General features: G+C 67.3%; 48 protein-coding genes (2 of these 48 only partly in view). 37 read left to right on the top strand and 11 right to left on the bottom strand.

The genetic code is table 11. From position 1 onward, the window contains the following. The 13 genes from rpsD to nusB form a co-directional block, all read left to right on the top strand. Positions 1–465, top strand: partial view of a 30S ribosomal protein S4 gene (gene rpsD / locus ACFVTM_RS07230; protein WP_018773157.1) — the 3' portion only. The gene continues 162 nt to the left of window position 1, outside the view; 465 of the gene's 627 nt are visible here — the last part of the coding sequence; the start codon falls outside the window, past its left edge; the stop codon is at positions 463–465. A gap of 180 nt (positions 466–645) precedes the next feature. Then, positions 646–1,020 (top strand): DUF948 domain-containing protein, encoded by a 375-nt coding sequence (locus ACFVTM_RS07225; protein WP_390202822.1) that lies wholly within the window; start codon positions 646–648, stop codon positions 1,018–1,020. 20 nt (positions 1,021–1,040) lie between these two features. After that, on the top strand, positions 1,041–1,307 hold the full coding sequence (locus tag ACFVTM_RS07220) for a DUF6167 family protein (protein ID WP_390202708.1): 267 nt from the start codon (positions 1,041–1,043) through the stop codon (positions 1,305–1,307). A 175-nt stretch (positions 1,308–1,482) separates the two neighbouring features. Further along, entirely contained in the window at positions 1,483–4,161 is a 2,679-nt protein-coding gene (gene alaS, locus ACFVTM_RS07215) for an alanine--tRNA ligase (protein ID WP_390202707.1), read from the top strand. Positions 4,162–4,172: 11 nt separating this feature from the next. Then, the gene (ruvX, locus tag ACFVTM_RS07210; protein ID WP_390202706.1) at positions 4,173–4,757 is read left to right on the top strand and encodes a Holliday junction resolvase RuvX; all 585 of its coding nucleotides are present in this window, start codon (positions 4,173–4,175) and stop codon (positions 4,755–4,757) included. Next, positions 4,754–6,517, top strand: coding sequence for an endolytic transglycosylase MltG (gene mltG / locus ACFVTM_RS07205; RefSeq protein ID WP_390202705.1), 1,764 nt, complete (start codon positions 4,754–4,756; stop codon positions 6,515–6,517). The genes ruvX and mltG overlap by 4 nt, the downstream gene beginning before the upstream one ends. Beyond that, positions 6,514–7,395, top strand: coding sequence for a shikimate dehydrogenase (locus tag ACFVTM_RS07200; RefSeq protein ID WP_390202704.1), 882 nt, complete (start codon positions 6,514–6,516; stop codon positions 7,393–7,395). The genes mltG and ACFVTM_RS07200 overlap by 4 nt, the downstream gene beginning before the upstream one ends. A gap of 26 nt (positions 7,396–7,421) precedes the next feature. Next, positions 7,422–8,621: a chorismate synthase gene (gene aroC / locus ACFVTM_RS07195; RefSeq protein ID WP_390202703.1), complete on the top strand. Its 1,200-nt coding sequence runs from the start codon at positions 7,422–7,424 to the stop codon at positions 8,619–8,621. 71 nt (positions 8,622–8,692) lie between these two features. Further along, complete coding sequence (locus ACFVTM_RS07190) at positions 8,693–9,229, top strand: shikimate kinase (protein ID WP_390202821.1); 537 nt, start codon at positions 8,693–8,695, stop codon at positions 9,227–9,229. Further along, positions 9,229–10,320: a 3-dehydroquinate synthase gene (gene aroB, locus ACFVTM_RS07185; protein WP_390202702.1), complete on the top strand. Its 1,092-nt coding sequence runs from the start codon at positions 9,229–9,231 to the stop codon at positions 10,318–10,320. The genes ACFVTM_RS07190 and aroB overlap by 1 nt, the downstream gene beginning before the upstream one ends. Before the next feature lie 2 nt (positions 10,321–10,322). Next, on the top strand, positions 10,323–10,841 hold the full coding sequence (locus tag ACFVTM_RS07180; RefSeq protein ID WP_390202820.1) for a tetratricopeptide repeat protein: 519 nt from the start codon (positions 10,323–10,325) through the stop codon (positions 10,839–10,841). Between the two features lie 154 nt (positions 10,842–10,995). Beyond that, positions 10,996–11,559 carry an elongation factor P gene (efp, locus tag ACFVTM_RS07175; protein ID WP_018773146.1) on the top strand — a complete coding sequence of 188 codons (564 nt, stop codon included), beginning with the start codon at positions 10,996–10,998 and terminating at the stop codon, positions 11,557–11,559. After that, entirely contained in the window at positions 11,559–11,969 is a 411-nt protein-coding gene (gene nusB / locus ACFVTM_RS07170) for a transcription antitermination factor NusB (RefSeq protein ID WP_091251831.1), read from the top strand. Before efp ends, nusB begins: the two co-directional genes overlap by 1 nt. A gap of 64 nt (positions 11,970–12,033) precedes the next feature. On the opposite strand, the gene ACFVTM_RS07165 is transcribed toward nusB, so the two are convergent. After that, positions 12,034–13,314, bottom strand: a complete 1,281-nt coding sequence (locus ACFVTM_RS07165) for a PrsW family intramembrane metalloprotease (RefSeq protein ID WP_390202701.1) — start codon at positions 13,312–13,314, stop codon at positions 12,034–12,036. 136 nt (positions 13,315–13,450) lie between these two features. On the opposite strand from ACFVTM_RS07165, the gene pyrR reads away from it, so the two are divergent. The 13 genes from pyrR (at position 13,451) to ACFVTM_RS07100 (ending at position 29,048) form a co-directional block, all read left to right on the top strand. Continuing rightward, positions 13,451–14,065 carry a bifunctional pyr operon transcriptional regulator/uracil phosphoribosyltransferase PyrR gene (pyrR, locus tag ACFVTM_RS07160; protein ID WP_390202700.1) on the top strand — a complete coding sequence of 205 codons (615 nt, stop codon included), beginning with the start codon at positions 13,451–13,453 and terminating at the stop codon, positions 14,063–14,065. After that, positions 14,062–15,141 (top strand): aspartate carbamoyltransferase catalytic subunit, encoded by a 1,080-nt coding sequence (locus ACFVTM_RS07155; protein WP_390202699.1) that lies wholly within the window; start codon positions 14,062–14,064, stop codon positions 15,139–15,141. The genes pyrR and ACFVTM_RS07155 overlap by 4 nt, the downstream gene beginning before the upstream one ends. Then, entirely contained in the window at positions 15,141–16,511 is a 1,371-nt protein-coding gene (locus ACFVTM_RS07150; RefSeq protein WP_390202698.1) for a dihydroorotase, read from the top strand. The genes ACFVTM_RS07155 and ACFVTM_RS07150 overlap by 1 nt, the downstream gene beginning before the upstream one ends. Then, positions 16,511–17,029 carry a hypothetical protein gene (locus tag ACFVTM_RS07145; protein ID WP_390202819.1) on the top strand — a complete coding sequence of 173 codons (519 nt, stop codon included), beginning with the start codon at positions 16,511–16,513 and terminating at the stop codon, positions 17,027–17,029. The genes ACFVTM_RS07150 and ACFVTM_RS07145 overlap by 1 nt, the downstream gene beginning before the upstream one ends. Before the next feature lie 37 nt (positions 17,030–17,066). Then, positions 17,067–18,290 (top strand): glutamine-hydrolyzing carbamoyl-phosphate synthase small subunit, encoded by a 1,224-nt coding sequence (carA, locus tag ACFVTM_RS07140; RefSeq protein WP_390202697.1) that lies wholly within the window; start codon positions 17,067–17,069, stop codon positions 18,288–18,290. Beyond that, complete coding sequence (gene carB, locus ACFVTM_RS07135) at positions 18,290–21,664, top strand: carbamoyl-phosphate synthase large subunit (protein WP_390202696.1); 3,375 nt, start codon at positions 18,290–18,292, stop codon at positions 21,662–21,664. Before carA ends, carB begins: the two co-directional genes overlap by 1 nt. Then, on the top strand, positions 21,657–22,523 hold the full coding sequence (gene pyrF, locus ACFVTM_RS07130; protein ID WP_390202695.1) for an orotidine-5'-phosphate decarboxylase: 867 nt from the start codon (positions 21,657–21,659) through the stop codon (positions 22,521–22,523). The genes carB and pyrF overlap by 8 nt, the downstream gene beginning before the upstream one ends. A gap of 190 nt (positions 22,524–22,713) precedes the next feature. Next, on the top strand, positions 22,714–23,031 hold the full coding sequence (gene mihF / locus ACFVTM_RS07125; RefSeq protein WP_390202694.1) for an integration host factor, actinobacterial type: 318 nt from the start codon (positions 22,714–22,716) through the stop codon (positions 23,029–23,031). A gap of 39 nt (positions 23,032–23,070) precedes the next feature. Next, positions 23,071–23,643 (top strand): guanylate kinase, encoded by a 573-nt coding sequence (gene gmk, locus ACFVTM_RS07120; protein WP_390202693.1) that lies wholly within the window; start codon positions 23,071–23,073, stop codon positions 23,641–23,643. Positions 23,644–23,682: 39 nt separating this feature from the next. Further along, the gene (rpoZ, locus tag ACFVTM_RS07115; protein WP_090581074.1) at positions 23,683–23,943 is read left to right on the top strand and encodes a DNA-directed RNA polymerase subunit omega; all 261 of its coding nucleotides are present in this window, start codon (positions 23,683–23,685) and stop codon (positions 23,941–23,943) included. Positions 23,944–23,995: 52 nt separating this feature from the next. Then, complete coding sequence (locus tag ACFVTM_RS07110) at positions 23,996–25,315, top strand: bifunctional phosphopantothenoylcysteine decarboxylase/phosphopantothenate synthase (protein WP_390202692.1); 1,320 nt, start codon at positions 23,996–23,998, stop codon at positions 25,313–25,315. 77 nt (positions 25,316–25,392) lie between these two features. Next, positions 25,393–26,628 (top strand): methionine adenosyltransferase, encoded by a 1,236-nt coding sequence (metK, locus tag ACFVTM_RS07105; protein ID WP_390202691.1) that lies wholly within the window; start codon positions 25,393–25,395, stop codon positions 26,626–26,628. A gap of 191 nt (positions 26,629–26,819) precedes the next feature. Then, entirely contained in the window at positions 26,820–29,048 is a 2,229-nt protein-coding gene (locus tag ACFVTM_RS07100) for a primosomal protein N' (protein WP_390202690.1), read from the top strand. 231 nt (positions 29,049–29,279) lie between these two features. Here ACFVTM_RS07100 and ACFVTM_RS07095 read toward each other — a convergent pair whose 3' ends face one another. From ACFVTM_RS07095 to ACFVTM_RS07080, 4 genes are all read right to left on the bottom strand, one after another. Further along, the gene (locus tag ACFVTM_RS07095) at positions 29,280–30,365 is read right to left on the bottom strand and encodes a glycosyltransferase family 4 protein (protein ID WP_390202689.1); all 1,086 of its coding nucleotides are present in this window, start codon (positions 30,363–30,365) and stop codon (positions 29,280–29,282) included. Then, positions 30,362–31,288, bottom strand: coding sequence for an alpha/beta fold hydrolase (locus tag ACFVTM_RS07090; RefSeq protein ID WP_390202688.1), 927 nt, complete (start codon positions 31,286–31,288; stop codon positions 30,362–30,364). The genes ACFVTM_RS07095 and ACFVTM_RS07090 overlap by 4 nt, the downstream gene beginning before the upstream one ends. A gap of 12 nt (positions 31,289–31,300) precedes the next feature. Next, positions 31,301–32,170: an aldo/keto reductase gene (locus tag ACFVTM_RS07085; protein WP_390202687.1), complete on the bottom strand. Its 870-nt coding sequence runs from the start codon at positions 32,168–32,170 to the stop codon at positions 31,301–31,303. 138 nt (positions 32,171–32,308) lie between these two features. Next, the gene (locus ACFVTM_RS07080; protein ID WP_390202686.1) at positions 32,309–33,271 is read right to left on the bottom strand and encodes a sugar-binding transcriptional regulator; all 963 of its coding nucleotides are present in this window, start codon (positions 33,269–33,271) and stop codon (positions 32,309–32,311) included. 123 nt (positions 33,272–33,394) lie between these two features. On the opposite strand from ACFVTM_RS07080, the gene ACFVTM_RS07075 reads away from it, so the two are divergent. The 3 genes from ACFVTM_RS07075 (at position 33,395) to glpK (ending at position 37,668) form a co-directional block, all read left to right on the top strand. After that, on the top strand, positions 33,395–35,188 hold the full coding sequence (locus tag ACFVTM_RS07075; RefSeq protein WP_390202685.1) for a glycerol-3-phosphate dehydrogenase/oxidase: 1,794 nt from the start codon (positions 33,395–33,397) through the stop codon (positions 35,186–35,188). Positions 35,189–35,346: 158 nt separating this feature from the next. Next, on the top strand, positions 35,347–36,099 hold the full coding sequence (locus ACFVTM_RS07070; protein WP_390202684.1) for an MIP/aquaporin family protein: 753 nt from the start codon (positions 35,347–35,349) through the stop codon (positions 36,097–36,099). Positions 36,100–36,153: 54 nt separating this feature from the next. Beyond that, positions 36,154–37,668, top strand: coding sequence for a glycerol kinase GlpK (gene glpK, locus ACFVTM_RS07065; RefSeq protein WP_390202683.1), 1,515 nt, complete (start codon positions 36,154–36,156; stop codon positions 37,666–37,668). 128 nt (positions 37,669–37,796) lie between these two features. On the opposite strand, the gene ACFVTM_RS07060 is transcribed toward glpK, so the two are convergent. The 4 genes from ACFVTM_RS07060 to ACFVTM_RS07045 are packed head-to-tail and all read right to left on the bottom strand — an operon-like array spanning position 37,797 to position 45,516. Beyond that, on the bottom strand, positions 37,797–38,735 hold the full coding sequence (locus ACFVTM_RS07060; RefSeq protein WP_390202682.1) for a hypothetical protein: 939 nt from the start codon (positions 38,733–38,735) through the stop codon (positions 37,797–37,799). A 31-nt stretch (positions 38,736–38,766) separates the two neighbouring features. Then, entirely contained in the window at positions 38,767–41,910 is a 3,144-nt protein-coding gene (locus ACFVTM_RS07055; protein ID WP_390202681.1) for an efflux RND transporter permease subunit, read from the bottom strand. Position 41,911: 1 nt separating this feature from the next. Next, positions 41,912–42,370, bottom strand: a complete 459-nt coding sequence (locus ACFVTM_RS07050) for a hypothetical protein (RefSeq protein ID WP_390202680.1) — start codon at positions 42,368–42,370, stop codon at positions 41,912–41,914. Then, positions 42,367–45,516, bottom strand: a complete 3,150-nt coding sequence (locus ACFVTM_RS07045) for an efflux RND transporter permease subunit (RefSeq protein WP_390202679.1) — start codon at positions 45,514–45,516, stop codon at positions 42,367–42,369. Before ACFVTM_RS07045 ends, ACFVTM_RS07050 begins: the two co-directional genes overlap by 4 nt. 876 nt (positions 45,517–46,392) lie before the next feature. Between ACFVTM_RS07045 and leuS the strand changes: the two genes are divergently transcribed. The 7 genes from leuS to holA all read left to right on the top strand — a co-directional run bounded on the left by leuS (position 46,393) and on the right by holA (position 55,571). Next, a complete protein-coding gene (gene leuS, locus ACFVTM_RS07040; protein WP_390202678.1) occupies positions 46,393–48,924 on the top strand; it encodes a leucine--tRNA ligase in 2,532 nt (843 codons plus the stop codon). 136 nt (positions 48,925–49,060) lie between these two features. Next, the gene (locus ACFVTM_RS07035) at positions 49,061–50,083 is read left to right on the top strand and encodes a DegV family protein (protein ID WP_390202677.1); all 1,023 of its coding nucleotides are present in this window, start codon (positions 49,061–49,063) and stop codon (positions 50,081–50,083) included. A 126-nt stretch (positions 50,084–50,209) separates the two neighbouring features. Then, positions 50,210–50,395, top strand: a complete 186-nt coding sequence (locus ACFVTM_RS07030; RefSeq protein WP_390202676.1) for a hypothetical protein — start codon at positions 50,210–50,212, stop codon at positions 50,393–50,395. 197 nt (positions 50,396–50,592) lie between these two features. Then, positions 50,593–50,862, top strand: coding sequence for a hypothetical protein (locus ACFVTM_RS07025; protein ID WP_390202675.1), 270 nt, complete (start codon positions 50,593–50,595; stop codon positions 50,860–50,862). 917 nt (positions 50,863–51,779) lie between these two features. Continuing rightward, positions 51,780–52,442, top strand: coding sequence for a helix-hairpin-helix domain-containing protein (locus ACFVTM_RS07020; protein ID WP_390202674.1), 663 nt, complete (start codon positions 51,780–51,782; stop codon positions 52,440–52,442). Between the two features lie 646 nt (positions 52,443–53,088). After that, the gene (locus ACFVTM_RS07015) at positions 53,089–54,621 is read left to right on the top strand and encodes a ComEC/Rec2 family competence protein (protein ID WP_390202673.1); all 1,533 of its coding nucleotides are present in this window, start codon (positions 53,089–53,091) and stop codon (positions 54,619–54,621) included. Then, entirely contained in the window at positions 54,555–55,571 is a 1,017-nt protein-coding gene (holA, locus tag ACFVTM_RS07010; RefSeq protein ID WP_390202672.1) for a DNA polymerase III subunit delta, read from the top strand. The genes ACFVTM_RS07015 and holA overlap by 67 nt, the downstream gene beginning before the upstream one ends. Before the next feature lie 193 nt (positions 55,572–55,764). On the opposite strand, the gene rpsT is transcribed toward holA, so the two are convergent. Both rpsT and ACFVTM_RS07000 read right to left on the bottom strand, forming a co-directional pair. Continuing rightward, complete coding sequence (gene rpsT / locus ACFVTM_RS07005; RefSeq protein ID WP_091251700.1) at positions 55,765–56,025, bottom strand: 30S ribosomal protein S20; 261 nt, start codon at positions 56,023–56,025, stop codon at positions 55,765–55,767. Between the two features lie 224 nt (positions 56,026–56,249). Continuing rightward, positions 56,250–56,855 carry a type II toxin-antitoxin system PemK/MazF family toxin gene (locus ACFVTM_RS07000; protein WP_390202671.1) on the bottom strand — a complete coding sequence of 202 codons (606 nt, stop codon included), beginning with the start codon at positions 56,853–56,855 and terminating at the stop codon, positions 56,250–56,252. Between the two features lie 316 nt (positions 56,856–57,171). Here ACFVTM_RS07000 and lepA point away from each other — a divergent pair, with 316 nt between their 5' ends. After that, a protein-coding gene (lepA, locus tag ACFVTM_RS06995) for a translation elongation factor 4 (protein ID WP_390202670.1) crosses the window boundary here: on the top strand, positions 57,172–57,671 show its beginning. Its footprint extends 1,354 nt past the window's final position; 500 of the gene's 1,854 nt are visible here — the first part of the coding sequence; it begins with the start codon at positions 57,172–57,174; its stop codon lies beyond the right edge, outside the window.

Here is a 57,671-nt window from a genome sequence, read left to right as displayed (position 1 = left end):
CGCGAAAAGCAGCGTCTGCGCGCCCAGTACGGCATCCGCGAAGCCCAGATGACCCGTGCCTTCGAAGAAGCACGTCGCACCAAGGGCCTGACCGGTGAAAACCTGATCGAACTGCTCGAAATGCGTCTCGACGCCCTCGTGCTGCGTGCCGGCTTCGCCCGCACCATCGCCCAGGCCCGCCAGCTGGTTGTGCACCGCCACATCCTCGTTGACGGCATCCGCGTTGACCGCCCGTCTTTCCGCGTCGGCGAGGGCCAGCTGGTCCACGTTCACAGCCGCAGCGAGACCATGCCTCCGTTCCAGGTTGCAGCAGCCGGCGCCCACCGCGACGTCCTGCCGATCGTTCCGGCCTACCTGGACGTCAAGCTTGACGCCCTGCAGGCCCGCCTGGTGCGCCGCCCCAAGCGTTCCGAGATCCCCGTGACCTGCGAAGAGCAGCTCGTCGTGGAATTCTACGCACGCTAATTCAAAAGGCAACACCTACAAAGAAGCCCGTGGCAAGCGCCGCGGGCTTCTTTGTATGTAAGGTACTTGGGGGAGTTCCCCGGGAGCCGTTTCTGCTTGCCGGCCGAAACGATCGGCTGAATCCGTCGGGACCCGACGCAACGAGCAGTTATCCACTGCAGTTCAAGGAGATGAGTGTCTATGTCTGGTGGCGATATTGCCGGCCTGATCGCGGCAGGGGTGTTTGCACTGCTGGTCCTGCTGCTCGCCGTGCCCATCCTGAAGCTCGGGGGAGTGTTTGACGAAGTGCGGACTTCCATCCGGTCAATCAGCGACGGCGCCACCCCGCTCATGGACGAAGTCACCGCGACTGTGACCACCACCAACGAGCAGTTGAAGAAGGTCGACGGCATCTCCTCGAACGTCTCGGACGCCTCCGCCAACATTTCGGCGCTGTCCTCGCTCGTGGCCGCTACCGTGGGCTCGCCGCTGATCAAGGTGGCCGCCTTCAGCTACGGCGTGCGCTCCGCCTTCTCCGCCCGCAAAAAGCCCGCCACCGGCCGGCGTAGCCGCTAACCCCGCCAGGAGAACCTGATATGAACAGAATCATCTGGATGGGAATCGGCGTCGCGATCGGCGTCATCGCCTTCCGCAAGGTCACCGAAGCCCAGTCCGCCCTTGGCCCCGAGGGCCTCAACCGGGCCGTGGGACGGCTGGCGGACGGCCTGTTCGACTTCGCCGACGCCGTCCGCGAAGGCATGGGGGAGCGGGAAACCGAACTCCGCACGGCCCTTGGGATCGACACGGCAACGGATATTGCTGCCGGCGGCGCCGTCGCCCGCCGGGATGCGGTCCGGCGCTAGCCGGGAGAGAATTAGTAAGTACAGTGCCCGTAACGGGCATGCCGGCGCGTCCGCACCTCCTAATAAGAGACCCCGATTAACGGGGCCCGGAGCAGCGCCGGACCTCAGCTTGTCCCGCGCGGCACAGACGCGGGCCACATAACGCAGTGAATATTGAAGGGTAAGAAATCAGCTCATGAAGTCGCAGGAGATCACCAAGCGCTGGATCGACTTTTTTGTCAGCAAGGGGCACACCGCCGTGCCCTCCGCCTCCCTGGTCTCCAGCGACCCCTCCCTGCTGTTCACCGTGGCCGGCATGGTCCCGTTCATCCCGTACCTGACAGCCCGTGAGGAGGCTCCCTACCAGCGGGCCACCAGCGTGCAGAAGTGCATCCGGACCGGTGACATCGAGGAAGTGGGCAAGACCGCCCGCCACGGCACGTTCTTCCAGATGTGCGGCAACTTCTCCTTCGGCGACTACTTCAAGGAAGACGCCATCAAGTTCGCCTGGGAGCTTCTCACCACCAGCGTGGACGACGGCGGGTACGGACTGCCGCCGGAGCGGCTCTGGGTCACCGTCTACGAAGAGGACGACGAGGCCGAGCAGCTGTGGCTGAAGAACACGGGCATGCCGGCCGAGCGGATCCAGCGCATGGGCAAGGCGGACAACTACTGGTCCACCGGCCAGCCCGGCCCGGCCGGTCCCTGCTCGGAGATCTACTACGACCGCGGCCCGTCCTACGGCGTCGAGGGCGGCCCCATCGCCGACGAAAACCGCTACGTCGAGATCTGGAACCTCGTGTTCATGCAGTACCAGATCGACAACGTCCGTTCCAAGGTGGACTTCGACATCACCGGCGAACTGCCCAAGAAGAACATCGACACGGGCCTCGGCATGGAACGCCTCGCGATGATCCTGCAGGACGTCGAGAACATGTACGAGACCGACCAGGTCCGCCCGGTGATCGACCGCGCCGCGGCCCTCTCCGGCAAGGAATACACCTCCGCGGAGTCCGATGAAGACCCGCATCACACCGACGACGTCCGCATGCGGGTCGTTGCCGACCACATCCGCTCGGCCCTCATGCTGATCGCCGACGGCGTCACCCCCTCCAACGAGGGCCGCGGCTACGTGCTGCGGCGCCTGATCCGCCGTGCCGTGCGTTCCATTCGCCTGCTGGGCGTCGAAAAGGCCTGCCTGCCCGAGCTGCTGCCGGCCTCGCGGGACGCCATGAAGGGCGTCTACCCGATCGTGGAGACCGACTTCGAGCGCATCAGCCGGATCGCCTACGCCGAAGAGAAGGCCTTCCTGCGCACCATCGCCTCCGGCACCGCCCGGCTCGAGGACGCCGTCAAGGAATCCAAGTCCGCCGGCCGGCCGCTCTCCGGCGCCGACGCCTTCGCCCTGCACGACACCTACGGCTTCCCCATCGACCTGACCCTGGAGATGGCCGAGGAGGCCGGGCTAAAGGTGGACGAGCCTGAGTTCCGCAAGCTCATGCTCGAACAGCGCCAGCGCGCCCAGGCCGATGCCAAGGGCAAGAAGGGCGCCCACGCCGACCTCAGCGCGTTCCAGGAGCTCCTCGCCGAGGGCGAGACCGTCTTCACCGGCTACACCGACCTGCAGGGCGAATCCAAGGTCCGCGGCATCCTGGCCGGCGGCCGCAAGGTCTCCCAGGCCTCCACCGGCGAGGAAATCGAGCTGGTCCTGGCCGAGACGCCGTTCTACGCCGAGGCCGGCGGACAGGCCGCCGACACCGGGCTCATCACCGGCGACGGCTTCGTCGTCGAGGTCCTGGACGTCCAGCGCCCACTCAAGGGCCTGAGCGTGCACAAAGCGATTGTCCGCGAAGGCGAAATCGGCTCCGATGTCCTGGTCCAGGCCGCCGTCGACCGGGAACGCCGCCACGCCGCGGAGCAGGCCCACACCGGCACGCACATCGTGCACGCGGCGCTGCACCAGATCCTCGGCCCGGAAGCCCTGCAGCGCGGGTCCTTCAACAAGGCCGGCTACCTCCGCTTCGACTTCGCCTGGGGCGAGGGCCTGAGCGCCGCCACCCGGTCCGAGATCGAGGAAGTCTCCAACATCGCCATCCGCAACAACTTCCGGGTGGAAACCAAGATCATGGGGCTCGCCGAGGCCAAGGCGCTCGGCGCCATGGCGCTGTTCGGCGAGAACTACGGCAACGAAGTCCGGGTCGTGGAGATCGACGGCGCCTGGTCCCGCGAGCTCTGCGGCGGCACCCACGTCGAGAACACCTCGCTGATCGGCAGCCTGTCCCTGCTCGGCGAACAGTCTGTGGGCTCGGGAAACCGCCGTGTCGAGGCCTTCGTGGGCATGGACGCGTTCCGGCACCTCGCCGCCGAACGCGCGCTCGTCACCGAGCTCACCGAAATGCTGAAGGTTCCCTCCGGGCTCCTCGCGGACCGGATCGCCAGCACGCTGACCAAGCTCAAGACCGCCGAAAAGGAACTGGAGCGCCTGCGCAAGGAGCAGCTCACCGCGGCCGCCGCCCAGCTGGTCGGCACCGCCAAGGACGCCGCCGGCGTCAAGGTCATCGCCCACGACGCCGGCCAAGTCAGCGGCGCGGACGACCTGCGCGGCCTGGCCCTGGACCTGCGGACGCGTCTCGGTTCCGAGCCCGCCGCCGTCGCGGTGGCCGGTGTCAGCAACGACCGTCCCCTCATCCTGATCGCCACCAACGAAGCAGCCCGGGCTGCCGGCGTCAAGGCAGGCGCCCTTGTGCGCCTCGCCGCCGGTGTCCTCGGCGGCGGCGGTGGCGGCAAGGACGACGTCGCCCAGGGCGGCGGCACGGATGCCGCCCTGGTCGGAGCTGCCCTCAGCGCCGTCGTGGACGCGATTACCCGGCGATAGCGGGCCCCTACGTGTCTGAAGCTGCTGTGGCCGACGTCTATCCCCGGGGTGTGAAGCTCGGGGTGGACGTCGGCACCGTCCGTGTGGGCGTGGCGGTCTGCGACCGCGATGGAATCCTGGCGACCCCGCTGCGCACTCTGCAGCGGAATGTGAAAAAGAACACTGACGTCCGGATTCTGGCCGCGCTGGCCGCGGAGTTGGACGCCGTGGAAATTTTCGTTGGATTGCCGCGCACCATGAAGGGCGAAGAGCACGCCTCGGCCAGGATGGCCACGGAGTATGCACAGTTGCTGGCCAACGCCCTGCAGGACGCCGGAACCGGAGTGCCCGTGCGGCTGATTGACGAGCGGCTCAGCACCGTGACGGCCCACCGCAACCTGCACGAAGCTGGCATGAGCAGCCGGAATCACCGTACAGTTGTTGATCAGGTTGCGGCGGCAGGTATTCTGCAGCATGCGATTGATATGCAAAAGGCCAGGGGAACGGAGGTCGGAAACCGCGTGTACGCGGAGTCTGCGCCGGGGCCGACCGGAGACGGCGCACAGACCGGCCCGGCAGTACAGACGCACTCTTCAGAACATGGAAGGCTACAGTGAGCCCGGTCAACAGTGATGACTACTCCGGTGACGACCTTGGTGGTGCCGACCGACCGCTGACGCGCAAGGAGATCCGGGCCCGGGAGAAGCTTCTGGCAACCCAGGGGCACAACGTGATCCCGCCCCAGGCATATGAGACGGGACAGGACGTCCCGACGGCGGCGCCTTCGGAAAAGCACGGTGCCGATATCCCGGCTGCTGAAAGCCCGGCTGCTGAAAGCCCAGCGGGCGAGCTGCCGCAGGCCGCCCCGGAACTCCCCGAAGCAGCACCCACCGTGCACGAAGAACCCGTGGACGAGGAACGTGTGCCCGAAGCCGTGCACGAGGAACCCGTACATGAAGCCGTCCACGAAGTTGTAGAAGAACCCGTGCCCGAAGCCCCGGCCGAGGTAGAGCCCGTCCGCGATGACTTCACGCAGATGATGCCGGTCCGCGTCGTGCCAAACCACGACGCCGTTGACCATGAGCATGGCCACGACGCCGTCTACGCCTCGGCCGGCCAGCACGGCTACCAGGCCCACCACGAGGCGGTCACCCATGATGCAACCGCCCACGATGGCTATGCCCTGCATCCCCACGACGAGGCTCACCATGTTTACGACGACGCCGGCGACCCGCAGGCGCAACCGGACGCCGAGTACCACGGCGAACCCGGCCACGAGCTGATGGCCGGAGCCGTCCGCTACGACAAGGCTCCGACCAAGAAAGTCCGCCGCCGGCGCCGCTTCCTTGCCCTGGTGCTGACCCTGACAGTTTTCGTTGCCGCCATCGCGGTGGGCGCACAGTTCCTCAAGCCACTCCTGGGCGGGGACACCAAAGCCGACTACCCCGGCCCCGGGACCGGCGAGGTCACCATCACGGTCGAACCCGGCGCCGGGCCGCGGTCCGTGGCCACCGAGCTGGAGTCGAAGAAGGTCGTGGCGAACGCGGACACCTTCCTCAAGGAGTTCACCGCCGCCGGCGGAGCCCTGAACCCCGGCACGTTCTCCATGCGCCAGGAAATGAAGAACTCCGACGCCGTGGACATCCTGCTCAACAAGGACAAGGGCAAGGTGATGTACTTTGCGCTCAGCGCAGGGTTGCGGATCAGCGAATCCCTGCAGGCGATTTCCGAGGGCACCGGGATCTCGGTCCCGGACCTGAAGGCGCTCAGCGATGCGCCCGCGCAGTTCGGAGTCCCGGCCAAGGCCAAGAACCTCGAGGGTTACCTGGCTCCGGGGGAGTACCGCTTCCCGCTGGGCACCTCCGCCAAGGACATTCTGCAGCAGCTCGTCGGCAGCACCCTCGGTGAGCTCAAGGCCCAGGGCGTCACCGATCCCGCGAAACAGTACGACGTCATCACCGTGGCGAGCATCGTCCAGGCCGAAGGCGGCCAGGCCGAATACGGGGACGTCGCCGGCGCCATCTACAACCGCCTCAAGCCGAACAACACCGAGACGAACGGGCTCATCCAGTCCGATGCCACCGTCACCTATGGCCTGGGCATCCGCAGCTTCCACATCGACGAGGCCCAGAAGGCTGACAAGTCGAACCCCTACAACACCTACGCCAACCAGGGGCTGCCGGCCGGACCCATCGGCTCGCCCGGCAAGACCGCCATTGACGCCGCCGCCAAGCCCAAGACCAACAACTACCTCTACTGGGTCACCATCAACCTGGACACCAAGGAGACCAAGTTCTCCAAGACCCTGGCCGAACACAACGGCTACGTGGCACAGTACAACGCCTGGTGCGAGGCCAACCCGGGACGTTGCGTATGACGCTGCGGGCGGCCGTCCTCGGGCATCCCATCAGCCATTCGAAGTCGCCGGCGCTGCACCGGGCCGCCTATGCGCTCTTGGGTGTGGACATCGCCTACTCCGCCATCGACGTGACAGAAGCCGCCCTGCCCGACTTCATGCGGCAGGTCCGGGACGAGGTCCGCGCTGACGGTTCCTGGCGCGGGCTCTCGGTCACCATGCCGCTCAAATCCGCTATGGTGGCGGAAGTGGACGAGGTCCGCGGCGTGGCGGGCGCACTCGGCGTCGTCAACACCGTTGCCTTCGAACCCGACGGCGGCGCAACCCGGCTGGTCGCCTACAACACCGACGTCGCCGGAATCGTCAACGCCCTTCGGCACGCCGGGGCGGCCGCGGCCCCCACCGCCGTGGTCCTCGGCGGGGGCGGGACGGCGGCAGCGGCCATCGCGGCCCTCCAGGAGCTCGGCGCGGTGTCTGCCAAGGTGCTCGTGCGCGATGTCAGCCGGGCCAGCGAGGCCCGCGCCGCTTCGGCTGCCGTGGGGCTTCCCATCCAGGTGCTTCCCCTCGCCGGTGCGGCCGCCGCCGTCGCCGCGGCCGACGTCGTCATCTCCACATTGCCGCCCCGCGCGGCAGACGGGCTTGCCTCTGAACTGGCTGACGAGCTGGCAGGAGCCTCCGGCCGCCCCGGTGTCCTCCTGGACGTCGCCTACGATCCCTGGCCCAGCCTGATTGCCGCTGCCTGGCAGGAAGCCGGCGGCACGGTGGTCCCGGGTCTTGAAATGCTCATCTACCAGGCCGTGGAGCAGGTGCGGTACTTCACCGGGCTGGGCGAGGCCCTGCCGGCCGGAGTCATAGATGTGATGTGTGACGCAGTCGGGGCACCCCGACGGGTGTTCTAAGTGCCCGACATGGCAGGATGGATTGTATGTTGCGTTGGTTGACTGCCGGAGAATCCCATGGCCCGGCACTGGTCGGAATAATTGAAGGCGTGCCCGCCGGTGTTGAACTCACCAGCGCCCACATCAGCGAGGCGCTGGCCCGCCGGCGGCTCGGTTACGGCCGCGGTGCCCGGATGAAATTCGAGCAGGACGTGGTCACGATCCTCGGCGGCGTTCGCCACGGACTGACCCAGGGCGGCCCCGTCGCCATCCAGGTCGGCAACACCGAGTGGCCCAAGTGGGAACAGATCATGTCCTCCGATCCCGTGGAACCGGAAATCCTGGCCGACCAGGCCCGGAACGCCCCGCTGACGCGGCCGCGGCCCGGCCACGCCGACTTCACCGGCATGCAGAAATACGGCTTCGACGAGGCCCGTCCGGTGCTGGAACGTGCCAGCGCCCGCGAGACGGCCACCAGGGTGGCTCTCGGCACGGTCGCCGCGGCGTTCCTCAAGCAGGTCGGGATCGAACTCGTCTCCCACACCGTGTCCATCGCCAGCGTTGCCGTGCCGGAAGGCCGGCCGCTGCCGGTCCCGGGCAATGTGATCGCCCTTGACGCCGACCCGCTGCGTTGCTTCGACCGCGAAACCTCCGACGCCATGGTGGCCGAGGTCGACGTCGCGCACAAGGAGGGCGAAACCCTTGGCGGTGTTGTTGAAGTGCTGGCCTACGGCCTCCCGCCGGGACTCGGCAGCTACGTCCACTGGGACCGGCGCCTTGACTCGCGCCTCGCGGCGGCCCTGATGGGCATCCAGGCCATCAAGGGCGTTGAGGTCGGCGATGGCTTCCGCACGGCGGCCCGACGCGGCTCGGCCGCCCACGACGAGATCGTCAAGGACGCCGACGGCAAGATCATCCGCACGTCCAACCGCGCAGGCGGGATCGAGGGCGGCATGAGCATTGGCGATGTCCTGCGCGTCCGTGCCGCCATGAAGCCGATCGCAACCGTGCCGCGCGCACTGAAGACGGTCGACGTCAGCACCGGGGAAGCCGCCAAGGCCCACCACCAGCGCTCCGACGTCTGTGCCGTCCCCGCCGCCGGCGTGGTGGCCGAGGCCATGGTGGCCCTCGTGATCGCCGAAGCGGTCGCGGAAAAATTCGGCGGCGACTCCGTGCTGGAGACCGCCCGCAACATCAAGGGTTACCTGGACAGCATTCCGGCGTCCCTGGACTCGATCGGCCACTAGTGCCGGCCGTGAATACCGAAGCGCTCTCCGCCGCCGCACACAACATTGGCCCGGTGGTCCTGATCGGACCGATGGCCGTGGGCAAATCGGCGATCGGGCAGCAGCTCGCGCAGCATCTGGGGTGCGCGTTCGTGGACACCGACGCCCTAGTGGTGGACCAGCACGGGACCATCGCCGAGATCTTTGCCAGCCGCGGCGAGCACGCCTTCCGCGAGCTGGAGGCCCGGGCCGTGGCGCAGGCCATCGAAGAGGCAAAGGGCAGCACTGCTGTCATTTCGCTGGGTGGCGGGGCGGTCCTGGACTCCGGTACGCAGCAGCTCCTGGGCCGCTGTACCGTGGTGTACCTCGAATGTGACGCCGAGACTGTGGCGGAACGCATTGCCAAGAATTCCGGCCGGCCGCTCCTGGCCGGCGACGCCATGGGCAGGTGGCGGACCCTGTTCGCCACCCGGCAGCCGGTCTATGAACGGCTCGCCGACCTCGTCCTCGATGTCCGGAGCGGCAACGTTGCGGAGCTGGCTCACCGGCTGGAAAATGCGCTGGGGGAGCGCGCCGCGGCGAAGACCGCGGCCGTGCCCACTCCGGCGTCGACAAAGGAAGTTCAATAGTGAGTACCGAATCAACCGTCATCAGAGTCACCGGACAGACGCCCGCTGAGAACTACGACGTCGTGGTTGGCCGCGGCCTGCTGGCAAGCCTGCCGGGCCTGCTGGGCGAGCGCGTCAAGCGTGTCCTGGTCATCCACCCCCGCGCGCTTCGGCTCACCGGCGACACCGTCCGTGAAGAGCTGGCCGCTGCCGGTTTCACTGCGCTGACCGCGGAAATCCCGGACGCCGAAGAGGGCAAGCACATCGAGGTGGCTTCCTTCTGCTGGCAGGTGCTGGGGCAGAACGACTTCACCCGCTCGGACGCCGTCGTCGCAGTCGGCGGCGGCGCGGTGACGGACCTCGCCGGCTTTGTCGCCGCGACCTGGCTGCGCGGCGTCAAGGTCATCCACATGCCCACGAGCCTGCTGGGCATGGTGGACGCCTCCGTCGGCGGAAAGACCGGGATTAACACCGCCGAGGGCAAGAACCTGGTGGGCGCGTTCCACCCGCCCGCCGGCGTCCTCGCGGACCTCGACACCCTGGAGACGCTGCCCAAGAACGAGATCATTTCCGGCATGGCCGAGGTCATCAAGTGCGGTTTCATCGCCGACCCCGCCATCCTGGACCTGATCGAAAAGGACCCGACCGCCGTCTCCGATCCCCGCTCGGAAGTCCTGCGCGAACTGATCGAACGCGCCATCAGCGTCAAGGCCAAGGTGGTCTCCGAGGACCTGAAGGAAACCGGCCAACGCGAGATCCTGAACTACGGCCACACCCTCGGCCACGCGATCGAACTCGCCGAGCGCTACTCCTGGCGGCACGGTGCCGCCGTCTCGGTGGGCATGATGTTCGCCGCCGAGCTCGCCCGCAGCGTCGGCCGGCTCAGCGACGCCGACGCCGACAGGCACCGCAGCATCCTCGAAAGCCTGGGGCTTCCCATCACGTACCGCCGCGACCGCTGGCAGGCCCTCCTCGACGGCATGCGCCGGGACAAGAAGTCCCGCGGCGACCTCCTGCGTTTCGTGGTGCTCGACGGCGTCGGCCGGCCCGGCATCCTCGACGTCCCGGACACGTCCCTGCTGTTCGCCGCCTACCAGGAGATTGCCTCCTGATGATGACGATGGCCAAAGGCGGCACGAGCGAATGGCCCGACGCCGGATTCCCCGGGATCCGGATCAATCCGCAGAGCCTCATGCCCCAGATCGTCAACGACGAGGTGAAAGCCGAGGCACTGGCGGCTTCCACTGATCCCGGGGACCGGATCTTCGTCCTGCTCGTCGAAGGGCACGCGGCCGAGGCCGCCGATCTCCTCGCCGAGGCCCGCTATAAGGACCCGGACTCGCTGCGGCTGCGGATCTTCGAGGCGGACGTGCTCCGGGTCTCGAACCGGTTCGACCGCGCCGTTGAGGTCTTCCGCCAGCTCCTCGCCGAGACCCAGGGCACCCTGGAGGAGGCGGCGGTCCGCCAGCACCTGGGCCGGTCCTACTTCGCCGGCGGCAACGTGGGCGCCGCCGTCGAGTCCTTCGCGAAGGCACTGGACCTGCGCGTGGCCGGCTCTGCCGACGCCGCCCTGATCTACGCCTCCACGGTGGCGCTGCAGCGCGCCCGGGAAGTGCTGGAACAGCAGTCCTGAACCCCCGTCAGCCAGCTGTCCGCGGGAACCGGTAGAATAGATCTTGGATTTTTGACAAATACGCGCTGGCGGGCCGCATGGCACGCCGGCCCGGCATAAGCGTCCGGCCGCTAGCACCGGCCTGATGGAACCATCGAGAAACTAAGAGGATACTGTGGCAACCACTAACGACATCAAGAACGGAACCGTCCTTAAGCTTGAGGGCCAGCTTTGGAACATCATAGAGTTCCAGCACGTCAAGCCCGGCAAGGGTGGCGCGTTCGTGCGCACCAAGATGCGCAACGTGATGTCCGGCAAGGTCGTCGACAAGACCTTCAACGCCGGACTGAAGATCGAAACCGCCACGGTGGACCGCCGCGACTACCAGTACCTGTACCAGGACGGCGCCGACTTCGTCTTCATGGACACCTCGGACTTCGACCAGCTCACCGTTTCGGCCGCCACCGTCGGCGACGCCACCAACTTCATGCTCGAGAACCAGATGGTCAACATCGCCATCCACGAGGGCAACCCGCTCTACATCGAACTGCCCCCGAGCGTCGTTCTCGAGATCACCTACACGGAGCCGGGCCTGCAGGGCGACCGCTCCTCGGCCGGCACCAAGCCCGCCACCCTCGAAACCGGCTACGAGATCCAGGTGCCGCTGTTCGTCGAGAACAACACCAAGGTCAAGGTCGACACCCGCGACGGCTCCTACCTCGGCCGGGTCAACGACTAGTGAGTGCCCGCGGTAAGGCCCGGAACCGGGCCCTCGATGTCCTCTTTGAGGCCGAGCAGCGCTCCGCCTCGGCCTTCGACGTACTGAAGTCCCGCCGCGAGCAGACCGACCAGATCGTCAACCCGTACACCCTCGAAATTGTCGAAGGCGTGGTGTCCCACCAGGCTGCCATCGACGAATTCCTGGAAACGTATTCGCAGGGCTGGACCCTGGAGCGCATGCCTTCCGTGGATCGCATCATCCTGCGGATCGGCACGTGGGAACTGCTCTACAACGACGACGTGCCCGACGGCGTGGCTGTCAGCGAGGCTGTGGCCTTGGCCAAGACGCTCTCCACTGACGAGTCGCCGTCGTTCATCAACGGCCTGCTGGGCCGCCTGCAGCAGCTGAAGCCTTCGCTGCTGGCCTAGGTCGTTCGCAACACAGCACCACAAGGAACCCCGCCCGGGACACACCCCGGGCGGGGTTCCTTCGTTAACCGACGACGGCGGCCCGGAGGGCGGCGATCTCGGCGAGCTGGTGCTGTTCATCGCGTTGGTGCACGGCCACATCCCTGCCGCTGAGGATCCGCTGCCGGGTGATGGCAAGCTCCGTGGCCGCATGGAGCAGGGCCTTCATCTGCGCGTCCCGCCCGATGGACCGGGCCCAGCGCAGCGCGGAGCGCCGGCCGCCGGGGGTGGCCAGTACGTCCACTTCGGCCGCGGTGAACCAGCCTGCTGCCGCGTACTCCCTGAGCCGCTGGCGGGTGAGCCTGCGTTCCGCCACCCGCAGCAGGGTGATGACCAGGACCGCCAGCAGGAAGATCGGCACCTGCACCAGAACATACTGCGCCAGGAAGTCCTGGCCCATCCTATTCCAGCCGCTGTGCAGCAGCATCGCGGGGATAAGGCCCACCACGAACGCCAACACGGACAGCCCGGTGCTCCCGCGGCTCACGGCCAAGCCCATGATCAGGCCTGTGGTACCGGTGAAAATGGCGTGCGCGAACGGCGACATGACCCCGCGCAGGAAGAACACCATCGCGAGGTCCGTGCCCGGGTCGCTGGATTCAGCGATGGCGCGGCCAAAGTAGAGGATGTTCTCAGTGAACGCGAAGCCTGCCGCGATCGTGAAGGCGAACACCACCCCGTCCACCGGTCCGTTGAAGTGCCTCGGGGCGAAGAGCCGGATCATCAGCAGCCCCAGAGACTTGGCGAATTCCTCCACCACCGGCGCCTGGACCGTCACGGCGAACGTCGTATAGTCCAGTCCTGAAGCCGGCCCCGCCAGCAGCGAAAAATAGGGCTGGACGAGCATGGTCACCGCTATCGAGACCACGGATCCCCAGACAAAGGCGAAAAGAAGCAGCGCCCTGGGCTCGGGTTCCCAGCGGTCGATGAAGCGCACCGTCAGCAGAACAGTGGCCAGGGGGACCAGCGAGGCGATGAAGCCAACCACGAAGCCGGAGATTCCCGTGCGGTCCAGGAGGAACGGCAGGACCAGGAAGAGGCTGATGAACGCGAGGAGTCCGCCGGCCAGCACGAGTCCAAAAACGCCGGCGGAACTGCTGCCGCCCTTCCAAGGACTGCCTCCCGCGGCATAGGGGGGAGGCAGCGCCGGCTGGACCTGGCCGCGGTTGTTGGCCGGCGCCTGCTGGTAGTACTGCGGCCGGACATGCCCCAGCCACGTCGGGTTGGCCTGCTGGGGCAGCGGCCTCTGGCCCGGGGCGGAGTAACCGGGGCGGTCCTGCCCCGGCCGCGGCTCGTTCGTAGTCATGGACTCGAGCCTAAGTCCGTGTGAGGTTAAACGCATTCCGCCAGCGACGGGCCGCAAGCCCCGCTGTGGTAATTTGAAAGAGCAAATAATCCTTTTTTAATTCCGTCCCGTGAGGCGGGGAAAGGGGAGACGAGCCTTGACTTCTGTGCCCTCAGCACCGGGTCCGGCGAAGGTTGTGCTCACCAGGGTTGTCCTCAACCAGGCTGACATCGACCGCGTCCTCACTCGTATCGCCCATGAAATTCTCGAGGCCAACAAGGGCTCCCAGGACCTCGTCCTGCTGGGAATCCCGCGCCGGGGCTACCCGCTCGCCGTCCGCCTCGCCGCCAAGATCGCCGCCGCCGATCCCACCGTGGACGCCGCCGCGATCGTCGGCCAGCTCGACGTGACGATGTTCCGCGACGACCTGTCCCACCAGCCCACCCGGCCGCCGTACCCCACCCAGCTGCCGCGCACCGGGATCGACAACAAGGTTGTCGTGCTCATCGACGACGTCCTCTACTCCGGACGCACCATCCGCGCAGCCCTCGACGCCATCATCGACCTCGGCCGCCCGCGGATTGTCCGCCTCGCCGTGCTGATCGACCGTGGCCACCGGGAACTGCCCATCCGCGCGGACCACGTCGGGAAGAACCTGCCCACGTCCTCCTCGGAGAAGGTCCGGGTCCGGCTCGAGGAAACTGACTCCGCCGGCGACGGGGGAATTGACGGCCAGCCCGTCAATGAAGTGGTCATCGAGGCCACCGCATGAAGCACCTGCTCTCCACCGAAGACCTGAGCCTGCACAACGCCATCCGCATCCTCGACACCGCCGAGGAAATGGCGGCCGTGGGGGAGCGCGAGGTCAAGAAGCTCCCCGCCCTGCGCGGCCGCACCGTGGTCAACCTCTTCTTCGAGGACTCCACCCGCACCCGGATCTCCTTCGAAGCGGCGGCCAAGCGCCTCTCGGCGGATGTCATCAACTTCGCCGCGAAGGGCTCCTCCGTCTCCAAGGGAGAATCGCTCAAGGACACCGCCCAGACCCTGGCCGCGATGGGAGCCGACGCGGTGGTCATCCGGCACTGGGCCTCCGGCGCCCCGCACCGGCTCGCCGCCACCGACTGGATCGACGCCGCCGTCATCAACGCCGGCGACGGCACCCACGAACACCCCACCCAGGCGCTGCTGGACGCGTTCACCATGCGCCGGCACTGGGCGAAGCTGGCCGGCAGGCCGTCGGCCGGTGCGGACCTGCAGGGCATGCGCGTCGCCATTGCAGGCGACGTCCTGCACTCCCGCGTGGCCCGCTCCAACGTCTGGCTGCTGCGGACCCTCGGCGCCGAGGTCACCCTCGTCGCGCCGCCCACGCTGCTGCCCATCGGCGTCGAAAAATGGCCCTGCGCCGTCAGCTTCGACCTCGACGAGACGCTCGCGCAGGGCGTGGATGCCATGATGATGCTCCGCGTCCAGGGCGAACGGATGAATGCATCCTTCTTCCCGACCACCCGCGAGTACTCACGCCGCTGGGGCTTCGACGACAACCGGCTCCTGGCCCTCGACAGCCTGGGGCTCAAAGACACGATCATCATGCACCCCGGCCCCATGAACCGCGGCCTGGAAATTTCCGCTGCCGCGGCGGACTCGCCCCGCTCCACCGTGCTGGCGCAGGTGCGCAACGGCGTCTCCATCCGGATGGCGGCACTGTACCTGCTGCTTTCCGGCGAGCACCGCGAACCGGCCGCAGCACCCGCCGCAGCCTCCCTCGCCGCGGCACCCGTATCTTTCTCCGCGGCCGCGTCCCACGCCGCCAATCCGAACGCCACTTATTCCCCCCAGGAGAGCCACTGATGGCCGAACAGCAGCAGAACGCACACAACAGCGGCGCCTATCTGATCCGCGGCGCCGCGATCCTGGGCGGAGCCGCCGAGGACCTCCTGATCCGGGACGGCGTCATCGCCGCCCGCGGCCGGGAACTGGACGCCGAAGGCGCCACCGTGATCAACGCCGCCGGCCTCGTCGCCCTGCCCGGCATGGTGGACATCCACACCCACCTGCGCGAACCCGGCCGCGAGGACGCCGAAACCGTCGAAACCGGCACCCGCGCCGCCGCCCTCGGCGGCTACACGGCCGTCCACGCGATGGCCAACAGCACCCCGGTGGCGGACACCGCCGGCGTCGTCGAACAGGTGCTCACCCTGGGCCGGACCGCCGGCTGGGTGGACGTCCGCCCCGTGGGCGCGGTCACCGTCGGCCTGGCGGGTGAGCAGCTCGCCGAACTGGGCGCCATGGCTGATTCCCGCGCCCACGTGCGGGTGTTCTCCGACGACGGCATCTGCGTCCACGATCCCGTGCTGATGCGCCGCGCACTCGAATACGTCAAGGCGTTCGACGGCGTCGTGGCCCAGCACGCTCAGGAACCCCGCCTCACCGCCGGCGCCCAGATGAACGAGGGCGAGGTCTCCGCCGTCCTCGGCCTGGCCGGCTGGCCGGCCGTCGCCGAAGAGAGCATCATCGCCCGCGACGTGCTGCTGGCCCAGCACGTCGGCTCCCGCCTGCACGTCTGCCACGTCTCCACCGCCGGGTCCGTGGAAATCATCCGCTGGGCCAAGTCCCGCGGCGTCAACGTCACGGCCGAGGTCACCCCGCACCACCTCTGGCTCACCGACGAGCTCGCCCGCAGCTACGACCCCGTCTACAAGGTCAACCCGCCGCTGCGCACCGACGAGGACGTCCAGGCCCTCCGCGCCGCACTGGCCGACGGCACGATCGACGTCGTCGGCACCGACCACGCCCCGCACCCGAGCGAGCACAAGGAATGCGAATGGGCGCAGGCGGCCATGGGCATGACCGGCCTCGAAACGGCGCTCTCCGTGGTCCAGCACACCATGATCGAAACCGGGCTGATGGGCTGGGAAGACTTCGCCCGGGTCACCTCGACCGCCCCGGCCGCGATCGGCCGGCTGGAGGACCAGGGCCGCCCGCTCGAGCCCGGCGAACCCGCCAACGTCACACTCGTGGACCCGGCTGCGCGCTGGACCGTGGACCCTTCTAAGATGGCAACCATGGGCCGTAACTCTCCGTTTGCCGGCCGGGAACTCCCCGGCAAGGTGGTGGCGACGTTCTTCAAGGGCCACCCGACCGTGCTCGAAGGCAAACTCAACACCCCGTACCGGTGGCCGGCCGACGCCGTCGACGCCGGACCGGCGGGCCGTCCGTGATGGTCAAGGACCTTTCCCTGCTCCTCACGCTCGTCCTGACGGCCGTGGCGCTGACCCTCATCGCGGTCGGCTGGCGCAACCGCCTGCGCCGCCAGTCCGACGTCGAGCCCCTGCCCGAGGTTCCCGACGAACTCGGCGCCCCGCTGGCCGCGGCCGACGGCCAGTACGTCGCGTCCACCACCGCCGGCGACTGGCTGGACCGGATCGCCGTGCATCACCTGGGCATCCGCACCAACGCCACGCTCAGCGTGCACCCCGATGGTGTGCTCTTCGACCGGGCCGGCGCCGGCCCGGTGTTCATCCCGGCCGCCCGCCTCACCGGCGTGCGCCAGGAAAGCGGCATGGCCGGAAAGTTCGTGGAAAAAGACGGCCTGCTGGTGCTCAGCTGGATGCTCGGCTCCCACGAGCTGGACACCGGCTTCCGGACCCGCCGGGCCGACGACAAAGCCGCGCTCCTGACCACCCTCAAAGATTTGATCTCCGCAGCCCCTCAGGCAGAAGCCGATAGTGGAAAGTAACGACGTGACGGAAGCCAACGAAGTGTCAGAAGAAACAGTGACAGAAAAAACAGTGACAGCAGATGACACTGCACCCGCTGCAGCAGCAGCCACCCCAGCAGCCCTCGTCCTCGAAGACGGCCGGATTTTCCGCGGCACCAGCTACGGCGCCACCGGAACCGCCCTCGGCGAAGCGGTCTTCGCGACCGGGATGACCGGCTACCAGGAGACCATCACGGACCCCTCCTACGCACGCCAGCTCGTGGTCCAGACCGCGCCGCACATCGGCAACACCGGCGTCAACGCCGACGACGCCGAGTCCCGCCGCATCTGGGTGGCCGGCTACATCGTCCGCGACGCCGCCCGCCGGCCCTCCAACTGGCGGTCCGAACGGTCCCTCGATGACGAGCTCGTCGAACAGGGGATCGTCGGCATCCAGGGCGTGGACACCCGCGCCATCACCCGCCACCTGCGCGAACACAAAACCATGCGCGCGGGCATCTTCTCCGGCGACGCCGCCCGCGCCACGGACAAGGAACTGCTCGACGCCGTCCTGGCCAGCGCGCCGATGGAAGGCTCACGGCTCGCGGAGGAAGTCAGCGTGGACGCCGCCTACACGGTGGAGCCCAAGGACTTCGGCTGGGACGGCGAACCGCTGTTCAGCATCGCCGCGATCGACCTCGGCATCAAGCGCATGACCCCGGTCCGGTTCGCCGAGCGCGGCGTCCGGGTGCACGTGCTGCCCGCCACGGCAACCCTCGCCGACGTCCAGGCCGTCAACCCCGACGGCTTCTTCATGTCCAACGGCCCCGGCGACCCCGCCACCGCGGACAACCAGGTCAAGCTGCTCCGCTCGGTCCTGGACGTGAAGATCCCGTACTTCGGCATCTGCTTCGGCAACCAGATCCTGGGCCGCGCGCTCGGATTCGGCACCTACAAACTGCGCTACGGCCACCGCGGCCTCAACCAGCCGGTCATGGACCGCCGAACCGGCAAAGTCGAAATCACCTCGCAGAACCACGGCTTCGCCGTCGACGCCCCGCTCAACGGCGCCACGCAGGCCCCCGAGGAACGCTTCGGCCGCGTCGAGGTCAGCCACGTGAGCCTCAACGACGACGTCGTCGAAGGCCTCGCCTGCCTCGACATCCCGGCCTTCTCCGTGCAGTACCACCCCGAAGCGGCCGCCGGCCCGCACGACGCCGCCTACCTCTTCGACCGCTTCATCAAGCTCATGGCGGACACCAAAACTTCCACCGAATCCAAGACTGAGGACAAGAAGTAATGCCCAAGAGAACTGACCTTAAGAGCGTCCTGGTCATCGGTTCCGGTCCGATCGTGATCGGCCAGGCCGCCGAATTCGACTACTCCGGCACCCAGGCACTGCGTGTCCTCAAGGAGGAAGGCCTGCGGGTCATCCTCGTCAACTCCAACCCGGCCACCATCATGACGGACCCCGAGTTCGCCGACGCCACCTACATCGAGCCGATCACCCCCGAGGTGGTCGAAAAGATCATCGCCAAGGAACGCCCCGACGCGGTCCTGCCGACCCTGGGCGGGCAGACCGCCCTCAACACGGCCATCGCCCTGGACAAGAACGGCGTGCTCGAGAAGTACAACGTGGAGCTGATCGGTGCCAACATCGCCGCGATCGAACTCGGCGAGGACCGCGAGAAGTTCAAGGGCGTCGTGGAGCGCTGCGGCGCCGAATCGGCCCGCAGCCACATCATCCACACCATCGACGAGGCCCTCGCCGCGGCCGAGGACCTCGGCTACCCGATGGTCGTCCGGCCCTCCTTCACCATGGGCGGCCTCGGCTCCGGCCTGGCCTACGACGAGGAAGACCTCCGCCGGATCGTCGGCCAGGGCCTGCAGTACAGCCCCACGTCCGAGGTGCTGCTCGAAGAGAGCATCCTCGGCTGGAAGGAATACGAACTCGAGATGATGCGGGACAAGAACGACAACGTCGTGGTGGTCTGCTCCATCGAGAACTTCGACCCCGTCGGCGTGCACACCGGTGACTCGATCACCGTCGCCCCGGCACTGACCCTGACGGACCGCGAGTACCAGCGGCTGCGCGACATCTCCATCGCCGTCATCCGCGAAGTCGGCGTCGACACCGGCGGCTGCAACATCCAGTTCGCCGTCGAGCCGGACACCGGCCGCGTCGTCGTGATCGAGATGAACCCGCGCGTCTCCCGTTCCTCAGCCCTCGCCTCCAAGGCCACCGGCTTCGCGATCGCCAAGATCGCCACCAAGCTCTCCCTCGGCTACACCCTGGACGAGATCCCGAACGACATCACCCAGAAGACCCCGGCGTCCTTCGAGCCGACCCTGGACTACGTCGTCGTCAAGGTCCCGCGCTTCGCCTTCGAGAAGTTCCCGGCGGCGGACCCCACCCTGACCACCACCATGAAGTCGGTCGGCGAAGCCATGGCCATGGGCCGGAACTTCACCGAGGCGCTGCAGAAGGCCCTGCGCTCCCTGGAGCAGAAGGGCTCCCAGCTGGACTTCAGCCACGTCCCGGAATGGGAAGTCGCGGAGCTGATCGAGAAGGCCAAGCGCCCCACCACCGACCGCCTGCACCAGGTCCAGCGGGCCCTGCTCGGCGGCGCCACCGTGGAGCAGCTCTTCGAGGCCACCAAGATCGACCCCTGGTACCTGGACCAGCTCCAGCTGCTCAACGAGATCTCCCTCGAAATCCGCCAGGCCGCGGCCCTGACCCCGGAAATGCTGACCCGCGCCAAGCGCCACGGCTTCTCCGACGAGCAGATCGGCGCCCTGACCCACAACTCCGAGGACGTGGTCCGCGGTGTCCGGCAGGCCCTCGGCATCCGCCCCGTCTACAAGACCGTGGACACCTGCGCCGCCGAGTTCGCCGCCTACACGCCCTACCACTACTCGTCCTACGACGAGGAGGACGAGGTGGCGCTGCACGCCAAGCCGTCCATCGTCATCCTCGGCTCCGGGCCGAACCGAATCGGCCAGGGCATCGAGTTCGACTACTCCTGCGTCCACGCCTCCATGGCGCTGCGCAAGGCCGGCTACGAGACCGTCATGGTCAACTGCAACCCCGAGACCGTCTCCACCGACTACGACATCTCCACCCGGCTCTACTTCGAACCGCTCACGCTCGAGGACGTCCTCGAGGTCATCGCGGCGGAGGAGCGCACCGGCGGCGTCATGGGCGTCTTCGTCCAGCTCGGCGGCCAGACCCCGCTCAAGCTCGCCCAGCAGCTGGCCGACGCAGGCGTGCCGATCCTGGGCACCTCGCCGGAGGCGATCGACCTCGCCGAACACCGTGGCGCGTTCTCCCGCGTGCTCGATAAGGCAGGGCTCGTCTCACCGAAGAACGGCACGGCCGTGTCCTTCGAGGACGCCAAGAAGATCGCCGACGAGATCGGCTACCCGGTCCTGGTCCGCCCGTCCTACGTCCTCGGCGGCCGCGGCATGGAGATTGTCTACGACGAGCCCAACCTCTCCCGCTACATCGCCAACGCCACCGAAATCACCCCGGACCACCCGGTCCTGATCGACCGCTTCCTGGAGGACGCCGTCGAGATCGACGTCGACGCCCTCTACGACGGCACGGAGATGTACCTCGGCGGCATCATGGAGCACATCGAGGAGGCCGGCATCCACTCGGGCGACTCGGCCTGCGTCCTGCCGCCCATCACCCTGGGCACCAACGTGCTGGAACGGGTCCGGACCGCCACCCTGGCCATCGCCGAGGGCGTGGGCGTCCGCGGCCTGATCAACATCCAGTTCGCCCTGGCCTCCGACGTGCTCTACGTCCTCGAAGCCAACCCGCGCGCCTCCCGCACGGTGCCGTTTGTCTCCAAGGCGACCGGTGTCCAGATGGCCAAGGCCGCGGCCCTGATCGGCACCGGCGTGACCGTCAACCAGCTCCGCACGGCGTACAAGATGCTGCCGGAATCCGGGGACGGCTCCACGCTGCCGCTGGACGCCCCTGTCTCGGTCAAGGAAGCCGTGCTGCCCTTCAGCCGCTTCCGCACCCCGGAGGGCAAGGTGGTCGACTCCCTGCTCGGCCCGGAAATGCGCTCCACGGGCGAAGTCATGGGCATCGACAAGCACTTCGACACGGCCTTCGCCAAGAGCCAGGCAGCGGCCAACAACGCGCTGCCCACCGAGGGCAAGATCTTCGTCTCCGTGGCCAACCGGGACAAGCGTTCGGTGATCATGGGCGTCAAGCGGCTCTCCGACCTTGGCTTCGAGATCGTCTCCACCGGCGGCACGGCCGACGTGCTGCGCCGCAACGGCATCCAGGCCACCCCGGTCCGGAAGGTCGCCGAAGGCTCCAGCGCCGAAGGCGAGGGCACCATCGCGGACCTGATCGTCGCCGGCGAAATCGACATGGTCTTCAACACCCCCTCCGGTGGCGAGGCCCGCAGCGACGGCTACGAACTGCGCGCCGCCGCGACGTCGATCGGGATCCCGTGCATCACCACCGTGGCCGAGTTCAACGCCGCCGTCCAGGCCATCGAGGCGCTGCGCACCTACGAATGGTCCGTCACGAGCCTGCAGGAGCACGCCGCTGCCCTGGCGGCCTCGCAAAATGCGGCCACGCAAACCGCGGCCACGCAAACCGCTGCATCGCAGGAAGCCGCGTCCCGGGAAGCCGCCTCGCAGCATGCCTGAGGCGTCTACCGCAGAAACGGCCTTCCGGGAGTCCTTCGGCTCCCGGCTGGGCCGGGCCATGGCCGCCCGCGGCCCGCTGTGCGTCGGCATCGACCCGCACCCGGCGCTGCTGCAGCGCTGGGGCCTGACGGACGACGCCGCCGGCCTGGAACGCTTCTCGCTGACCGTCCTGGAGGCGGTGGCCTCCCTCGCGGCCGCGGTGAAGCCGCAAGTGGCGCTTTACGAGCGGCTCGGCTCGGCCGGTATGGCGGTGCTCGAACGCACCCTGGCCGCGGCCGCGGAAGCCTCCGTGCTGACCATTGCGGACGCCAAGCGCGGTGACATCGGCTCCACCATGGCCGCCTACGCCGACGCCTGGCTGCGGGACGGCTCGGCCCTGGCCGCGGATTCGGTCACGTTGAGCCCGTACCTGGGCTTTGAGTCTCTGCGGCCCGCGCTGGACCTGGCCGCAGAGACCGGGCGGGGCGTGTTCGTCCTTGCGCTGACTTCGAACCCGGAGGGCGCCTCGGTGCAGCACGTCGGCGGGGCTGATTCCGTCGCGCGGCGGATCACGGAGGCGGCCGCGGCGGAGAACCGCCGTTACGACGGTTCCCTCGGTTCCGTGGGCCTTGTGGTCGGTGCCACGGTGGGCTCTGCCCTGACGGCACTGGATCTCGACCTGGCGGCGGTCCGCGGGCCCATCCTTGCCCCCGGGCTGGGTGCACAGGGCGCCACGGCCGCGGACCTGCGCCGCACTTTCGGTGAGGCCTATCCGCAGGTCCTCGCCACCTCGAGCCGGGACATCCTCGGCGCCGGACCGCAGCCGCAGGCGCTCCGGGATGCCGCACGGCGCACCCTCGACGAACTCCTCGCGGCCTAGCCGCAGCCGCCAAACCGGCCCGGGACCGGAGATGCCGGACCCGGGCCGCGGGCTTTCCGGTTCCCGCCTCCCGGACTGGGCTTTCCCGTGCCGCGGCAGCCGCAGATTTCCATTGATTTCTGCCGCCGCCAGAAGGTAGGTTCAGGGCAAGGGCACGGGTGCCCCGTCCCGCCATGCAGGGAGGACTTCAGTGAGCTTGAGACCCCTCACTCCGCAGGAGCGTTCCGACGCCCTTCGCAAGGCCGCTGCCGCAAGGGCCACCAGGGCCGAGGCCAAGGAGCGCCTCAAGTCAGGAGAGCTGACTATCGCCAAAGTCATCGATGCCGCGGAAACCGACGACGCCATTGCCCGCATGCGGATCGTGGAGCTGCTGGAAGCATTGCCCGGGATCGGCCGGGTCCGTGCCGCGGCCATCATGGACCAGCTCGGCATCGCGCAATCCCGGCGGGTCCGCGGCCTGGGAATCCACCAGCGCCGGGCGCTGGTAGATTTTATTGACGACAAATAACTTGGTCCGCCGAGCTGCCCCCAACGCCCAAAGGAATATGTGAGCAAGAAACCGGGACTGACAGTCCTCGCCGGCCCGACGGCTGTTGGCAAAGGCACCGTGTCCACCTATATCCGCGATAACTATCCCGAGGTGTGGCTGTCCGTGTCGGCTACCACCCGGGCCCCGCGGCCTGGCGAAATCGACGGGGTGCACTACTTCTTCAAGTCGAAGGAGGAGTTCGAGACCCTCGTGGCTGCAGGCGAACTCCTTGAGTGGGCCGTGGTGCATGGCCAGAACACCTATGGCACCCTGAAGAGCACGGTGAACCAGGCCATCGCCGAGGGCCGGCCGGTGCTCCTGGAAATCGATCTGCAGGGAGCGCGCCAAGTCAGGCAGGCCGTTCCGGACGCGCAGTTTGTGTTCCTTGCGCCGCCCAGCTGGGAAGAATTGGTCCGTCGGCTTGTGGGCCGCGGCACGGAAAGCGCCGAGGAACAGCAGCGGCGGCTGGAAACCGGTAAAGTAGAGCTTGCTGCTGAACCGGAGTTCGACCACACCGTTATTAATGACGACGTTCGCCGGGCAGCGGACGAGCTTGTTTCACTCATGGGGCTGACCCCCCACCCGCACTAGCCGCGGGAAGCCATCAGCCCGTTAGAATTTGGAGAATTCGTGTCCACGAACCTTGAAGGCATCATCAACCCGCCGATCGACGAGCTGCTGAAGGCTGCCGACTCGAAGTACGGACTGGTGATTTTCGGTGCCAAGCGCGCACGCCAGATCAACGCGTACTACGCCCAGCTGCACGAGGGCCTATTCGAGTACGTTGGTCCGCTGGTCGACACCAAGCTGAACGAGAAGTCCCTCTCGATCGCGCTGCGCGAGATCAACGAAGGCAAGCTCGTTTCCACGCCCATCGAAGCCGCGGAGTAATTCCCTTCGCGGGAATAGCAAAGTAAACAGACTGCCTGTTGACGGAGATCACGTGCGCATAGTCCTCGGAGTCGGGGGAGGGATTGCCGCCTACAAGGTGGCATCGCTCCTCCGGCTTTTTACTGAAGCCGGGCATGACGTCACGGTCATCCCCACCGAGTCGGCCACCCGTTTCGTCGGCATTGCCACGTGGGAGGCCCTGTCCGGGCACCCGGTGACCAACAGCGTTTTCGACGATGTCCACACGGTCAACCATGTCCGGCTGGGCCACGAGGCTGACCTGATTGTCGTGGCCCCGGCCACCGCCGATCTTCTGGCCCGCGCGGCCACCGGCCAGGCCGATGACCTCCTCACCAACACCCTGCTGATGGCTGGCGACTGCCCCGTGCTGATGGCCCCGGCCATGCACACCGAAATGTGGCAGCACCGGGCCACCCAGGGGAACGTCGAAACCCTGCGCAGCCGCGGCATTACCGTGCTGGAACCCGCGAGCGGCCGCCTGACCGGCGCCGACTCCGGTCCCGGCAGGCTGCCAGAGCCCGAGGCGATCTTCACCGCCGCCATGGCCCTTGCAGGCGCATCCGCCGTGCCACGCACCGCCTCCCTGGCACCCGGAGACACCGTGCCGGCCGCCGACACCGGGGCGGAACCGGCGCCGGGTGCCGGACCGTCCGCCGGCCGCCCGCTGGCCGGACTGACCATCACCATCAGCGCCGGCGGCACCCGCGAACCGCTGGACCCCGTGCGGTTCCTCGGCAACCGGTCCTCGGGCAAGCAGGGTGTGGCCCTGGCGGCGGCTGCCCTCGAGGCCGGCGCCCGCGTCCGCGTGCTGGCCGCACACATGGAGGTCCCGGCGCCCGCCGGCGTCGAACTCATCCAGGTCGAGACTGCCCTGGAGCTGCGCAAGGCGGCGCTGCACGCGGCCGCCGACTCCGACGTCGTCATCATGGCCGCCGCCGTCGCCGACTTCCGCCCGGCGGACGTCTCAGGCACCAAAATCAAGAAGCGCGACGACGTCGCCGATCCCGTCATCAACCTGGTGCGCAACCCGGACATCCTGCGGGAACTCGTCGAGGTCCGCGACGCCGCCTCCCGGGACCAGCTGATCGTCGGCTTCGCCGCCGAAACGGGTGATGCCGGGGGAGATGTCCTCGAGTATGCCCGGGCCAAGCTGCGCCGGAAGGCCTGTGACCTGCTGGTGGTGAACCAGGTGGGCCGGGACAAGGTCTTTGGCGAAGATACGAACTCCGTAGTCATCCTTTCCCGCGCCGGCTCCGAACCCCAAGAGGCGTCGGGTTCCAAATCCGACGTCGCGGCTGCCGTGATCGACCGGATCAGCGCCGAGTTGAGCCGGGCTGTACCGCCGGCATAGCCGGGCGTAACCAACGTCTCCTTAGCATGGGGACACACGCCGCCGGATGTCCGTTTTCCAACCAGTAAGGTAGTTGAGTGACTTTACCGCTGCACATCCCCGACTTCCACGGGTCCACGCCCGCCGCGCTCCGGCTCTTCACGTCCGAGTCGGTGACGGAGGGCCACCCCGACAAGATCTGTGACCAGATCAGCGATGCGATCCTCGACGCCCTGCTGGACAAGGACCCCGAATCCCGCGTAGCCGTCGAAACGCTGGCCACCACCGGGCTGGTCCACGTGGCCGGCGAGGTCACCACCGACGCCTACGTCGAGATCCCCCAGATTGTCCGCGAGACCATCCTGGGCATTGGCTACGACTCGTCGGCCAACGGCTTCGACGGCGCCCGCTGCGGCGTCTCCGTATCGATCGGCCAGCAGTCCAACGACATCGCCGGCGGGGTGTTCAACTCACTCGAAGCCCGCGAGGGACGCCAGGAGGACGACTACGACCTCCAGGGCGCGGGCGACCAGGGACTCATGTTCGGCTACGCCAGCGACGAGACCCCGTCCTACATGCCCGTGCCGATCTGGCTCGCGCACCGGCTCTCCGAACGCCTGACCGAGGTCCGTAAAAACGGCGAGCTCGCGTACCTGCGCCCGGACGGCAAGACCCAGGTCACGGTGGGTTATGACGGCGACCGCCCGGTGTCCGTGGAGACCGTGGTGATCTCCAGCCAGCACGCCGAAGGCGCCAGCCTGGACCAGCTCCGCGCCGACCTCGCCCAGCACGTGGTGGACCCGGTCATGGCGCTGTCCAACCTGGACATCTCACGGACCCGCAACATCCTCAATCCCGCAGGCGCCTTCGTCATTGGCGGCCCCGTGGGCGACGCCGGCCTCACCGGCCGCAAGATCATCGTCGACACCTACGGCGGCATGGCCCGCCACGGCGGCGGCGCGTTCTCCGGCAAGGATCCGTCGAAGGTGGACCGCTCGGCCGCCTACGCCATGCGCTGGGTCGCCAAGAACGTCGTGGCCGCCGGCCTGGCCAAGCGCGCCGAAATCCAGATCGCGTACGCGATCGGGCAGGCCCGCCCCGTTGGAACTTACGTTGAGACGTTCGGCACCGAAACCGTGGACCCGGCTCGGATCAGCGCCGCGATCGCCGAGATCTTCGACCTGCGCCCGCGGGCCATCATCGACGCCCTCGACCTCAAGCGCCCGATCTACGCCAAGACCGCCGCCCACGGCCACTTCGGCCGCGAAGACCCGGATTTCACCTGGGAACGCCTGGACCGGGTGGACGAGCTGAAGGCGTTCTTCAACGCCTGAGTCCGGTGGCCGAGTGTAGGAAGCCGTCTTGACGGTGCGTTTTGATGGTGCGTTTTGATGGTGTGCTGACGGTGCGTGATTGTCAGTAAGTTTTTGTCAGTGCTGTGTGATGTGCTGTAGCCAGGCCGCCTTCCGGTGGCCTGGCTACAGTGCATTTGAGAAACCGCCATTGAGCCCAAGGGGAGGTGCGCGTGGGTCCCAATCCTGCCGGCGGCGCGCCCGGCGAGCCGCAGCAGCTGTCCCTGCTCCAGGGTTTCCCGGCGTCCGCCGCGGAAGCGTCCGGGCCTGCCCTGGCTCCGCATCTGCCGGTGGCGCGGGTATTGATCGAATCCTCACTGCCTCACCTGGACCGGCCCTTCGATTACAGCGTGCCTGCCACCCTCGACACTGAGGCCCAGCCGGGAGTCCGGGTCAAGGTTAAATTCAACGGCCAGGAACTGCAGGGATACCTGCTGGAGCGTACCGCCAGGTCCGACGCCGGCCATCCGCTGGTGCCTCTGCACAAAGTCCTGTCGTGCGTCCCGGTCCTGACCCCCGCGGTTGCCGAGCTCGCCGGCCGGATCGCCTCGCGGTACGCCGGAACGGTCAGCGATGTCCTGCGCGTTGCCGTGCCGCCGCGGATGGCCAAACTCGAAAAGGAATTCGCCCCGGACGGCCGGCTCGACCCTGAGCTGTTCGGTACTGAGCTGTCGGGTACTGAGATGTCCGGTCTTACGGCCGCCGTATCGCTGCCCTCACCGGCCGCGGGCAGCGCCTGGACCCCGTACCGCAACGGCCAGGCGTTCCTGGCCCACCTGGCCGGCGGGGAGTCTCCCAGGGCCGTCCTGACGCCCCTTCAGGGCTACGGGCCTGGCGGCTGGCCGCGGATGGTCGCCGAAGCCGTGGCCGCGGCGCGCCTCTCCGGCCGCGGCGCCGTCGTGGTGGTCCCCGACTACCGGGACCTGGACCGCGTGGAGTCCGCCCTGCTGGAACTCCTTCCTGCCGGCGACGTCGCCCGGCTCACCGCTGACGACGGCCAAACCCCGCGCTACCGCAGCTTCCTGCGCATCCTCAGCGGCGCGGCCGGGGTCGCCGTGGGCACGCGTTCCGCGGCCTACGCCCCGGTGCGGAACCTTGGGCTCGTGGTCTGCTGGGACGACGGCGACGACCTCCACATCGAACAGCGGTCCCCGTACGCGCACTCCCGCGAAGTCCTCCTGCTCCGCGCGGGCCAGGAGGGTGCCGCGTGCCTGCTCGCCGCCCATTCGCGCAGCACCGAAACGGAGCGGCTGGTCGCCTCCGGCTGGGCGCAGGCCGTGGAAGCGGAGCGAACCGTCCTCCGCCGGACCGTCCCGCGCGTACTGAACACGGCGGACAGCTTTGAACTGGAACGCGACCCGCTGGCCCGCATCGCCCGCCTCCCCGGGGCGGCCTGGCGTGCCGCCAAGGAGGGTCTGGAACGGGGCCCGGTCCTGGTCCAGGTGGCCCGTGCCGGCTACGCCCCCTCGCTGGTGTGCGAAACCTGCCGGGAACCGGCCCGCTGCACCGCCTGCAGCGGCCCCCTGGCGATCGCGGGTCCGGGCGGGAACAGCGCCGTGCCGCAATGCCGCTGGTGCTCCGCCCCGGCCCCGTCATGGCGCTGCGGCACCTGCAACGGTGTCCGGCTCCGGCGTGGCGCCACGGGAGCCCTCCGCACCGCGGAGGAGCTGGGCCGGGCGTTTCCGGGAAAACCGGTCATTACCTCCTCCGGTGACCACGTCAAGGCCACCGTTCCGGAGACGAAGGCCCTCGTGGTGGCCACCGTCGGCGCCGAGCCGGTTGCCACCGGCGGGTACGCCGCGGCCCTGCTCCTCGACGGCGACTCGCTGCTGCGCCGGGAAAACCTGAGGGCGGGGGAGGACGCAGTCCGCCGCTGGTTTAATGCCGCAGCCCTGGTGCGGCCGGCACCCGACGGCGGCCTCGTGGTCATCACCGCCGACGACGCCGCCGGGGTTGGCGCCCTGCTGCGCTGGGATCCCGCCGGGTACGCGAGCCGGGAACTGGCACTGCGGCAGGAACTGCAGTTACCGCCCGCCGTGAGGGTCGCCTCCGTCACCGGGGGCAGGACCGCCGTCGGACATTTCATCAACGCCGTTGAGCAGCGACTGGCGGCACAGGGCACCGTTCTCCGGACGGCCGGTCCGGCGCCCCTCTTGCTGCCGGCAGCCGCGGGCGGGCGCGTCCTGCGGGATTCCGCACGGGGGGAATCTGCGCTGGGGGAATCTGCGCTGCGGGAATCTGCGCTGCGGGATTCTGGCGAGGAGGTCCGGACACTGCTGTTCATCCCTTACGCCCAGGCCGCCGAGGCCACAGCGGTCATGCGGGCCGTCAAGGCGGCAGCCGCAGCCAAGCGCAGCGAAGACCCGGTGCAGCTGCGCCTGGACGGTGTGGACGTCCTCTAGCTGGCCAGCAGTGCCCTTGCCGAGCGCACGCGCCAAGCACCCCGGGCGCACCGGGCGGGCCCACCCCTGAGCTGCAGGCCGCCGCCGCGTTTCCCCACGTTTGACGGGTTGCCGACGGCGCGTCCGCCCGCCACGTCGGCGTGTCCCGGCGTCGCAGTTGCAAAAGTGGGGAAATTCCGCGCGGTGCCCAGAATGGCGGCAGCCAACCAGAGACTCTGCCGTTCCGGTGACCTAGCGCTTGTTCCGTTGGCGGAGGGCGACGGCCTCTTCGGCGACCGCCACGAGGCGCCGGGCGGACTCGTCCCAGCTGAAGTCGGCCGCCCGCTCCACCGCGCGGAGGGATCGGGCCTTCCACAGGGCACGGTCCTCGAGCTTGCGAACGGCCTCGGCAAACTCCGCGGGCGAGTCCGGGTGCACGTAACTGACAGCGTCATCGCCGACCTCCCGGAAAATCGGGATGTCACTGGCAATCACCGGCGTGCCGTGCGACATCGCCTCGACTAGCGGCAGCCCGTAGCCCTCGGCCCGGGACAGGCTGATCAGGGCGGTGGTGCGCGCCAGGAGGGCCTCGTACTCGGCATCGGTCACGCCGTTGTGGAAGACGATGTTTGCACCCTCCGGAGCCAGCGCCTCCAGTTCCGCCCGCCGCTCCGGTGCGATACGGCTCAGCAGATGGAGGGTCATGTCCGGCAGCTCCGCCATGCCGAGGATCATCGTCTCCACGTTCTTGTAAGGCATGAAGGAGCCCATGTACAGCAGGGTCTTGTCGGCCCCTGCCCCCGGGTCGCGGGGTGTGTGACCGTGCTGGGGAGCGTTGCCCACGATCCTCACCGGGCGCCGGGTGAGCCGGTACTTCGCCATCAGGGCCGCCGTGGTGGAGCTGATCGTGGCCACGATGTCGGCCCTGTTCAGCAGGAGCCGCTGGGGCCAGAAGGCCTTGTGGTACAGGCGCCACAGGACCCGGACCGGGGCCGGCAGGAACCCGGGCGGGGCGGGGTGCTCGTAGTAGATGAGGTCGTGCAGGGTCAGCACCAGGGCGTACTTCCGGCCCCAGCTGCCCATGGTCTGCATGGGGCACACCACCACGTCCGCGCCCAGCTTGTTGACCCGCGCCGCCACGAAGAGCTCGGCCGGGGACAGCGGGCTGTTGATCACGGTATACGGAACGTCCGGCAGGAGCGCCAGCTGGCGGGGGTCGCTGATCAGCATCGAGACGTCAGCGATCTTGGCGGACGCCGCGATCAGGCTGGCGCTGTAGCGGCTGATGCCGTCGTGGTGGTCCAGCCGGGTGAATCGGGCATCAATGAGAATCTTCACGCGGCGTGGTCCTTTAGGAAGCGTCGGATGTAGCGGGCGGCGGGTTCGGGCGTTTCGTAGTGGATCAGGTGCCCGACGCCGGGAATGACTTCCAGCCTCCCGTCCGGAAGCCGCGCCGCGAGTTTGTGCTGGTCCGCCAGCAAGGCAATCTCATCCTTCTCACCTGCGATCAGCAGCACGGGCAGCGTCAGTTCAGCGGCCACCTCTGAGACATTGCTCCCGACCGAGGCCTTGAAGGCCTGCAGCAGGCTGTCCCGATCCGCGAAGGAGGAGAAATAGGCGCTGTGCTGGGCGTGGACGAACCTTCGGATGTCCTTGTCCCCGGTCTTGGCCATGGCCACACTCATCACCCGCACGATCGCCTGGCTGCGGAGCAGGCCCAGGCCGAGCCGCCGGGGGAGGCGCGCGGCGGCCTCGTAATAGAGCACCGCGAGCTTCGTCATCAGGCCTTTCGGTCCCTCAAGTGCAGGCGCCGCAATGGGATTGACCAGGATCAGTTCGGCCACGGCGTCGGGGTTGGCCGCCACGAAGTGGCTGGCGATGATTGAACCGAATGAATGTCCCAGCAGGACTGTGTCCGCACCCAGGCCCAGCGCAGCCATGAAACCGCCGAGGAAACTGCCGTACGCGGTGACACTGTGTTCGGTCTGTTCGAACGCGGCCGAGCCGCCGAAGCCCGGCAGGTCCGGCATGATCAGGCGCATCTCCGCCAACTGGTCGGCCACCCGGAGCAGGCCGTGGTGGTCGCCGCGGAAACCGTGCACCACCAGGATGGTCCGGGTCTCCGCGGTGACCCGCACAGGTTCGTAGACCCAATAGGCGATCCTGGCGCCGTCGACGTCAACGGACTCGGCCCGGGTGCGGGCTTCGAGTCCGCTGCTGAGCAGCGGCGTGCGTGAGGACCCGGTGTCCACTTGTTCCATTTGGATTGATTCCTATGCGACGTTGTCGGGGTGGGAGCCGGTCCGGAAGCCGCGTTCAAGGCCGCCCATCTCCGACATGTCCAATGCGGACAGCTCAAAGTCGAAGACCTCGAAGTTTTCACGGATCCGTCCGGACGAACTGGCCTTGGGGATCGCGATGTTGCCCAGTTGCAGGTGCCAGCGGAGAATGACCTGCGCCGGCGTGCGGTCGTGTTCGGCGGCGAGGGCCAGAATGACCGGGTCTTTCAGGACCTGGCCGCGGCCCAGGGGACTCCACGCCTCCGTGCGGATGCCCAGGAGCTCGTGCTTTTCCCGCAATTCATTCTGCTGCAGCCAGGGATGAAGCTCGATCTGGTTCACGGCTGGGACAACTTCCGCGGTGTCCAGAAGCCGGTCCAGGTGCTGGGGCTGGAAGTTGGAGACGCCGATTGCCCGGACTTTGCCCTCGCGGTACAGCGTCTCAAGGGCGCGGTAGGTTTCCGGGAACAGCCCACGCCGCGCACACGGCCAATGGATCAGGTAAAGGTCGACGTATTCCAGGCCGAGGTTGGAGATCGACGTGTCGAAGGCCCGCATGGTGGCGTCGTAGCCGTGGTCGTCGTTCCAGACCTTGGTGGTGATGAAGAGGTCCTCGCGGGATACATATGGTGCGGTTTCCCCCGGGCCACCGCCCGTGCCCTCAAACCCGGACAGGGCACCGATTCCCTTGCCGACGCCGGTCTCGTTGCCGTACATGGCGGCGGTGTCGAAGTGCCGGTAGCCGGTCTCGATTGCCATGGTCACCAGGTTGGCGGCGTCGGCGGGGGGGACCTTGTACAGCCCGAATCCCAGCCGGTCGATCAATACGCCGTTGTTCAGGGTCAGCCGGGGGGAGAGTCTCATGACAACGACTTTACCCACTGGCGCTGGCGAACGACGGACCGCCGGTGCCGCCGCTGCCGCCGGCCGCATCGGATCACGCATTGGATCACGCATTGGATCACGCATTGGATCATGGTGCGGATCCCGCTTCGGCGCCAGTCAGCCAATCCCGTCGAACCGGACGAGCCGGCGGGCGCTGGCCTCGTCGAGGATCAGGTCGGTGGCAAGGCCTGCCGCCAGCGCACCCCGGAGCCCGTTGATCTTGGAGGCGCCGGACACGACGCAGATGCGGCGCCGCACCTGGCGGAGCTGGGCGAGGTCCGGGCCCGTGGACCGTTCATTGAGCGTGATGCCGTCGGAGGACCCGTCAGCGCGGAAGAACACGGTGGCCACGTCACCCACCACATCGGAGTTCGCGAGAACGCTCAGGTCGTCTTCATCGAGGTAACCACCGGCGTAGACGTGGCTGGGATAGTCGGCGTCGACCGACCCGACGCCAAAAATCGCGATGCTCATCCGGGCCTGCAGCGCCAGGATGCGTTGAACACTGCGCTCATTCCACATGGCCGTTTTGGTCGCGGCGTGGTCGAAGAAGGCCGGCACGGGGAACTGCTCCACCCGTGCTCCGTAGGCGCTGCCGAACCGCCGCATGATGTCGGAGGCGTAGGTGATGCCGGTGGTCTGCATATTTCCGGCGCCGTTGAGCTGCACGATCACGCTGTCGTGGGTGATCTTGCGGGTCAGGTGCCGGCTCACGGCGCTCAGTGTGGAGCCCCAGGCGACGCCGATGATCGCGTTGGAGTCCACCAGCGGTCCGATCGTCCGGGCGGCCTGCATGGCCACACGGTCCAGTGTTTCCGCCTCATTGAGCGTGTCCACCACCGGAACGACATGCACATCCACCTTGTATTCGGCCCGGATCATGCTTTCCAATTCGGGCCCGGTATCCAACGGACTGCGGATCTGGATCTGCACCAGACCCGAATCGCGCGCCGCCGACAGCAGCCGCGAAACCGTGGACCGGGACGTCCGCAGCTCCCGTGCAATAGCGTCCATTGTCAGGTCCTGGAGGTAATACAGCTGCGCCGCGCGGAGGGCGTCGGACTGGCGTGAAAGGGTCATGAAATTTCCCGTCTGCACGTTTGTGCATAGTGCTTGACTCCATTTTCCATTACTCCAAAGAATAGTGTTGAACGGCGCCGCGCCCCGGGCGTGCCGCACAGAACCAAACCCAAGGGAGCAGTTTTGGGACAGAAGGACTCAGTCGGCACACCGGCGAACCGCCGCGCCTCGGTACAGAAGCTGCGGACACGGCGGCACGCGCAGGTGCTGATCATCGGAGGCGGGATTAACGGCGTGGGCACGTTCCGCGACCTGGCCCTCCAGGGCGTGGACGTGGCGCTCGTTGAGCGCGGCGACTACTGCCAGGGCGCCAGCGGCGCCTCGTCCCACATGATCCACGGCGGCATCCGGTACCTCGAGAACGGCGAGTTCCGCCTCGTCCAGGAGTCCGTGGTCGAACGCAACCGGCTTCTGCGGATTGCACCGCACTACGTCAAGCCGCTGCAGACCACGATCCCGATCTTCAGCACGTTCTCCGGAGTCCTGGCCGCCCCGATGCGCTTCCTGACGCACAAGCAGGGCAAGCACACCGAGCGCGGAGCGTTCCTGATCAAGCTCGGCCTGAGCATGTACGACTTCTTCTCCCGCGACGGCGGCACGGTTCCGCGCCACCAGTTCCGCGGACGCAAGCGCGCCTTGGCCGAGCTGCCCCGCCTGCACCCCGGGATCAAGTACGCGGCCACCTACTTTGACGCATCGGTCCACAACCCCGAGCGCCTCACCCTCGATGTGCTCCAGGACGGCGAGAAGGCCGGCGGCACGGACAGCTACCTGGCCCGGGCCAGCAACTACGTTTCATTCCTCTCGCAGGGTACGGCGAACGGTGCCGCGGACGCCACCGGCACCATCGAAAGCAGCGGCACGACAGTCCAGCTGCGCGACGAGCTCACCGGCGAAGTCTTCGACTTCACGGCCGACGTCATCGTGAACACCACCGGGGCCTGGGTGGATCTGACCAATGAGGCCATGGGGGCGGCGTCGTCCTTCATGGGCGGAACCAAAGGCTCTCACATCGTGCTGGACCACCCGGCACTGCTCGAGGCGTGCAACGGCCGCGAAATCTTCTTCGAACACACGGATGGCCGGATTGTGCTGATCTATCCGATGGGGGACCGCGTCCTGGTCGGCACCACCGACGTCGACGCCGACATGGCCGAGGACGCCGTCTGCACCGAAGCGGAAATCGACTACTTCTTTGACCTGATCGGCCATGTCTTCCCCGACATCCAGGTGGACCGGGGCCAGATTGTCTACACCTTCTCCGGCGTGCGCCCGCTTCCGAAGCATGACGCCACGCAGCCCGGGTTCGTCAGCCGGGACTACCGGATCGAACGCCGTGCGGCGCCAGGCGGGGCCGTGCTCAGCCTCGTGGGCGGCAAGTGGACCACATTCCGGGCCCTCGCCGAGCACCTGAGCAACGATGTCCTGGCCGAACTCGGCATGGAACGGAAGGTCTCGACGGCGAAGCTCGCCATCGGCGGCGGCGCCGGGTTCCCGGACAGCGAGGACGGCGTCCAGGGCTGGATCAAGGCCCACATGTCCGCCGGCCGCGACGCCGCCCGCGTCACCGGGCTGCTGACCCGCTACGGCACCCGCGCCGAGGAAGTCATCCGCTACCTGGACGGTGCCCCGGCCGGTGAACCCGACAGGCTGCTGCACTCCACCCGGGAGCTCAGCACGCGCGAACTGGAGTTCATGGCGGCGAACGAGCAGGTCGGACACCTCGTTGACGTCCTCATCCGCCGCACATCGTTGGCGTTCCGGGGACTCGTGACCGGGGAACTCTTGAACGAAGTTGCCGGCATCCTTTCGGGCCCGCTCGGCTGGGACGCGGCTCGCCGGGCCATGGAGATCAGCCACGCGCAGGAGGTGCTTCAGCGGTTCCACGGCGTCCAGGTCCACAGCCTGGTCGCCTGATTCGACTTGCGTGCCCGGCAGGGAAGCCCGGGTGCAAGCACTGCGCGGTCCGCCCCGGCGGCCGGCGCAGTGGCTAGGCCGGCAGCACCAACATGCTGCCGGCCCCACGGCCTTTCAAACTCGCGAAGGGCCGACAACAGAAAATAGAGGAGTCAAAGATGTCTCTTGGAATAGTATTCCTGTCCGAAGTATTCGGAACCGCAATGCTGACCCTGCTGGGTTGCGGCGTTGTGGCCAACGTTGCGCTCAAAGGCACCAAGGGCAACAACGGCGGGTTTCTCATGGTCACCTGGGGGTGGGGCATTGCCGTCTTCTCCGGTGTCTATGTTGCCGTCCAGTCCGGGTCGCACCTGAACCCCGCGGTCACCTTGGGTCTGCTACTCAACGGCAAGAAGTTGTACGCTCCGGGCGTCCCGGTCGACTTCGCCTCAACCCTGACCTACTTCGGCGGTGAACTGACCGGTGCCTTCCTAGGTGCAGTCGTGATGTGGGTGGCCTACAAGCAGCACTTTGATGTGGAAACAGAGCCCGCCAGCAAGCTGGCCGTCTTTTCCACTGGTCCGGCGATCCGCTCCAACCCGTGGAACCTGGCCACCGAGATCATCGGCACCTTTGTCCTCGTGTTCGTCATCCTGACCTTCGGCGGGACACCTTCCGGACTTGGCCCGCTCGCGGTCGCCCTGCTCGTTGTGGGCATCGGTGTATCCCTCGGCGGCCCCACCGGCTACGCCATCAACCCGGCCCGTGACCTCGGCCCCCGCATCGCGCACGCCCTGCTCCCCATCAAGGGCAAGGGGTCCTCCGACTGGAGCTACTCCTGGATTCCGGTGGTCGGACCGCTGATCGGTGGCGGCCTTGCCGGCATCGTGGCCGCGGTTGTGCCGATCATCCCCCCGGTGCTCCCTCTCTGACCGCCAGTTCAACTGCCACGCCAACAGACACGCTAAACAGACAAGGACGTCACTATGAACCAGTACGTAGTCGCTATCGACCAGGGCACCACGAGCACCCGCGCCATCGTGTTCGACCACAGCGGCAGCATCGTCTCCTCCGGCCAGATGGAGCACGAGCAGATCTTCCCCCAGGCTGGCTGGGTAGAGCACAACCCCGCTGAAATCTGGAACAACACCCGCGAAGTGATCGGCTCGGCCCTGTCCAAGGCGAACCTGACCCGGCACGACATCGCCGCCGTCGGCATCACCAACCAGCGCGAAACAGCGGTCGTGTGGGACAAGACCACCGGCGAGGCGATCTACAACGCCATCGTGTGGCAGGACACCCGCACGCAGCCGATCGTGGACGAGCTGGCGAAAGAGGGAGGCCCCGAGCGTTTCAAGCAGAAAGTGGGCCTGCCGCTGGCGACCTACTTCTCGGGCACCAAGATCAAATGGATCCTGGACAACGTCGAGGGCGCCCGGGCCAAGGCGGAAGCCGGAGACCTGGTCTTCGGCAACACCGACTGCTGGGTGCTCTGGAACCTGACCGGGGGGACCGACGGCGGAGTGCACGTAACCGACGTCACCAACGCCTCGCGGACCATGTTCATGGACCTTGAGACGCTGTCCTGGGACCAGGAGATTCTGGACGCGTTCGGCGTCCCGGCCTCCATGATGCCGGCCATCAAGTCCTCCTCCGAGGTCTATGGCACGGTGCACACCTCCCAGCTGCTGCGGGAGGTTCCTGTGGCCGGCATCCTGGGCGACCAGCAGGCGGCCACGTTCGGCCAGGCGGCTTTCGAGGCGGGTGAAGCCAAGAACACCTATGGCACGGGCTGCTTCCTGATCTTCAACACGGCCGAGGAAATTATCCACTCCAAGAACGGGTTGCTGACCACCGTTGGTTACAAGCTCGGCGACGCGGCGCCGCACTACGCGCTGGAAGGCTCCATCGCCGTCACGGGTTCGTTGATCCAGTGGCTGCGGGACAATCTCGGCCTGATCAGCAGCGCCCCGGAGGTCGAGTCCCTCGCCGCATCGGTGGAGGACAACGGCGGCGTATACATTGTGCCGGCGTTCTCCGGCCTCTTCGCGCCGTACTGGCGTTCCGATGCCCGCGGCGCCATTGTGGGCCTGACCCGCTATGTGAACAAGAACCACATCGCCCGCGCGGCCCTGGAAGCCACGGCCTTCCAGACCCGTGAGGTGCTGGACGCCGTCAACGCCGATTCCGGCGTGCCGCTGACGGAGCTGAAGGTCGACGGCGGCATGGTCGCCAATGACGCCCTCATGCAGTTCCAGGCGGACATCCTCGGCGTGCCGGTGATCCGGCCGAAAGTGGTCGAGACGACCGCCCTGGGCGCAGCCTACGCGGCCGGACTGGCGGTCGGATTCTGGAAGGACCTGGGCGAGTGCTCGGCCAACTGGGCCGAGGACAAGCGGTGGGAGCCGCAGATGGACCAGGCCGAGCGGGACCGCCAGATGCGTCTGTGGAAGAAAGCCGTCACCAAGTCCATGGACTGGGTGGACGACGACGTCAAGTAGGCAAACACCCTGACCCGCCGGCCGGCTCGGCTTCGGCGGACAAGAAGAGCTCCGGCCAGGTTCCCCTGGCCGGAGCTCTTCTTTGTTCCTTCGTCAGCTTCGTGTCAGCGTCAGCCGCCCGGAGCCGCTCAGGACACGGGCCCCGTGGACGTGGTCGTCACGACAGCGCGGGGCGTCTTGGCGTAGACGTCCTTGCTGACCGTGTAGCCACGCTTGTCCTGCTTCAGTGCCTGCGCATTGACGCTTTGGAGCTCCGCGCTGCTGAGCTTCTTGATCTTCACGAGGTCCATGAACTCCTGGTCTTCCCCGCCGACGGCGGTAACTTTGACGAGCCCGGTCCCGGCCGAGTAGAACTTCCGCTGGTGGCCCGCACTCGGCGGATCCAGCGGGTTGAACTCATCGATCACCAGCACATCGTTGTAGCAGCCTGTCTTGACGCAGACCCGCTGGTTTTTGTACAACACCCGGCCGCAGTCAAGGAAGTCCACGCTAGGTGCGTAGGCCTGTACATAGGCCGGGGTGTTGCGGTGGGGGGTTCCCTGTATGGCGGTCCCGGCCTGCGCCTTATCGATTCCGCTGATAAAGGTGCTCGGTGCGCCGATGAACTTTCCGTTCTCGTATTCCTCAGGGTATTCCCCGAAGAGCCAGACGCTGCCCGTCCTCTTCGACTGGGCGAAGAAGGCGAGTTCTGACTCGGCCAGGACGCCGTCTGAAAAGTCCCGGTCCCACAAAACAAGGGTCTTGACGCCGTTGATCACCTTGGTCAGCCCGGTCACGGTGTGAACGACCGAGTGGGCGCTCACACTGCCGTCCGCGGACTTCACCTCGCCTGTAGTGGTGAACTGCATGCCGGGTTTGAGAGGGTTCCACTTGTTGTCGATCACTGGGTTCGCCGGGAAGTCCGCCCGGTTGAAGTGGATCGCCGAGCCGGGGCCGCACAGTTCCTGGGAACTGACGGCCGCCGGCACGGCAGCCACCGCCGTTGCCGCCGTCGCTGACGTTAGCGATGCCACCACCAACAAGAGCGCGGAGCCGTAGGCGGTTAATCTCTTAGTTCGTGGTGTCATGTGACTGGCCTCTCAGTTGTGGTGGTGGTTGCTAGGCGGCTGGTACGGGTTCCGGCTGCCGGGGCCCGCGGTCACGTGCCGGGCCCTTCTTGGCGAACCGGAGGTAGAGCGATGGAACAATAAACAGGTTCACCAGTGTCGAGGTCACTAGCCCGCCAAGGATCACCACGGCCATGGGGTGCTCGATCTCATGGCCGGGCCGCGTGCCCATGACCACCAGCGGTACCAGGGCGAGCGCGGTGGCGAGGGTGGTCATCAGGATTGGTGACAGGCGCTCGGCCGCGCCGCGCAGCACCAGACCCCGGCCAAACGGCACGCCCTCGAACCGCTCCAGATGCTGGCAGTGGTTGATGAGCAGGATGCCGTTGCGGGCGGCGATCCCCATCACGGTCAGGAACCCGACGAGCGACCCGAGGGACAGGATTCCGCCGCTCATGTGCGCGGCGATCACCCCGCCCACCAGCGCAACCGGCAACGTCAGCATGGCAAGCGTGGCAAGCCGCCAGCTGCGGAAGGCCGCCTGGAGCAGGAGGTACACCACAATTACGGCGCCGATCGCGAAGAGGAGAAGCCGTTGCGAGGCGGCCTGGCGCTCTGCGTATTCGCCCAGGATGTCAGCACTGTAGCCGGTGGGGAACTCCACGGCCTTGAGCTCGGACTCGAGTTTCTCGACGACTTTCGCGAGGTCGCCTTCCTTGACATTGGCGCTGACATCGAGACGGCGGGACCCTTCCGAACGCTCAATGACGTTGGGAGTGGGCTTGACCGAGATCTTGGCGACGTCGGCCACCCGGATCGTCTGTCCGCTGGGGGTGTCCAGGGGAAGGTTCTGGATGCTCGTGACGCTGGTCCGGATCTCGGGAGGACTCCAGACCTGGACGTCGTAGGCCCTGCCGTCGCGGTAAACGTCGCCGACCTCCTCACCGGAAACCAGGGTGGCGGCAGCACGGCGGACGTCGCCGGGCTTCAGTCCATACCGGTTGGCGGCGTCCAGGTCCACCTCGACGTCCACTTGCGGGACATTGACCTGCAGGGCAACCTTTGCACCGATTGCCCCCTCGATCCCGGCAAGGACGGTCTTGACCTTGTCCGCCTGCTTCTTCAGCGTGCCCAGGTCATCGCCGTACACGCGCACGACGATCGAGTAGCCCGTGCCGGTGAGCACTTCACGGACACGTTCCTTGAGGTAGGTCTGGACGTCCCGGTGGATGCCGGGGTAACCGTCCACGACTTGCTGGATGGAGGCCAGGGTCTTGTCGTAGTCGACCGAGGGGTCGACGCTGATCCAGTTCTCGCCGAAGTTCACGCCCACCACCTCATCGGCGGCGAACGCCTGGCCGATGTGGGACCCGCAGTTGTTGACGCCCGGAATGGTCATCAGCTCCTTGCAGGCCAGTTGGCTGACGCGCACTTCCTCGGCATTCGAGGTGCCGGGTTGGGTGACCCAGTGCATGAGGAAGTCGCGTTCCTTGAATGAAGGCAGCAGCGACTGGCCCAGGAGCGGGGCCGCCACGATTCCGGCGACGCCGAGCGCCGCAACGGCGAGGTAACCGGGGAGCGGCCGCCTCACGATGGGCCGCAGAGCCTTGCCGTACCAGCGTTTGAGAACCCGGACCACCGGTGGATCCCGGTCCTCCAGCTTGGCGTTGCGCAGGAAGATGTACGCCATGGCCGGTGTGACCGTGAGGGCCACCAGCATGGACGCCATCACGGCAAGGGTGTACGAGATCGCCAGGGGCCGGAAGAAGGCGCCCGTGAGTCCGTCCAGGAAGAAGATCGGCACCGTGGCGGCGACGATAATCAGGGTGGCGTAGACGATGGGACCACGGACCTCCAGGGAGGCATTGACGACCACCCGGGCCGTGCTTTCGGTCCCGCCGCTGGCCCGGTGGTGCCGCAGCCGCCGGACGATGTTCTCGACGTCGATGATGGCGTCATCCACAACGACCCCGACGGCGATCACCAGCCCGGCGAGCACCATGGTGTTGATCGTCCCCCCGGTCCAGTACAGCACCAGGGCGGCGGCAACCAGGGACAACGGGATGGCCAGGACGCTGACCAGCGCAGTCCTCCACTGGAAAAGGAACACGCTGAGCACCAGGACCACCAGGAAGCAGCCCAGCAGGAGGGCGAGGCTCAGGTTGCCTAGGGACTCCTCGATGAACGAGGCAGGCCGGAACAGGGTAGTGTCGACCTGGATCCCGGTCAGGCCGGGCTGCAGTTCCTTGAGCACCTCCTCAACCCCGCGCGTGACTTCGAGCGTATTGCCCCACGGCAGCTTCTCAACAATCAACATGAGGCCCGGGCCGCCGTTGATGACCGCGTCCCCGATCAGTTGCTGGTGGTCCTCCACGACGCTTGCCACGTCAGCGAGCTTCAGGGGAGCCAGCCCCTCGCGCTCCTCTAGAGGAACCTGGGCAAGATCTGCCGGAGACGTGATGGGTTGGACGTGCCTGATGCCCAGGCTCTGGCTTGGCGTTTCCAGCGCGCCTCCGGTGCCGATCAGGGCACCGGGGGAGTACTTGAGCAGGCCGGCGTCCAAGGCATCCGACGTGGAGTTCATGACGTTCTCCAGCGTCACCTTGTTCGCCGCCAGCTTGGCCGGATCAACCTGGACTTGCAGCATCTGGAGTCGTTCGCCCCAGATGGCCACATTCGCGACGCCTGGCACCCGCAACAGATGTGCCCGGATATTCCAGTAGGAAATCATGGACATCTCGATCAGGGAGCGGGAGTCGGAGGACAGCCCGATCTTCATGACACGGCTGGTGGAAGACAACGGCTGGAGCATCACCGGAGGCGCAGCCCAGGTAGGCAGCGTCGGAATGACCGTTGCCATCCGCTCCGACACCAGCTGCCTGGCGGTGAGCAGATCGGTTCCGGGCTTGAACTCCATCACGATGGCGGACAGCTGCGACACCGACTTCGACCGCATCTGGTCAAGCCCGTCGATGCCGTTGAAGGCCTCCTCCATCGGAACTGTTACCAGTTCCTCAACTTCGGAGGCCGTGAGTCCCAGACATGCCGTCTGGACCTCGACACGGGGCGGTGCAAACTCCGGGAAAACATCCACCGAAGCACTGCTGAGTTGCGCGCCGCCCACGATCATGAGGGCGGCCGCCATCGCAATGACGATCGACCGGAACCTCAGGCTTGCAGCGACAATCCGGCGCATGTCAATGTGCCGTATCGAATTCAGCGCCGAAGAGTTCGGCCGCGCCGACGGTCACGATCACGGTGCCCACCGCGGGGCCGGTCGAGGCGGTGACCACACCGGACTCCACCTTGGACACCGTGACAGGCTCCCGCTGATAGACCCGCGGGGCCGGGTTGGTGTACACCCAGGTCTTTCCGCTGGCGTCATAGAGCAGGGCTGCGTACGGTATGACGACATCCGTCCCCGCACCGGCCTTGACGGTCTCGGTCTTCAGCTCGAGCCGTTCGACGCCCTTTTCGGTCAGGGTCAATTTCGCGATGCCCGTCGCGGCGTTCTTTTCCACCTTGGCGGGTTCGTTGGCCGCCACGGCGGCGGGGGCCGCCGCCGTCGTCTGGGCGCACGCCGGCACCGCGAAAAGAATTGCTGCGCATACAGCGGCCGCCAGGGGCAGGCGCCGCAGGGGCTGTTGGCTGGTCATTTTGCTTCCACCTTTTCCTGCGTAACGGGCTGGACGGGATGCTCGGCCTCGTAGACTTCTGCCCACTCTTCAGGGGCGGACCGGGGCCCGAACCAGAGTGCGAGCAGGGGGAGTACGAAGATCCCGATGAGAGTTGTAGTGATGAGTCCGCAGACGATGATCAGGGCCATCGGGCCCAGGAGAGCCGCGCCCACGGCGCCGCCGAAGAGTCCCGGCGGGATAAGGATCGCCACCGTGATCAGGGCGGCCTTTAGGATCGGCGATACCCGGTCCCGGGCTGCCTGCATGACCACCGTGTCACGGGGCTCTTGCGGGGCTGCCCGCCACAGTTCATCCGTCCGGGCCGAGAGCAGCGCCGCATTGCGGGCGGCGATGGCCAGCACAGCGGCGAACGCCGTGAGCGCCAGCACGGTGATGGCGCCACCCGCGATCCACGCTGCTATGGCACCTCCGGCCAGCGCGGCCGGCAGGGAAAGGAAGACGGCAAGCGCCAGCTTCCAGCTCCGCACGGCTGTCTGGAGAAGGAGCAGGATTGCTATGAGGGCGGCCGCGCCGATCCACAGAACCAAGGCGTCCCCGGCCAGCTGTTCGCTGTACTTCGTGGGGATTTCGGCGTGGTATTCCAGCGGGAACTGGATCTGCTCGATCGCCGCGGTGATGTCGCGCTGGATGTCGGCCAGCGGCCGTCCGATGACGTCGGCCACGACATCGATCCGGCGGGAGGTGTCATCGTGCATGATCACGACTTCATTGGGAACGAGCCGGACGTCGGCGATCTGGCCCAGCTGGACCTGGCCGCCGCTTGGCGTGTCGAGCAGGAGTTCGCGGATGCTGGTCAGGTCATCCCTGACATCAACCGCGCCGCGCACCACCACCTCGAATACTTTCTGCTGCTCGAAGAGGTTGCCAACGACAATTCCTTGCATCAGGGCAGCAGCGGCGCGCCGTGCGTCGCCGGGTTTGATGCCCACCTTTTGCGCCGCCTCGAGGTTGACCTCAACTTCGACGACTGGTGTCATGGCGCTGGCGTTGATCGTCGGGTTCTTCACGCCGTCGACCTTTTCGATGGCCCTGCGGACCTCTTCTGCCTTCTCGCGCAGGACCGGCATATCGGTCCCGAAGACGCGGACGGCGAAGCCCGGATCCATGCTGCTGCGCTGCTGACCGATCTTCTGCTGGGAGTAGTTCACCACATTATGGGCGATGCCCGGGTAGCCCTGCACGACGTCACGGACAGCCTGCTCCGTTTCGCTGAAGTTGGCATCCGGTGTGATGGACACCCAGAGTTCCGCGGAGCTGTTCCCAACCACCTGGTCGGAGGAAATGGCGCGGCCAATATGCCCGCCGACCCCCGATACACCGGGCAGGGTCCGCAGCTCATCGGACGCCTTCGACGCCACGCGGCGGACCTCATCGTTGGACGTGCCGGCCATCGAGTCCCACTGCACCAGAAGCGTTCGGTCCGGGACCGTCGGAACGACCGCCCGGCTTCCGACCAGTTGTGATGCGGCGGCGAGTCCCAGCAGGCCGACGACGGCGACCGCGACGATGCCGAGAGCGGCGCGGGACCGTGCGCCCTCGAGGGCCCGGTCGTAGTAGGACCGCGCCCGGCCCACTCCGGACGATTCGGCCCGCGGGGCCGTCTCGCTGGGAAGCAGCAGATACGCAAGGACCGGTGTCAGAGACAATCCCACCACCATGGACACGGCAAGCGCCAGCGCCATCGACCAGAAGAGCGGCTGGAAGAACGCACCGCCGACCCCGGTGACGAACAGCGTCGGAACCAGCGCGAGGGCCATGACGAGGGAGCCGTGGAACAGTGGGGTGCGGACGCCGCGGACCAGTTGGACCATGCGGAACCTGATGGTGGCTTCAGTTTCGGTTTCGGTGGTCCGCAGCGTCCGGCGCCGCTGCGCCTGGATATCCTCCACGATGTCTCCCACAATCACGGAGACGCCCAGGATGATGCCGGCGAGGATCGAGATGTTCAGTGTGGAGTCAAGCAGGTAGAGGACCACTCCTGCGGCCATGACGGTCGTGGTGATGGCCACGAGGGCGATCACGGCGACGCGCCAGGAGCGGAAGAGGAGCCAGAAGAGCAGGACGGCGATCAGGAGGCTGATCAGCAGCGCCACGCCAAGTCCCTCCACTGCGTCTTGCAGGAACGAGGCGGGCCGGAACACGGACGTGTCCATCTGGATTCCGGAAAGCCCGGGCTGCAGGTCGTTCAGGGCAGCTTCGATGTCCTTGGTGACCTGCATCGTGCTGGTTCCGGGGAACTTCTCCACGACCAGCAGGAGGCCTGCTTCCTGGCCGACGATGGCGTCGCCGATCAGCGGCTGGTGGTCCTCTTTCACCTGGGCAATGTCACCCAGGAGCATGGGGGATGGGGCGTCCTCGACACTGACCTTGGACAGGTCCGCCGGCGTTCGGATGGGCAGGACGTGCTGGATGCCCAGACGCTGGCTCGGCGACTCGACGAACCCGCCCGTGCCTGGGGTTGACGCCTCAAGGAAGCTCAACGGGGACACCCAGACGGCGTTGCCGGTGGTCTTGATGACCTGTTCGAGGGTGATGCCCTTGTCCCGCAGCTGCGCGGGGGTCACCTCGACCTGGAGCTGCTGTTCGCGCTGTCCCCAAATGGAAACGTTGGCGACCCCGGGAATGCCGATCAGCCGCGGCTTGATCTTCCACCGGGCCAGGACCGACATTTCGATCCCGGAGAGCTGCTGGGAGTTCATCCGGACCATGAGGACACGGCTGGTGGACGACATTGGTTGCATGATCAAGGGCGGCGCCGAGACGTTCGGCAGTGCGTGGGCTTGGGTCATGCGTTCGGCCACAAGCTGACGGGCACGCAGAAGATCGGTACCCGGTTCGAATACCAGCTCGATTGAAGACAGGCCGGGAACGGACTTTGACCGGATTTCATCGAGCCATGCCACCCCGTTCAGGAGGTCGGCTTCCATCGGAGCGGTGATGAGCTGCTCCACTTCGGCAGCTGAGAGGCCCAGGGCCTCGGTCTGGATCTCGACGTGCGCGGGGGCAAACTCAGGCATGCTGTCGATGGCGACGTTGGGGACGTTCACTACCCCGAAAGTAATGAGGCCGGCGGCCATAGCGAGAACCAGGATGCGGAACTGCATACTGAAACGAGTAATCCACCCGAACATGGCTAGCCCTGTTCCAGGGCGCTGGCGTCGCGACGGCGGCCAGCGGGGGTGTCCGGTGGTTGCACAGAAGAATTGCGCAAGTGATACATGACAGGCTCCTCAACCCGAGACCATTTGCGAATCCCCCCAAGAGATCCCAATTGCTGACCTTTATCGAATAGTGTCCCCATTGGATTCGTTTGGCAAGATCAGAAATTAAGGGACATACTCCCGTGTTTTCACGGGTTTCTCCCAGCTTTGGGTCGCATAATGCGCGTTTGGAGAGAACTTCGTGGAAGTGCCTGCGAGCCCGAAGAAACGCACCCGAGTATCCTTAAATTAATTACTCGCTTTTCCGCAACCGACTACCTGAATTTCCGTTTTGAGTACGCGCCCAAGGCGTTCTGCAAATGGCAGTAAGTACCGCTATTCCATAGGTATGTCATTTGTAACAATTTTGGATGCAGTCGCCTGCGAAGGGTGCCGGCACTCCGGTTCCACTGTGGGTCCAGGGCGGCAACGGGTCCTCGGTTCAGCACGAACCAGCGCGAGGGGCTAAAGTGGTCCTATGCGCGCGGTGCTCCTTCTTAGCTAGCCGCCCGGCATCCCGACGAGACCTCGATCCCAAAGAGTCCTCGGATTGCCGAGCGGCGGCCCCTCCATGTCGAGGGGCTTTTGTGTGTCCGGGCTATGTTCCGGACCGCAAGGCAGGCTGTGACAGTACGGGTGCGACGTACAGACAGCATGGAGTCAGGGCCGGCCAGCCGGCCGTGACAGTGCAGACTTGAAGGTGAACAGGCCTGGCGGCAGGCAGGCCTGAAGGTAGACAGGCTTGGGATAACAGGCCGCATAGAACAGAAGAGGCCAGCAGTGAGCGTTCAGCCGGAAACACAGACCGGATCGCCAGCAGCCGCGGCGGAGGGGCCCGAGGAAGGTACCTACAGCTTCGCGGCAATGGAAGCCAAATGGCCGCAGGTCTGGGAAGACCTGAAGGTCTTCACGCCGCTCGATGACGGTTCCAAGGAACGCCGCTACGTGTTGGACATGTTCCCATACCCGTCCGGTGACCTTCACATGGGCCACGCCGAGGCGTTCGCGATGGGCGACGTCGTGGCCCGCTACCTGCGCCAGCAGGGCTACGATGTGCTGCACCCGATCGGCTGGGACTCTTTCGGCCTTCCGGCGGAGAACGCAGCGATCAAGCGCAACGCGCACCCCAGCGAGTGGACGTACGCGAACATCGACACCCAGGCGGCGTCGTTCAAGCGCTACGCCATCTCAGCGGACTGGTCCCGCCGGCTGCATACCTCCGACCCGGAGTACTACCGCTGGACCCAGTGGCTGTTCACTCGTTTCTATGAGCGTGGCCTGGCCTACCGCAAGAATTCGCCGGTTAACTGGTGCCCCAAGGACCAGACCGTGCTGGCCAACGAACAAGTGGTCAACGGCGCCTGCGAGCGGTGCGGCACCCCTGTCACCAAGAAGTCCTTGAACCAGTGGTACTTCAAGATCACCGACTACGCGGACCGGCTGCTCGATGACATGGACGAACTGCGCGGGCACTGGCCCGAGCGCGTCCTCGCCATGCAGAAGAACTGGATCGGCCGCTCCGAGGGCGCCCACGTCAACTTCGTGATCGAGGCCGACGGCGGCAAGGCCGCCAAGGAAGTCACCGTCTTCACGACCCGTCCGGACACCCTCTACGGCGCCACGTTCTTCGTCGTCGCCGCCGACGCGCCGCTCGCCGTCGAACTCGTCACCGACGAGCACGCCGCCGCCCTGGACGCCTACCGCGAACAGGTCAAGGCACTGTCCGAGATCGAGCGCCAGTCCACCGAGCGCGAGAAAACCGGCGTCTTCACCGGGCGCTACGCGACGAACCCGCTCAACGGCGAGAAGCTCCCTGTCTGGGCAGCGGACTACGTCCTCGCCGACTATGGCACCGGCGCCATCATGGCTGTGCCCGCCCATGACCAGCGCGACCTCGACTTCGCCAGGACCTTTGACCTGCCCGTCCGGGCCGTGCTGGACACCGGCGAGGAAGATCCCGCGACCACGGGCATTGCGACTTCCGGCGAGGGGACGCTGATCAACTCCGGCGCGCTCGACGGGCTGCCCAAGGCCGAGGCCATCCCGGCCGCCATCGAGATCCTGCGCGAGCTGGGAACGGGCGAGAAGTTCGTGAACTTCCGCCTCCGCGACTGGCTGCTCAGCCGGCAGCGGTTCTGGGGCACCCCGATCCCCATCATCCACTGCCCGGCCTGCGGCGAAGTCCCCGTCCCGGACGATCAGCTGCCCGTGACTCTGCCGGCGGACCTGCGCGGCGAAGACCTGTCGCCGAAGGGCACGTCCCCGCTGGCCGCTGTCGAGGACTGGGTCAACGTGGACTGCCCCTCCTGCCACGGTCCGGCCAAGCGCGACACGGACACCATGGACACCTTCGTGGACTCGTCCTGGTACTTCCTGCGCTTTGTCTCCCCGCAGTACACCGAAGGCCCGTTTGATCCGGCCAAGATCAACGACTGGATGCCGGTGGGCCAGTACGTCGGTGGCGTCGAGCACGCCATCCTGCACCTGCTGTACGCGCGGTTCTTCACCAAGGTCATCCATGACCTCGGCATGATCGACGCCGACGAGCCCTTCCGGGCACTGCTGAACCAGGGACAAGTGCTCAACGGCGGCAAGGCGATGAGCAAGTCCCTGGGCAACGGCGTCGACCTCGGCGAGCAGCTGGACAAGTTCGGCGTGGACGCCGTCCGCCTGACCATGATTTTCGCGTCCCCGCCGGAGGACGACGTCGACTGGGCGGACGTATCGCCGTCGGGCTCCGCGAAGTTCCTGGCCCGCGCCTGGCGGCTCGGCCAGGACGTCACGAGCGCGCCCGGCGTCGACTTCTCCACCGGTGACCGTGCCCTGCGCACCGTCACCCACCGCACGATCGCGGATGCGCAGGCCCTGCTGGACCACAACAAATTCAACGTGGTGGTGGCAAAGCTGATGGAACTGGTCAACGCAACCCGCAAGACTATTGACTCAGCCACGGGGGCTGGCGGTGCGGATCCTGCGGTCCGTGAAGCGGTGGAAGCCGTCGCCGTCATCCTGAGCCTGTTCGCGCCGTATACCGCAGAGGATTTGTGGAACGTCCTGGGACACCCGGCATCCGTCGCGAACGCCGGTTGGCCCACGCACGACGACGCCTTGCTCGTGGAGGACACGGTCACCGCCGTCGTCCAGGTCCAAGGCAAGGTGCGGGACCGCCTGGAGGTTTCGCCGGACATCTCTGAGGAGGACCTGCGCGAACTGGCGCTGGCCTCGGAAAACGTCCAGCGGGCCCTCGATGGCCGCGCCCTTCGCACGGTGATCGTGCGGGCGCCTAAACTGGTCAACATCGTCCCGGCCTAGCCGGGCATACTGGCCTGACACCTGGACTGACACTGGCCGCCGGCTGTAGCCGGCGGCCAGTGTCACAGGTGGCGGGCACGGGTGCCCTGGCCGGAGAAACGAGTCCATGCGTCCCGACAGCAGCAGGAGGTTTCCCGTGCCAGACCGCGAGCCGTCAGGCTGGCCATGGCTGCGCGAGCGGCTGGTACGCCTTCGTCAGGGCCGGGGCGGCACCGTACCCGAAGCGGCTCCCGCCGCCGTCGTGCAGGTTGCTGTGGTTACGGACTCCGCCGCCGCGCTCCCCGCCGACTGGATCCGCGCCTTCTCCGCCGACGGCAGGCTCACGGTAGTCCCGATGCCCGTAATGGTCGGCGCCGAAATCTACGGCGAGGGCGAAGACGACATTACAGAGACGATTGCCGTGGCACTGGCCAGCGGCAAGCCCGTCAAGACCTCGCGGCCTTCACCAGGGCAGTTTGAACACGCCTACCGGGCGGCCGGCGAACGTGGTTTCCAGTCTGTGGTCTCGATTCATATTTCCGCCGAGCTGTCCGGGACTGCCGACGCCGCCCGGCTGGCAGCCCAACGGGTCGGCATCCCCGTGAAGGTTCTCGACTCCCGGACCGTTGGCATGGCCCTGGGGATGGGCGTGCAGGGCGCCGTAGTCGCGGCCGCCGACGGCAGGAACGCGGCTGACGTCTTGGCCTTCGCTCAGGACCGGCTGGACCGCACCAAAGTGTACTTCTATGTTCCGAGCCTGGAGCAGTTGCGCCGGGGCGGCCGGGTGGGGGCTGCGGCGTCGCTCTGGGGGACGATGTTCTCCATCAAACCCATCCTGGCGGTTGACGATGGCCGGATCATCCCGCTGGAAAAGGTCCGGTCCGCGGCGAGGGCGATCGCACGGCTGGAAGAAATCGTTGCCGCCGATGCCTCCACGCGTCCTGCCAGGCAGGCGAGGCTGGCCGTGCACCATTTCGGCAACGAGTCCGAGGCCGAAGAGCTCGCCCGGCGCCTGTCAGTAGCGTTGCCCGCCTGTCCGCCGGCCCAGATCAGCGCCCTTCCGGCCGTCCTGGCCGCCCACGCCGGGCTCGGTGTGCTGGCGGTGATCGTGGGGGAGGGCAGCACGCCCGGCAGTGCCGTGTCCGCAAGCTCGCGTTCCGGCGGCGTCAGTTTGGGTTGAGGCCCGTCTGGGCTGAGGGCTATGGGCGGCGGGCTCTAGGCTCTGGGCTCTAGGGCGTGGGTCTGGCCGGGAGGGGGCGCTGGCGGTACAGTCACTGCACCTAACCCAACGTACCCGGAGGCCGCCATGGCAATGCAGGTGCACCACGTAGCCCAGTTCGATCGCGACGTTGCGGAAGAGGTGACGAAGTGGTTGAAATACCTCAAGGGCCAGGTGACGAGCGTCCAGTTCCTCACCACCACCGTGCCCGATCCCAAGACTGCGGACAAATGGCGGGTACAGTACGAGGCCTACATCACCTACCAGCAGTGAGCGGCGGCCTGAAGCTGCGCCTCACGGGGTAGGTACGCTCGTCGGTCCCGGAGTCGGCGCGGTTGTTGGTGCAATCGTTGGCGCCGGGGCCGGCGCGGTCGTTGGTGCAGGGGCCGGCTCGGCCGTTGGCGCGGGGGCCGGCTCGGCCGTTGGTGCGGGGGCCGGTGCGGGGGTTGGCTCGGGAACTGGAACGGCCGGTGGTGCAGGGGCTGGCGCGGGAACCGGAACGGCCGGTGGTGCGGGGGCTGGCGCGGGAACCGGTGCGGCTGTCGGTGCGGGGGCTGGCGCGGGAACCGGTGCGGCTGTTGGTGCAGGGGCTGGCGCGGATACCGGCGCGGGAACTGGAACGGCCGTTGGTGCAGGGGCTGGCGCGGGTACCGGTGCGGGGGCCGGCTCGGGAACTGGAACGGCTGTCGGTGCAGGGGCTGGCGCGGCCGTCGGCGAGGGTGCCGGCCGATTCGGGCTGATGGTGTAGCTCGGTTGTTGGCCCGAACCGTTGACCCAAAGGGACGCACTCACCTTCCGGGCGCCGCCCGGCTCCACCCACCACAGAACCTGGACGTTGCAGTGGTAGACGACCGTGACATTGGCGACGGCTCCCTGCGACGGAACCGAGTGGATCGACGTGGCGGCCGTTTGGGTGGTCCAGATGAAATTCTGGTCCGCTTTCATGCCTGCCGTGCCGTCAACCGTCACGTGCGCTATGCCGTAGAGGCCGTGCTGCGGGCAGAAACTGCTGTCAAGGGAGAAGTTGACCACCTGGGTTGATGTGGCCTGAGTTGTGTCTGCAACTGCAGGCGGGGCCGGCAGCATGGCGCTGCCAAGGGCCACGACCGCCGCCGGCCAAAACAACCACTCCATTGCACACCAGCTTTCGACGCCTGGCTGACACCTCCAGGCGATCAGGGTTGCCCCCAGCCGGCAAAGTCTTCTCGTTGAGGATGCAGACGTTACCACCGGGTCCGGGTGGGCACCAGCGTAGGGAATACTTGCCCGATGCCGCCGGAATACTCGTACTACGCGGGTGTTTCCACATACGCGGGATCACCGATGCCAGTCTGGCCGAGGGCTGCCTAGTGTCGATTCCATGTCACGCCGCAGCCCGGAAGCTGAATCCGCCACGGGTATTTGGGGTGCGCGGGAGCGCCTGGCGGCGACGCTCGGTGGTGCCGCGGGCGACGGAGACGCAGAGGCGGCAGGGCATTCCTCTGGGCTGTTGGAAGTGTCCGGGTCCGGCTTGCCCGTGCGGTCCCTGCCAGCTCCTTCTAGTGGCGGTATCGGCCGGCGCAGCGCCGGCGACGCCGGAACCCCATCGGGGGCGCTGCCGGGGTGCCGGCAGTCAGAAAGGCGGCCGGTCTCGGCGTGGTTGCGGGCGAGGACCGGGGTGCGGGCGGCGGTACTGGTGGGCGTCCTTGCCGCGGTGTTAGGCGGTTGCTTCTGGTGGCAGGCCGGAACCGGCGGCGCCCAGGTGGTCGCTCTCAGCGAGGCCGCCCCGACCGCGGGGGAGGTGTCCGCCCCGGCGACGGCGACGCTCGGGCCGCCGGGAGACGCGCCACCGGGAGAGGAGGCCAGCCCTGGGCCCGCAAGCATCACAGTGCATGTTGCCGGTGCCGTGTCCAGGCCGGGCGTCGTGCATTTGCCGGCGGGTAGCCGGCTGCACGAGGCGATCGCTGCGGCTGGTGGCGCCACGGAGATCGGGGATCCGGACCGGCTCAACCTGGCCGCCGTGCTGGAGGACGGGCAGAAGGTTCAGGTGCCGGTCCGCGGGGAACCCGACCAGACCGATGCGGCTGCGGGCGGGGGCGGGACTGCGCCGGGGTCCGCCACGGGCGGTACGGCTCAACTCAGCGGTGGCGGAAAGGTCAACATCAACACCGCTAGTGCCGAGGAACTAGGGACACTCCCGCGCGTCGGCCCGGTCCTGGCGCAGCGCATCGTGGACTGGCGCCAGCAGCACGGGCGGTTCAAGACTGTGCAGGAACTCGACGCCGTCGACGGGATCGGTCCGAAGTTGCTGGCGGCCCTGCTGCCGTTGGTGGGCATCTAAGATGGCCCCGCGAGCTGAGACGGCCCAGCGCGGCGCCGACGTGGCACGGCGAGGCATGCGGCAATCCGGCCCCGTGGATCCTGAAATGGGCCTGAGGAGCCGCTGGCAGCGGTATGTCGACGCGGCAGTCCATTCCCCGGCACAGGAATCCGGGCCCACGGGCTACGGCGGCTCGGGTCGCGGAGCCGACGATCCTGCGCCCGAAATCGGTGGAGTCCAACCGGGCGGGGCTTCGCCTCCGGGCCACGGTGCGAACCGGCAGCCGTTTTCGGCGCGCCTGAGAGGGCTCTTTGCGGGACACATTACCGGGCGCCTTCTGTCCGGGTCCGTGCGCGGCACCGCCCTGCACCGGCGCCTAACCGAACGCAGAAGGCGGACCGACCTTCGGCTGGTGCTGCCGGCACTGCTCGTCTGGGGAACCGCCGTTGCAGGAAACTGGCTGCCCCCTGCCGGGCTGGCCGGTCTTTGCGGGGCCCTGGCCGCGGCCGCCGGGCTCCTGCTTGTCTTGGCTCCGCGGGTCAGGACTGCGCGGACCAGGACCGGGCGGGCCAGGACCAGGCTCGGCTGTTTTGGGCGCGGAGGTTCCCGGCCTGGCCCCCGACCCCGGCCGGCGGCGGCCCCACGTAGCCTTCGCGCCACGCTGGCCGTGGCGCTCCTGCTCTCCGTCGCGGCGGGCGCACACGCTGCCGTAGAGGCGTCGCAACGGCATGACGGCGCAATCGCCGGGGCAGTTGCTGCCCGTGCGGCCGTGGTCGCCGAGATGGAGATCGCCGGCGCCCCGCGGCGGCTCCGCGTTCCCGGGGCCGGCGGCCTGGCGGACCGCTGGGCGGTCCCCGTGACGCTGAAGGTGATGACCTACGGCGGCCACAGGGTCACCGGAGACGCCCGGCTCGTCGTCATGGGTGGAGCGGCGTGGGGACAAGCTGTTCCTGGCCAGCGCCTGCGCGCCACGGGCAAGCTGCGGCCGGCCGAGCCAGGTGAGCCCGACGCGGGAATCCTTTCAGCATCGTCCGCTCCGGCGATGCTGCGGGAACCCGAACCCTGGCAGCAGGGCCCCAGTGAACTGCGCCATGCCTTCACCGCCGCGTCGGCACGGTTCGGCGGCGACACCAGCGGGCTGCTGCCCGGGATGGTCACCGGCGATACCAGCGCCCTGGACGCGGAATTGGAAGCCACCATGAAGGCGGTCGGGATGACGCACCTGACCGCTGTCAGCGGCGCGAACTGCAGCCTGATCCTTGGAGCTCTGCTGCTCACGGCGCGCACGTTGCGTCTTCCTCGGCCGGTAGCCGCCGCTGCCTGTCTCGTGGGGCTTGCGCTGTTCGTCCTCATGGTGGGTCCGGATCCCAGTGTTCTGCGGGCCGCGATCATGGGCGTGATCGGCCTTGCCTCGGTAGCCCTTGGCAGGGCAGGACGTGGACTCAGCCTGCTGTGCTTTGCCGTCATCGGACTCCTGCTGGCGCAGCCGGTCCTTGCCACAAGCTTCGGTTTCCTGCTCTCGGTCCTGGCCACGCTGGGAATCGTGGTCACCGGCCGCCGGATCATGGACTGGGTGCCACCCTGGGTGCCGCGCTGGGTGGCGGCGGGTGTTGCCGTGCCCCTGGCGGCCCAGCTCTTCTGCGGTCCGGCGATCGTCTTGTTGCAACCGCAGTTCGGCGCGTACGCCTTGCCGGCGAACCTGGCCGCTGCGGCGCTCGTGCCGCCAGTTACGCTCCTTGGCACGGCCGCAGTGGTGCTCCTGCCCGCAGTCCCTGCCGTGGCGGGGCTCCTGATGGCCGCGGCTGCTGTCTTCGCCGGCGCAGTGGCAGGAGTATCCCGTTTCTTCGCGGCACTCCCGGGCGCCGCCCTGCCCTGGCCGGAAGGGGCCTTCGGCGCGGCCACCATGGGCATTCTTTCCGCGACAGTGCTGGCAGTGACGTGGCTGGCCCTGCACCCGGGTGCGACCGTTGGGATCGTCCGGGCGGCGCACGCGGGGGTCGTTGCCGTCCTTGAGAGCCGGTCGCGCACGCCCGCTCGGCCAACCGCTTGGCAGGTCCCGCAACGCGGCTTGGAGCACCGGTCCGGGCGTGGGACGCTTAGAGTCCGCAAACCAACTTCCGGGAGGAAACACGAGTGGCTGCTGCCCAGACCCAACGGCCCAGGACCTCGGCGTCGAACACCGCCACCTGGCGGGACGTGACACCGGCTGCCGTCGTTCTGGTGGGCGGGCCGGAAGACTACCTGGGCGCGCGTGCGATGGACCGTATCCGTGCGCAGGTCCGCGCGGCGGCGCCCGACGTCGAAGTCACCCGGCTTAACGCCGGCAGCTACACGGCGGGGTCGCTGGCCATGAACGTCAGCCCGTCACTGTTCGGCGAGCGGAAGCTTATCGAGGTCGAGGGGGTCGAGGCGATGAACGATGCATTTCTCACCGACGCCCTGAAGTATGTGGCGGAGCCGGAACCGGACGCCGTACTGGTGCTCCGCCATGGCGGGGGAGTCCGCGGCAAGAAGCTGCTGGACGCCATCAAGGCCGCGGGCTGGCCCGTCGTCGACTGCCAGCCGCTCAAGAAGGACGCCGAGAAGATCGCCTTCGTCACGGCCGAGTTCAAGGCGGCCTCGCGGCGTATCGACCCCGACGCCGTGCACGCCCTCGTCAATGCGGTCGGCGCCCAGCTCGCGGAACTCGCCGCCGCCTGCGGCCAGTTGATCGCTGACGCGACGACCGGCGTGGACGCCGCCATGGTGGACAAGTACTACGGCGGCCGGGTGGAGGCAACGGCCTTCAAGGTGGCCGACGCCGCGATGGCCGGCAACGGCCCGCTGGCCCTCTCCACACTTCGCCACGCCATTGCCACCGGCGCGGACCCGGTGCCGATCGTGGCGGCCCTGGCGTCCAAGCTGCGTTCCCTGGCCAAGGTGGCCGGCGCGCAGGGCTCGTCCTCGCAGATTGCCAAGCAACTGGGAATGCAGCCCTGGCTCGTCGAACAGGCCCAACGGGAAGTCCGGCGCTGGACGCCCGAGGGGCTGGTCCGCTCCATCCAGGTCACGGCCGAGGCCGACGCCCAGGTCAAGGGCCTGTCCCGGGATCCCGTCTACGCCGTGGAACATGCAGTCACGGTGATTGCCACCTCGGTCCGGAGTTCCTGACACGCGAGTGCCGGCCGCCGGCATACCGGACCGCCTGCCAGGGCCCACGCGGCCTCTGCGGGCGGACAGCCGCGGCGCGCGGTCGTGTTCGGATCGTCGTGTTCGGGTGGGAACTCAACCTGCGGTTTAACTGGATGTGGCCGGCACCCACGGGGTGCCGGCCACAATCATCAGTTCAAGTGAACTGGAAACCTTAGAGTGCGTTGACCTTCTTGGAGATCGCGGACTTGCGGTTTGCAGCGTTGTTCTTGTGCAGAACGCCCTTGCTGACAGCCTTGTCCAGCTTACGGCTGGCAGTAACCAGAGCAGCAGATGCGGCATCCTTGTCGGTGGACTCGACGGCGGTGTTGACGGCGCGGATGGCCGTCTTCAGCTCGGACTTGACTGCGTTGTTGCGCAGGCGAGCCTTCTCGTTGGTCAGGATGCGCTTCTTCTGGGACTTGATATTAGCCACGTGTGAACTCTCTTTTTCAATGCGGAAAATGGTCTAGAGGGCTTTCAGATTGGCCATTGACTGAGCGGCGTGGGGATACCTATGGCGACCAACCATCTGTGGCCGTCGACCTGCACGGACACACAGCTGTAAATAATAGCAGAGTTGACACTGCAGGAACGATTACCGCGGCCAGCGGCGCGGCGATCGTCGGCGAGCCGCACCCATATCCTCTGCCTGGCGGGTCAGGTCCAGCCGTGGCGCTCCCGCAGGGCCGAGGCGACCACCTTGAACCGGCGCGCGTCCAAAATTGCCCCTTCGCGCCGAATGTCCTTGGCGCTGATCTGCAACACACGGTCCAGCTTCGCTTCGCTGGGCCGCCCCTGGCGGTCCCAGGTGCCCGTGCCGATGTCCACGTAGTCATCCATCCGGCGGGAGTCGCCGTCGTGGTCCTTGCTGGTCAGCATCAAGCCCAGCAGGTACCGGCCGCTGGTGCCCACCAGCAGAACCGGACGGTCCTTGCCCCGGGAATAGTCCTCTTCATAGGGCACCCAGGTCCACACGATTTCGCCGGGCTCGGGTAGGCCGTTCGGCGCGGGAGCGTAGCGGACGGCCGCCCGCCCGCGGAAGTCGCCGGGATACGTCCCGGTCAGTCCGGCGGCCGGGACGCCACCCGGGGCGCGTGTCGCAGCGCCGGGCCGCACCGTGCTCGGGCGCCGCTTAGCCGCAGGTTTGCGGGTCGGTTTTGCAGCCGGCCCGCGGGTGGTGCCCTGCGCGGAGCCCCCTAGTTTGTCCAGGAAGCGCAGTGTGTCGCGGAGCGCGTTGCCGATCGAGCGTAAGTTCCAAGCCATGGGAAAACCATACCGGCCACCCGACAGGGCCGGCGGGGAAGACGGCGGTGCCCGGAGAGAATCGCACCGGTAACCTCGAGCGCGATGGCGCGCCGGCAGCACTGGATGCACATGGCACGGACAATCCCGGGGCGAATCGTGCAGAAAATCCGCACTGTTAAACAGGGCCCGCAACCCAAAGCCGGAATGCACTGCCACGGGTCCGGACGTGGGAGACTATAGGAACGATAAATGCCCCACGTCGCGGGATGGCACCACCAGCATTCGCGCCGATCCGTGGAAAAGCCAACAGTAATGCCAACAGTAAGGACCCTGCGTGTCTCCCATGGCCCGCACCGCCCCGGTGCCCGCCGCAACAGATCCGGCCCTCATCCGGAACTTCTGTATCATTGCGCACATTGACCACGGTAAATCCACGCTGGCGGACCGGATGCTGCAGTTCACCGGCGTCGTCCAGTCCCGTGACATGAAGGCCCAGTACCTGGACCGCATGGACATTGAGCGCGAACGCGGCATCACCATCAAGTCCCAGGCCGTCCGCATGCCCTGGGAGCTCGAGGGCACCAGCTACGCGCTGAACATGATCGACACCCCCGGGCACGTGGACTTCACTTATGAGGTCTCCCGCTCGCTCGCGGCCTGCGAAGGTGCGATCCTGCTGGTCGACGCGGCCCAGGGCATCGAGGCGCAGACCCTCGCCAACCTCTACCTGGCGATGGAAAACAACCTCACCATCATCCCGGTCTTGAACAAGATTGACCTCCCGGCGGCCCAGCCCGAGAAGTACGCGGCCGAACTCGCCAGCCTGATCGGCGG

Origin of the sequence: Arthrobacter sp. NPDC058130 (genome assembly GCF_042884475.1) — a bacterium.
In the GTDB taxonomy this organism is placed as follows: domain Bacteria; phylum Actinomycetota; class Actinomycetes; order Actinomycetales; family Micrococcaceae; genus Arthrobacter.
The sequence above is the reverse complement of the archived record's forward strand: the minus strand, read 5'-3'. Positions and strand labels throughout refer to the sequence as shown.

Coding starts and splice junctions, on each gene's coding strand:
- ACFVTM_RS07225 (WP_390202822.1), top strand. CDS start 646: ATGTCTGGTGGCGATATTGCCGGCCTGATCGCGGCAGGGGTGTTTGCA.
- ACFVTM_RS07220 (WP_390202708.1), top strand. CDS start 1,041: ATGAACAGAATCATCTGGATGGGAATCGGCGTCGCGATCGGCGTCATC.
- alaS (WP_390202707.1), top strand. CDS start 1,483: ATGAAGTCGCAGGAGATCACCAAGCGCTGGATCGACTTTTTTGTCAGC.
- ACFVTM_RS07200 (WP_390202704.1), top strand. CDS start 6,514: ATGACGCTGCGGGCGGCCGTCCTCGGGCATCCCATCAGCCATTCGAAG.
- aroC (WP_390202703.1), top strand. CDS start 7,422: ATGTTGCGTTGGTTGACTGCCGGAGAATCCCATGGCCCGGCACTGGTC.
- ACFVTM_RS07190 (WP_390202821.1), top strand. CDS start 8,693: ATGGCCGTGGGCAAATCGGCGATCGGGCAGCAGCTCGCGCAGCATCTG.
- ACFVTM_RS07180 (WP_390202820.1), top strand. CDS start 10,323: ATGACGATGGCCAAAGGCGGCACGAGCGAATGGCCCGACGCCGGATTC.
- ACFVTM_RS07165 (WP_390202701.1), bottom strand. CDS start 13,314: ATGACTACGAACGAGCCGCGGCCGGGGCAGGACCGCCCCGGTTACTCC.
- ACFVTM_RS07155 (WP_390202699.1), top strand. CDS start 14,062: ATGAAGCACCTGCTCTCCACCGAAGACCTGAGCCTGCACAACGCCATC.
- ACFVTM_RS07150 (WP_390202698.1), top strand. CDS start 15,141: ATGGCCGAACAGCAGCAGAACGCACACAACAGCGGCGCCTATCTGATC.
- ACFVTM_RS07145 (WP_390202819.1), top strand. CDS start 16,511: ATGGTCAAGGACCTTTCCCTGCTCCTCACGCTCGTCCTGACGGCCGTG.
- carB (WP_390202696.1), top strand. CDS start 18,290: ATGCCCAAGAGAACTGACCTTAAGAGCGTCCTGGTCATCGGTTCCGGT.
- pyrF (WP_390202695.1), top strand. CDS start 21,657: ATGCCTGAGGCGTCTACCGCAGAAACGGCCTTCCGGGAGTCCTTCGGC.
- ACFVTM_RS07090 (WP_390202688.1), bottom strand. CDS start 31,288: ATGGAACAAGTGGACACCGGGTCCTCACGCACGCCGCTGCTCAGCAGC.
- ACFVTM_RS07085 (WP_390202687.1), bottom strand. CDS start 32,170: ATGAGACTCTCCCCCCGGCTGACCCTGAACAACGGCGTATTGATCGAC.
- ACFVTM_RS07080 (WP_390202686.1), bottom strand. CDS start 33,271: ATGACCCTTTCACGCCAGTCCGACGCCCTCCGCGCGGCGCAGCTGTAT.
- ACFVTM_RS07070 (WP_390202684.1), top strand. CDS start 35,347: ATGTCTCTTGGAATAGTATTCCTGTCCGAAGTATTCGGAACCGCAATG.
- glpK (WP_390202683.1), top strand. CDS start 36,154: ATGAACCAGTACGTAGTCGCTATCGACCAGGGCACCACGAGCACCCGC.
- ACFVTM_RS07060 (WP_390202682.1), bottom strand. CDS start 38,735: ATGACACCACGAACTAAGAGATTAACCGCCTACGGCTCCGCGCTCTTG.
- ACFVTM_RS07055 (WP_390202681.1), bottom strand. CDS start 41,910: ATGCGCCGGATTGTCGCTGCAAGCCTGAGGTTCCGGTCGATCGTCATT.
- ACFVTM_RS07050 (WP_390202680.1), bottom strand. CDS start 42,370: ATGACCAGCCAACAGCCCCTGCGGCGCCTGCCCCTGGCGGCCGCTGTA.
- ACFVTM_RS07045 (WP_390202679.1), bottom strand. CDS start 45,516: ATGCAGTTCCGCATCCTGGTTCTCGCTATGGCCGCCGGCCTCATTACT.
- ACFVTM_RS07030 (WP_390202676.1), top strand. CDS start 50,210: ATGGCAATGCAGGTGCACCACGTAGCCCAGTTCGATCGCGACGTTGCG.
- ACFVTM_RS07000 (WP_390202671.1), bottom strand. CDS start 56,855: ATGGCTTGGAACTTACGCTCGATCGGCAACGCGCTCCGCGACACACTG.